Raw genomic sequence first — 57,671 nt, forward strand, 5'->3', positions numbered from 1 at the left:
CAGGATTCGCGCGTGCACGCGCAGGCCATCGGCGCGCTGCTGCAGGACAGCGATTGGCCGCAGTACGGTGCCGAAGAGCAGGTCGCCAGACTGCGCCACTACGTGGCACGAGAAGCGGCCTTCCTGCCTTGCGAGGACGCCACCGCGCAGCGCGTCACCGCCGTGTTCACGGCGCTGATCGAAGCGCGCGAAACCTATGGCGATGATGCCGTGGGCCTGTACATCATCAGCATGGCGCGCAGCGCCGCCGACGTGCTCGCGGTGCTGGCGCTGGCGCGTCATGGCGGCTGCGTCGATCCGCATGGCCGCGTGCCCCTGGACATCGCGCCGCTGTTCGAAACCGTCGACGACCTGCAGCACGGCGCCGACACGCTGCGGGCCCTGCTCGAAGATCCCTTGTACCGCGAACATCTGGCCGCGCGCGGCAACTGTCAGTACGTGATGCTGGGTTACTCCGACAGCAGCAAGGACGGCGGTCTGGTGGCTTCGCGCTGGGGCTTGCAGCGCGCGCAGGTGGAGCTGCTGGAAGTGGCGCAGGCGCGTGGCGTGCGCTGCGTGTTCTTCCATGGCCGTGGCGGTTCGGCGAGTCGTGGCGGCGGGCGCATCGTCAATGCCCTGCAGGCCAGTCCGCGCGGCTCGGTGGACGGGCATCTGCGCGTCACCGAACAAGGCGAGGTGATTCACCGCAAGTTCGGCATCCGTGCCCTGGCGGTGCGCGAGCTGGAACAGTCGGTGGGCGCCACCTTGCTCGCCAGTCTGCGCCCGCGTGCCCACGAGCCTCGCGAATCCGACTGGAAGGAAACCATGGCAGCGCTGTCGCGCTACGGCCGGGAGGCCTATCGCGCCTTCGTCGCCGCGCCGCAGTTCGTCGAATACTTCCGTCTGGCCACGCCCATCGACGTGATCGAGCGCATGACCCTGGGCTCACGTCCTTCGCGACGCGGCACCATGAAAGGCGTGGAGAGCCTGCGCGCGATTCCCTGGGTGTTCGCCTGGACGCAGTGCCGTGCGGTGCTCACCGGCTGGTACGGCCTGGGTTCGGCGCTGGAGCGTGGCGCGCAGATTTTCGGCGAGGCGCGGCTGGTGGAGATGGCGCGCGACTGGGCCTTCTTCAGCACCCTGCTCGACGACGTGGACATGCTGCTGGCCAAGTGCGACATCAGCGTCGCCGAACGCTACTCGCGCTTGGCGGGTCCGCTTCACGACAGCTTCTTCCCGATGGTGCGCGAGGAGTTCGGCCGCACCGCGCGCTGGGTGCTGCGCATCAAGAATGCGGATCGCCTGCTGGCTGCAGATCCGCGTCTGGCCGACTCCATCCGCCTGCGCAATCCTTACGTCGATCCGATCAACTTCCTGCAGATCGATCTGCTCGCCCGCTGGCGCGCCGGTGGGGCCGAGGACGACAGCCTGCTGCACGCGCTGGTGGCGACGGTCAACGGCATCGCGCAAGGCCTGCAGAACACTGGGTGAGCCCTACGCGAAGCGAAGCTTCGCGTAGGGCGAACGCCCGGCCAGGGATGGCCGGGCCGGGGCTGGATCGGGAGTGGCAGTCGCGCCATGGATGGCAGCTGACAAAGCCAGCGTGATGCAGCAGCTTCGCGTAGGGCGAACGCCCGGCCAGGGATGGCCGGGCCGGGGCTGGATCGGGAGTGGCAGTCGCGCCATGGATGGCAGCTGGCAAAGCCAGCGTGATGCAGCAGCTTCGCGTAGGGCGAACGCCCGGCCAGGACTGGATCGAGACCGCGCTGTCATAGCCGCCGCATTTGCGCGGCACAAACAAGAAGGCCGCCTTGCGGCGGCCTTTTCGACATCTCACTTCAGCTTCTTGGCGTCTTCCTTGAGGGCTTCGGCCTTGTCGGTCTTCTCCCAGGAGAAGGCGGTGAAGCGCTCGCCATTGGCGAGCTTGACCTCGTAGGGCTTGCGGCCGAAGTGGCCGTAGCTGGCGGTGGCCTGGTACATCGGGTGCACCAGATCCAGCATCTTGATGATGCCGTAGGGGCGCAGATCGAAGTGACGGCGCACCAGCTTCTCCAGCGAGGCGTCGCTGATCTTGCCGGTGCCGAAACTGGTGACGAAGATCGAGGTCGGCTCCGCCACGCCGATGGCGTAGCTCACCTGCACTTCGATGCGATCGGCGAGGCCGGCGGCCACCAGATTCTTCGCCACATAGCGCGCCGCATACGCCGCCGAGCGATCCACCTTCGAGGGATCCTTGCCCGAGAACGCGCCGCCACCGTGACGCGCCCAGCCGCCGTAACTGTCCACGATGATCTTGCGGCCGGTGAGGCCGCAGTCACCCACCGGGCCGCCGATGATGAACTGGCCGGTCGGGTTGATATGAATCTTCTTGTTCGGCACCGCATCCAGCCAGGCCTTGGGCAGCACGGGCTTTAGGATGTGTTCGATCACGCCTTCGCGCAGCTCTTTGTTCTTCACGCCCGGTGCATGCTGGGTGGAGAGCACCACCGCGTCGATGCCCACGGCCACGCCATCCTTGTACTTGAGCGTGACCTGGCTCTTGGCATCGGGACGCAGCCAGGGCAGGGGCGACTTCTTCTGCTTGCGCACCTTGGCCTGCTGCTCGACCAGACGGTGCGAGTAGAAGATCGGCGCCGGCATCAGCTCCTTGGTCTCGTTGCAGGCATAGCCGAACATCAGGCCCTGATCGCCGGCGCCCTGTTCCTCGGGGTTCTTGCGATCCACGCCCTGATTGATGTCGGGCGACTGCTTGCCAATGATGTTGATCACGCCGCAGGTCGCGCCGTCATAGCCGACATCCGAGCTGGTGTAGCCGATGTCGCTGATCACCTTGCGCACCAGCTGCTCCAGGTCGATCCAGGCCGAGGTGGTGATCTCGCCGGCGACGATCGCCACGCCGGTCTTCACCAGGGTTTCGCAGGCCACACGTGCACGCTTGTCCTGCAGCAGGATCGCGTCGAGCACCGCATCCGAAATCTGGTCGGCGATCTTGTCGGGATGGCCTTCGGAAACGGATTCGGAGGTGAACAGGTATTCGGACATCAAAGGATCCTCGGCGACGGGTGGATATCTGTCTATACGGATGAACGGATTATATTAAGGTAAAGTGCCGCGAACTGCTTGAAAAGCCCGGCGGCCAGCGCCGCGTACCACGGGCGACGGCCGTGCGCTGACATTGAATAGCCCAAAACCATGTCGCTTACGTGAAGGCTGTCGTGTAAGCCGCTGAGCGCAGGCATCTTTATTCCTTATGCCAGCAATTGCTATATTATTTGCTTGGAAAACGGGCTCGCGCGGGTTTGCCGCCTGTGCGGGTCACAACACAATGACGTCGACAACTTGGGGTTCGTAAACATGCAGCTAAAAACGATGAAGGCGGCCGCCTTGCTGACGCTGGCCGTGTCCGGGATCAGCACCGCAGCGGCAGCTGATGAGCCCTACGCGCTGCGGCCTTATTTCGATCTGGGTCCGAGCTTTACCTTCGCCGATGACAACGATCGCCATTCCGGCGACGCCACCGGCTACTTCGCAGGCGTGGGTGTGCCGCTCGCACGTTATTTCGGCCTTGAAGCCAACATCTCGCAGGCCTGGTTCGACCGCAACGATGCGCCGGACAACCTGAAGTGGCGCGAGCGCGGCGGCGAACTCAACGCCCTGTTCACCTACCCGATGAGCGATGGCTGGGTGCCTTATCTGTCGGTCGGCGGTTCCTTCGTGCAGTCGCGCCTCAACGGCGGCGGCAAGAGCTCCGATCCGGCCTATTCCTACGCGGGCGGCGTGTTCAAGTACTTCAAGGCCGGCAGCCAGGATCTGGGTCTGCGCCTGGAAGCGCGCTACCGCTATCTGAACGTGGATGAAGACAAGATCGGTGGCGCTTTCACCGACAACAACGTCTTCAACGAGCTGATTCTGCGCCTGGGTCTGGTGGTGCCGTTCGGCAGTGCCCTGGATTACGGCAACAAGCCGGCAGCGGCGGCTCCGGTCGATCCGGATTCCGACGGCGACGGCGTGCCGGATTCCAAGGACAAGTGCCCGGATACGCCCAAGGGCGTGAAGGTGGACGAGACCGGCTGCCCCTTGCCGGCCAAGGTCGGTGCGCCGGCGCCCAAGGTCAAGAGCTTCGGCCCGGTCTACTTCGACTTCGACAAGGCTGATCTGAAGGCTGCCGAGCGCGCCAAGCTCGACAATGCCCTGAAGATCGTGCAGGACATGAAGAACCCGAAGATCGTGCTGCGCCTCAACGGCCATACCGATGACGTCGGCACGCCGGAATACAACGTGGGCCTGGGCGAGCGTCGTGCACAGACGGTCAAGAAGTATCTGGCCGACAAGGGCTACAAGGGCGAGTTCCAGATCACGTCCTTCGGCGAAACCAAGCCGGCCGCCGACAACGGCACCGAGCAGGGTCGCGCGCTGAACCGTCGCGTGGAAGTCGAGGCCTTCGAGAACAACTGATCGGCGAAGCGATTTCGCAATCAGTCAAAGAATGCGGGACGGAAGGCGTGCCTTCCGTCCCGTTTTCTTTTGTGCCACGCGCAATTCGTAAGCTTGATCGCCTACCATACCGGCCCGGGTGAGGCAGCGGCGCGACCTTTTCGGACGCAGCCGGCACCCGCAGGCAGGCGGTCAGTCAGGGAGCGATGGACCGGCAGACGGTCCTGAGGACTACGGTGCACAGCAAGCGCAGTCGACATTGGTGGCTCTTCATCGGGCTGGCAGCGGCGCAGCCGCTGCTTGCAGCCTTGGCACAGACGCCGAGCGGGGAACCGCCGGCAACAGCTGCGACAGCGGGCGGGCTTGAAGCGGGTCAGGCGCTCGATCTGAGTCTGCCGCCTGCGGAGACCGTGGCGCCGCTCAGTGCGCCCGATTCCTTCGGTGACGCCGGCGCCATGAGTCTGGCGCAAGCACTCAATCGTGCCTGGCGCGACAACCCGCAGGTGCTGCAGGCCATGAAGGCGCTGGAAGCCACCGGCTACGACATCTCCGGCGCGCGCACCGGTTATCTGCCTTATGTGAGCTACTCGGCGGCGCAGTCGCGTGGCGGCAGCAGCGTCATCGATGGCCGTTCCACGGTGGTCAGTGTGGTGCAGCCGCTGTGGAGCGGCGGCTCGACCGGAGCGCTGGTGGCGCAGGCCAAGGCCAAGCGCCAGACCGCGCTGGCGGACTTCAACAACACGCGTCTGCAGCTGGGCCTCAAGACGGCGGAGGCCTATCTCAATGTCGCGGCCTCGCAGGAGCTCGATCAGCAGTGGCAGAAATACATCGCCGAGCTGCAGCGTCTGCTGGGCGTCATTCAGCGCCGCGCCAAGGAAGGTGCCGCGCCGCAGGCGGATGTGGAGACGGCGCTGGCGCGCCTGCGTCAGGCGCAGTCCGGGGCGGAAGCCAACCGCGCCGTCTACGAGGCCAATCGCGCGCAGCTGGAGAGTCTGATTCTGGCGCGCCCCGATACCGTGTACTGGCCGCCCGACAACACGCGCTTGAGTGACGAAGAGGTCAGTGGTGCCGGCACCGTCGGGATTCAGGGACATCCGGTGCGGCAGACCGCCCTGGCGCAGCTTGCGGCGCAGGATGCCAGCACCCGGCAGGCCAAGGCCGCGCTCTGGCCGCAGGTCTCGCTGCAGTTCAAGCACCAGATCAGCGGCGAGATTCTCGATCCCAGCAATGACGATGTGACCTCGCTGGCGCTCTCTTACCAGACCGACAACGGTCTCAAGGGCTTTCTCGCCTACAAGGCCGAGCAGCAGCGTGCGGAGTCCGCGCAGGCCCGTTATCAGGCGGCGATCCGCGAGGTGGACGCTTCGATCCGTGTGGCACGCGCCCAGCGTCAGGCGGCGCTGCTGCAGATCGCCTCGCAGGAAGAAGCCACGCGTTCCACTTCGGCCCTGGTGGACAGCTTCATCCGGCAGTTTGAAGTCGGTCGCAAGACCTGGCTGGAAGTGCTCAATGCGCAGCGCGAAGCCAATGAGCAAGTGCTGCAGCTGGTGAGCGTGCGCCGTGGTTTCTGGCTGGCCAATGCCCAGCTGGCGCTGCAGGCGCTGTACTGGCGGCGTCTGAGCGACGCCGCGCCGGTGATCGAATACGTGGGAGAGGGACCATGACGCAAAGCGAGATCCTGCCGGCGCCGCTGTCGGCAGAGGCGGCGGCACAGGCGATTGCCGATCTCGCCCGTCGGCGCGGCCTGCATGCCTCGCTGCGCGAAGCGCAGCAGGCCTGGCAGGACGTGACCGCGCAGTCCGATGCCGAGCGGCTTGCGGCGGCCTGGGCGCTGCTGTTTCAGGGACACACCCTGGAGACGGTGCCCTTGTCCTTGCTGACGCCGGCGCAGCTGCCGGCCTGGGTGCTGGCGCCGAACCAGGTGGGCGTGCTGCTGCGTCTGGCCGACGGGGCCCGGCACGCCGAGATCGTCTGGCCGGAAGCGGGCGAGGCGCCACCGGCGCCGAGTGCGTTCGCTCTGGTGCCGGTGCCGCCGGCGCTGGCGGCGGAGAAGATTGAAGTCGAGCGCAAGCAGCGTGGCCCGGCCACGCAGGCCATCCTGGCGGCGATACGCCAGCACCTGCCGCTGCTGCTGCGCATCGGCCTGGTCAGTGTGCTGGTCAATATGATCACCGTGGTCTCTTCGCTGTTCGCGATGCAGGTCTATGACCGCGTCGTGCCTAATTCCGCGTATGCGACGCTCTGGGTGCTGGCCAGCGGTGTGCTGATCGCCTACGTCTTCGAGCTGTTGTTCAAGCTGATCCGCCTGAAGCTCATGGAGGCTTCGGCCAAGCGCATCGATGAGGCGCTGTCTCTGTACTTCTTCGAGAAAGTGATGGCGCTCAAGCTCGACCGCCGCCCTTCGCGCGTCGGCTCGCTGGTGGCGCAGATCCGCGACTACGAGTTCATCAAGAGCTTCTTCACCTCCTCGACGCTGTTTGTGCTGGCGGACATTCCTTTCCAGCTGTTCTTCATCGCCATCATCGCCATGATCGGTGGCGATGTTGCCTGGGTGCTGATCGGCTTTGCGCCGCTGTGCCTGCTGATCGGCTTCTCGGTGTACCGGCCGCTGGCCGCCGTGCAACGCGAGCAGAGCGATGAGGTGACGCGGCGTCAGGGCATTCTGTTCGAGGCGGTGGCCGGCGCCGAGATCATCAAGGCGCAGGGCGGCGAATCCAATTTCGGCAACGTCTGGTTGCGCTCCACCCGCGAAACCGCCAAGCGCTCCGAAAAGCTGCACCTGCTCTCGGCCTATGCCCAGTACGCCACTTACATCACCCAGCAGATGGCATATGTCGCGGTGCTGACGGTGGGTGTCTACAGGATCGGTGACGGTGAGCTGACCATGGGCGGCCTGATCGCCTGCTCGATCCTGTCCAGCCGCGCCCTGGGCAATATCGCCACCGTGACCCAGTTGCTGCTGCAGTGGCATCACGCGCGCTACGCCCTGGACGTGCTCAATCAGGTGCTGTCCTGTCCCAGCGACGATGCCGCCGGCCGCGAAGGCAATACCAGCAGCGCCCCGCTGGATCTGGCCATCAACGAGCTGCGCTATGCCTACGAAGGCGTGCAGGTCAATCAGCTGGCAGTTCCCAAGCTGAGCATCAAGGCCGGAGAGCGCATCGCGGTGCTCGGCCGCAATGGCAGCGGCAAGACCACCTTGCTCAAGCTGCTGGCCGGCATCGCCACACCGTCCGGCGGCGACGTCACCATCGCCGGGCTCGATATCCAGAACTGCCGGCCCAGCTGGCTGCGCGAGGTGATCGGCTATCTGCCGCAGGAAGTGCGGCTGTTCTCCGGCACCCTGCGCGAAAACCTCACCCTGGGCCTGAGCCTGCCCAGCGAGGAGCGGATCTGGGAAGCGCTGCAGAAAACCGGTCTCGATGTCATGGTGCGCCGCCATCCCCTGGGTCTCAACATCCCGATCCGCGAAGGGGGTTCCGGTTTGTCCGGCGGTCAGCGGCAGCTGGTGGGGCTGACCCGGCTGGTACTGCAGGAGCCGCGCATCTGGGTGCTGGACGAGCCTTCTTCGAGTCTCGACAAGGAGGCCGAAGAGCGTCTGGTGCTGATGCTGCGCAATCTGCCGCGGCATCACACGCTGATCTTCTCCAGTCATCGCCCGGGCTGGCTGGAGCTGGCCGACCGCGTGCTGATTCTGGAGGATGGGGTGCTCAAGGTGGATGTGCCATCCGAGCGCGTGAAGGCGGTGCAAAACGGTGCAGTGCCTCGGCCGGCTGCTGCCGTGGCGGCGCAGGGGGCACGATGAACCAGATCGATCAGTTGTTCGCGCGCGCCGAACCCCTGCAGCTGGGCTATGCCAACCGCATTCTGCTGGTGCTCTCGGCGCTGCTGCTGGCCGCCTGCGCCTGGGCCAGCTGGGCGACGCTGGACGAACAGATTCGTGCGCCGGGCACGGTCATCGTCTCCAGCCGTGCGCAGATCGTGCAGGTGGTGGACGGTGGCGTACTGAAAAAGCTCAAGGTCCGCGAGGGTGACCAGGTCAAGGCCGGCGATCTGCTGGCGGAGCTGGACCGGGCCCGCTTCGAGGCCAGCACGGATGAAATCCGCGCCAAGGTCATCGCCCTGACCGCCAATATCGAACGCGCCCGCGCCGAACTCGATGGCACGCCGCTGAGGTTCTCCAAGGAAGTGCAGCAGTACGCCGACATCGTGGCCTCGCAGCGCAATCTTTATGACCGGCGCCTGCAGTTGCAGCGCGAGGAACTGGGGGCCATCCAGCGTTCACTGAAGCTGGCCAGCGACGAGCTGGCCGCCCTGGAGCGTCTGGCCAAGACCGGCGATGCGTCCGAAACCGAAGTGCTGCGTTCGCGCCGGCAGGTCAATGAACTGCGCGGCACGATGGACAACAAGCGCAACGGTTACCGCCAGGAAGCCCAAACCGATCTGGCCAAGAGCCAGGCCGATCTGGAGCAGGCCCAGGAGGTCTTGAGCCAGCGCCGCGAGGCCCTGCAGTCCACCCAGCTGCGGGCGCCGATGAGTGGCACGGTGAATAATGTCCGCATGACGACCATCGGCGCGGTGATGAAGGCCGGCGATGAACTGCTGTCGATCACGCCCTCAGACGATCCGCTGGTGGTGGAGGCCAAGGTCACGCCGGCTGACGTGGCCTTCATCCGCAAGGACCTTCACGCCAACGTCAAGCTCGACGCCTACGATTACACCATCTATGGCTCGCTCAAAGGCCACGTCACCTACATCAGCTCGGACACCCTCCAGGAAAACACCCCCAAGGGCGAGCAGACCTATTACCGGGTGCATATCCAGATCGATGAGATTCCAGCCGACCGCGCGCACAAGATCGAAGTCCTGCCGGGCATGACCACCAAGGTGGAGATCATCACCGGGGAGCGCACCGTCGCCCAGTACCTGCTCAAGCCCTTGCGCCGCGTCAGCAGCGAGGCCCTGGTCGAGCGCTGAAAATCGGTCTGGAGGCGCTTGACTGTGCCTTTGTGCGTGACGCGAGAACCATGTCACGCGCTGCAAGTTTTTGAGGCCTTATTGTTGCGCTGTTTTGATGCACTTCATCCAGCTACTGGTGCGGATTGAGCGCTTTTGCACACTTCACGACGGGCAATCTGCAAACGGTAGTGTGAGGCAGATAAGCGGACGCTAAGGGCGGCGTAGGTTTGTTGAAAGGCCCAGACCCATTTGTTAGATTCGTTTGAAGTCGCATATACGCAGAAGCAGCGCTCATCCCAGGCGAGCAGCCGACAAATGGGCGAGCGAGGAGAAACGCAGCAACCTTTTCTGATTGTTCCGCCGCCCAATTCCGGGCGGCGGTGCGAAGCATCACTCAGGGGATATCGAGATGGCGAAGGAATCTGGTGACCGCAGCACCCAACACGTTGCGCAGGCAAACAACCCCAAGTCTTCCAAGCAGGAAGACCTTCTCAAGAAGAAGCTCCAGCAAGATCTGAGCCAGGACGGCAGCGGAAAGCACAGCGCCGAGGATCAGGTCGCGGCCGCGCCTCAGAAGGCTGAGGGCAGCGAGCAGGCATCAGCCGGCGGCGTGTTCGCCGACTCCCAGGCATTGATGGTGGCCGATTCCGGCCTCGCCGCGTCGGACGCGGCGGGCGGCGGCGGTTCGGCCGGTCTGAGCACCGGCGCCTGGCTCGCCATCGGCGGCGGCGTGACGGCGGTCACGGCGTTTGCGGTGAGCGGCAACGGCGGTGGCGGCGGTGGCGGTGGTAACTCCGCGCCCGTTGCCAGCAACACGGCAATCACGACGGCCGAAGACACGGTCAAGACCGGCACCCTGCCGGTGGCTACCGATGCCAATAACGACACCCTGACCTATGCGCTCGGCACCCAGGCCGCGCACGGCACGGTGGTGATCGGCGCCGATGGCAGCTACACCTACACCCCGACCGCGAACTACCACGGCAGCGACAGCTTCACCTACACGGTGAGCGACGGACATAACACCCCGGTCACCGCCACGGTCACGGTCACGGTTTCCTCGGTCAACGACGCACCGACCGCAGCCAACAGCACCGTCAGCGCCACGGAAGATACGGTCAAGACCGGCACGCTGACCGCCGGCGTGGACGCAGACGGCGACACGCTGACCTATGCACTCGCTACGCAGGCCGCCCACGGCGTGGCCGTGGTCAACGCTGACGGCACCTACAGCTACACCCCGGCCGCCAACTTCAACGGCACCGACTCCTTCACCTACACGGTGAGCGACGGCAACGGCGGCACGGTCACCGCGACCGCCAACGTCACGGTGGCTGCGGTCAATGACAATCCGACGATTGCCGCCGCCACGGCCGGCACCACGGCCGAAGATACGGTGCTCTCCGGCAATCTGCCGACGCCCAGCGACGTGGATGGCGATACCGTCACCTTCGTGGCCGGCACCACCGCCACCGCCCACGGCAGCGTGACCATCGCCGCAGACGGCAGCTTCACCTACACCCCGGTCGCCAACTACCACGGCACCGACACCTTCACCTATTCGGTGAGCGACGGCCACGGCGGCACTGCCTCCGGCACCGCCACCATCACCGTCAGTTCGGTCAACGATGCACCGGTGGCCGCCGATGACGCCGCCAGCACGGTGCAGAACCTCGCCGTGACCGGTTCGGTTTCGGCAACGGACGTGGACGGCGACACGCTGACCTTCAGCATCGTCGGCAACGGCGGCGCCGCCCACGGCACCGTCGTGCTGAATGCCAACGGCAGCTACACCTATACCCCGGCTGCCAACTTCTTCGGCCAGGACAGCTTCACCTATACGGTCAGCGACGGTAACGGTGGCACCGATACCGGCGTGGTCACCGTCGACGTGGCGCAGATCAACTTCGTCTTCACCGCCGGCACCGACAACTTCGTCGGTACCGCCGGTCAGGCCAACGAGTTCTATCTCGCCACCAACAACAACCTCAATGCCAATGATTCGGTGGACGGCAACGGTGGCAATGACACCGTCATCCTGGCCATCGACGGCAGCGCGAGCTCGGTCAACTTCTCCGGCTTCGAGTTCGTCGACGTTGATACCTTCGAGATCACCTCGGACTCCGGCAACGGTGCCGGCAGCCTGAACCCGACGCAGATCGACCTGTCCAGCTCCGACGCCATCGGCACGCTGGTGGTCATGAACAGCACCGACGATGTCGCGCTGCTCAACGCCGGTGCCGGCGCGATCACCGCCAACACCACTTACCTCGAGATCCGCGACGAAACCGATCCGAACGTCAGCGTCCTGCTCGACATCCGTGATACCGATGTCACCGGCACCGCCGACAAGGTGGACGTCACCATCAGCGCCGCCGGCAATGCAGGCGATGCGCTCAACGACCTGATTCTGGACGACGCTCTCGAGCAGGCCGTGATTCATACCAGCGGCTCGCTGGCGGTGGTCATCGACACCCTGGACTTCAACGGTGGTGCGACCGCCAACGGCGGCACGGACCTGACCCTGGATGCCGACAGCGCAGCCCTGACCATCCGCGATGCGCTGGACAGCGCCATCCGCACGGTGGACGGCAGCGGCAGCACCAATGACCTGAGCTACTCGGCGGTCAACGCCGCTGGCAGCACCACGCTCAGCGGCGGCAGCGGCGACGACACCATCGTCGGTGGCCTGAACGTCAACAACGACATCAACGCCGGCAATGGCGACAACGTGGTGGTCGGCGGCAGCCAGGACGACGACATCACCACCGGCACGGGCGATGACACCATCATCGGCAATGCCGGCAACGACACCATCAGCAGCGGCGCTGGCGCTGACAGCATCATCGATGGCAGCGGTAGCAGCAGCATCGTCGCCGGCGACGGCAACGACACCGTCGTGCTCGGCAGCGGTGACGACACCGTGGTTCTGGGCAACGGCGACGACGTCGTCTATGCCACCGGCAACCTCACCGCCAACGACTACCTGCAGGGCGGCGCCGGCACCGACACGCTGTACATCAGCGCGCAGAACGCCGCGACCGATCTGGATCATGTCCAGGGTTTCGAGAACATCGTCCTGCTCGACAACGCTGCGGGCTACTCCTACGAAATCACCGACCAGACTGCGTTCGGCTTCACCAATCCCGCACAGTCCTTCGACGCCGACACCACGGTGGTGACCGTCGACGGTTCGGCGCTGACCGCCGGACATGATCTGGACTTCGACGCCACGGTGCTGAGCCGTGCCATCCACTTGATCGGTGGCTCGGGTGACGATTCCCTGATTGGCGGCGCAGCCGCCGACACCATTGAAGGCAATCTGGGCGACGATTTCCTCGTCGGCAATGGCGGCAACGATACCTTCGTCTTCGACGGCGGCGAACTGACCGCGAACGACACCATCTACGGCGACGGCGCTTTCGGCTCGCTGCCGGGCGGCCACTCCGCCGGCACCAACACCATCGTGCTGGTGGATGACAGCACCGAAGCGATCGACAACGCTGGCACCATCGAAGAAGACTTCACCCTGAACCTCGATGTCGATGGCGCGATCAGCTCGGTGGTGGTCCAGGACGACGCGGCCGGTGGCGATGTGCGCCTGACCCTGGCCGCTGGCTTCAGCCAGGCCAGCCTGACGGTCGACGCCACCGCGCTGGACGCCGGTGAGCATTTCACCTTCGACAACAACGGCAACAACGAGCAGTTCAACGTCTCCTCCGGCGCCGGCAACGACACCATTCTGGTGGGCGATGGCGACGACGTGGTCGTCAGCAACGACGGCAACGATGCCGTCATCACGGGCGCGGGTAGCGACAACGTCAGCCTGGGCCTGGGCGACGACTCCGTGCAGAGCGGTGCCAACCTCGACTCCACGGACGTGATCGCGGGCGGCGACGGCAGCGACGATCTGTACACTGACGCTGGCACCACTGACGTGGACTACACCAATGTCAGCAGCATCGAGACGCTGGTGCTCAACAACACGGGTGTCACGGTCATCGACGCTCAGGCGCAGGAAGCCGGCATCGTCAACGTGATTCTCACCAGCGGTGCCGACACGCTCGACGCGTCCGGCTACACCGTGGGCCTGAACGTCAACGACGGCGCGGGCAGCGACAGCGTTATCACCGGCAGCGGCAACGACACCATCACCGCTGTTTCTGGCAACGACACCATCAATGCAGGCGAAGGTGACAACGTTGTCAGCGGCGGCTCGGGCGACGACGAAATCAGTGCCGGCGCGGGCAACGACACCATTTCCACTGGCGGCGGCAATGACACGGTGCTGGCTGGCGATGGCAACAACCTGATCATTGACGGTAGCGGCAGCAGCACCATTGTCACTGGCGCCGGCCAGGATACCGTCGACCTCGGCCTTGGCGCCGACGACCTCTCCCTGGGTGGCGGCAATGATGTCGTGGTCGTGCGCAACGGCGAGCTGGGCATCAGCGACAGCATTGCGGGTGGCGCGGGCACCGATACGGTTCAGCTCGACAACTCGGTGGGTGAGGTCAACGCATCGGTTAATCTGAACATCGTCACGGACGTGGAGAATTACACCCTCGTCCACAACGGCGACTGGACGATCTTCGGCGATTTCGACAACAACTCCCTGACCTTCACCGGCGGCAACGTCGGCACGCTGACGCAGGTCAACATCGATGCTTCCGCCCTGACCGATCCGCTCGACACCTTCACGGTGACGCTCGACGTGGGCCAGACCGACGCCGACTACCAGTTCAACATCACGGGTTCCGCCACCGGCGACACCTTGATCAAGGAAAACCTGGGCGTCGACAACAACATCAACTTCCAGGGCAACGCCGGCAACGACGTGCTGGAAATCTCCGGCGGCGATCTGGGCTCGACGGTCACCATGGACGGCGGCTCGGGCACGGACTCCATCCGCGCCTCGGACAACGTCTTGATCACCGACGACGGCTTCACCAGCGTCAGCAGCGTTGAAATCCTCACCTCCAACAGCGGCGTCTCGCTCAATGCGGTGCTGGGCACCGAAGCCGATGGTGCCGGCATCAACCAGCTGGACCTGCAGTCCAACACCGACAGCATCACGCTGGACGCGGCCTTCAACAACGCCACCACGGTCAATCTGTACGCGGTCGGCGGCAATGCCGGCAACGACACCGTGAACGCGGGCGCCTCGGCCGCAGTGCTCACCATCAACGGCTACGACAGCAACTTCACCGCGGGCGACGTGCTGATCGGCGGCACCACCTCCAGCGATGTGCTGAACGTCTATGCGACGGGTGGTGTGGCCAACCTCAGCAATGTCGAGGGTGTGGAAACCATCGTCGCGCAGTTCGGCACCAGTGCGGTCACCAGCATCATCATTGACACCACGGCAGCGGACCTGGACGGCGTTAGCTTCCAGACCATCGACGCCTCGGGTCTGGCGGATGCCTTCGGTCCGGAATCGCTGAACCTCGACGGCGGCGCTGCAACCGCCGACCTCAAGGTCACTGGCAGCATCGGTGACGACACCCTGACCACCGGCTCGGGCAATGACACGGTCACCGCCGGTGACGGCGACGACCTGATCAGCACCGGCCTGGGCAATGACTCCGTGGCCGCCGGCGACGGCGACAACACGGTCACCACCGGCTCGGGTGCTGACACCGTCAGCAGCGGCACGGGCGACGATCTGATCGACACCGGCGTGGGTATCGACCAGATCAACAGCGGCGCCGGCAACGACACCATCCAGCTGGGTGGCGATGACGTGGTTTCCGACACCGTCTTTGCGGGTGCGGGTGCCGACGTCATCATCGCCGGCACGGGCGCGGATCACATCGACGTGGGTGCCGATGGCAATACGGATCTGGTGCAGATCAATGCCGCGCGCATCTCCGGCGGCAACATCGTGCTGGTGGACGGCGTCACCATCATCACCAACTTCAACGTCAGCAACGACGTGATCTCGCTCTCCCCGGTGCTGTTCGCCGATAGCGCGGCTACCCTGACCCAGGGTGACAACGCCATCGAGCAGGCGCAGGGCGACAGCTGGAAGAACGGTGCCAACGGCGTCAATAACGGTGGTCCGGGTTCGGGCGACGACTACGCTGAGCTGGTGGTCATCACCACCACGGCCAGCGGCGGCGCCGACACCGGCCTGAAGGTCGCGCAGTTCCTGGCCTTCAATGACCTGGCTTCCGCCGGCAACAACCAGCAGGCCGTGTTCGCCATCACCGATGGCACCGACACCTATCTCTGGCAGTACACGGACGACGGCGACAACACCCTCTCGGGCACGGACTTCACGCTGCTGGCCATCCTGGACGGCGTGAACAACCTCTCGGGCGCCAACCTGACGCTGAACTACACCTTCACGCCGGGCGACGACAATGTGCTCGTCACCTCCGGTGCGATTGTGGACGGCCAGGGCGGTAATGACAGCGTGACCATCGTGCCGGATACCGGTGCGGGCACCACCGTGCAGGTCACCAATGTCGAGACGGTGAACGGCACCTCGGGCAACGACACCGTCACCTTCGTCGACACCACCACGCTGAACGTCGAAGTGTTCAGCAACGGCGGCAGCGACGTTGTCAACCTCAGCAACGGTCAGACCCTGACGTTCCACAGCACCGGCACCATCGTGGTCGGCGCGGGTAATGCCATCGACGACAACGCTTCCGGCAGCAGCTTCGACAGCAGCATCGAAACCGTGATTCTGGCTGACGACGGCGCGCCGCATACCGTTACGGTGACGGGCGTGGAGAGCGTCAACGGCAGCAGCGGCAACGATGCCATCACCTTCGGCTCCAACACCAACGCCACGGTCAGCGGCGATGGCGGTGCGGACACCGTGGTCGGCGCCAATGGCGGCCAGAGCCTCGTGCTCAATGATGTGGACAGCGTCTTTGCCGGTACCGGCAATGATTCGGTCAGCATCAACGGCGGCCTGAACTATGCCGACCTCGGCGCCGGCAACGACCAGCTGACGTTCACCTCGGCGGCCAACGGCGCCACCGTCTTCGGCGGCATCGGTTCCGATACCGTGTACGGCTCCAACGCCGGTGACGCCTTCGCGACGCAGAGCGTGGAAACCGTCTACGCCGGCACTGGCGACGACACCATCACGGCCGACGGCACGCTCGACTACATCAGCCTGAACGATGGCAATGACGAGCTGAGCTTCAACGCGGCCAACACCATCGCCTTCGTCCAGGGCGGCCTGGGCAGCGATACCGTCAATGGCTCTGCCGGCAGCGATGCCATCAATGTTGCTGACGTCGAGCACATCAATGCTGGTAACGGCAATGATGCCATCGGCTTCTATACGAACATCGCCGCACCGGTTGCAACGGTGGACGGCGGCGTCGGTAACGACACGGTGTTCGGCTCCAGCGACGGGGATCAGCTGACCCTGATTTCTGTGGAGACGCTGCAGGCTGGTTCTGGTGCCGACACCATCTCCGCCGACGGCGATCTGAACTACGCCGACCTGGGCGCCGACAACGATGATCTGACCCTGACGGCTGCCACCAGCGCCACTGTCATCGGCGGCGGCGGCACCGACACCGTCAACGGTTCGAGCGGCAACGACTCGTTGGTCGTCGATACCCTGGAGATCATCAATCTCAATGGCGGCGATGACTATGTTCAGTTCCTGAATGCGGCTAGCAGCACCATCGACGGCGGCTCGGGTACCGATACGGTGCAGGGTTCCGCCGGTGCGGATTCGCTGCTGTTGACGGGCGTGGAAGTGCTGGCGGCGGGCGATGGTGCCGATGGCATCACGGTCAACGGCTCCGATCTGATCAACGCCGACCTGGGTGCAGATAATGACTACCTGCAGCTGAACGCAGCGACCAACGCGACCGTCAACGGCAGCTTCGGCAGCGATACCGTCTACGGTTCCAATGGTGGCGACACGCTGGATCTGCTCGGGGTCGAGCGCCTCTACGAAGGCAGCGGCAATGACGTGATCAGCGCTGATTCCGATCTGGACTACGCCTCGCTGTCGGGTGGCAACGACGAACTGAGCTTCACCGCTGCGGCCTCGTTCGCGACGGTGGATGGCGGCAACGGCACCGACACGGTGAATGGCTCCAGCAGCGCCGACAACATCAGCCTCTTTGCGGTCGAGGTGCTGGTGGCTGGCGCTGGCAATGACACGATCTTCAGCGATCAGTCTCTGAGCGACGTCCAGCTGGATGACGGCAACGATCACCTCAACTACGCCTTCGCCAGTGCTGGCGTCACGGCCACTGTCAGCGGCGGCTCTGGTGGCGATACCGTGGATGCCACCGGCGCGGCCGATAGCCTGACACTGATCGGTGTGGAGACGGTCAACACCTATTCCGGTGCCGACACGGTCACGGCGGACGGCGATCTGAAGAGTGCCAGCCTGGGCAATGACGACGACCATTTGACCCTGTCTGCGGCTGCGACCGCCACGGTTGATGGTGGCGCCGGCACCGACACGGTGACGGGCTCCTCCGGTGGCGATACGCTGACGATCACCGCTGTTGAGACGGTGACCGATGGCGGCGGCAACGATGTGGTGACGATCAGCGGCTCCAACACGGTGGCGGTGACGCTGACCGGTATCGAGACCCTGAACGGCAGCAGCAATGCCGACACGGTCACGGCGAGCGGCCTGAGCAGCGCGGTGCTGAACGGCGGTGCCGACAGCCTGACGCTGGGTGCGGCAACCACGGCGACCATCGACGGCGGCGCCGGCATCGACACGGTGACGGGTTCCTCCAGCGGCGACACGCTGACGATCACCGACGTTGAGACGGTGACCGATGGCGGCGGCAATGACGCCGTGACGCTGAGCAGCACGAACTCCGTGGCGGTGACGCTGACGGGCATCGAAACCGTGAACGGCAGCAGCAATGCCGACACCGTGACGGCGAGCGGCCTGAGCAGCGCGGTGCTGAACGGCGGCGCTGACAGCCTGACGCTGAGCGCGGCGACCACGGCGACCATCGACGGCGGCGCCGGCACCGATACGGTGACGGGCTCCTCCAGCGGCGACACACTGACGATCACCGACGTGGAAACGGTGACCGACGGCGGCGGCAATGACGCCGTGACGCTGAGCAGCACGAACTCCGTGGCGGTGACGCTGACGGGCATCGAAACCGTGAACGGCAGCAGCAATGCCGACACCGTGACGGCGAGCGGCCTGAGCAGCGCGGTGCTGAACGGCGGCGCTGACAGCCTGACGCTGAGCGCGGCGACCACGGCGACCATCGACGGCGGCGCCGGCACCGACACGGTGACGGGCTCTTCCGGTGCCGACACGCTGACGATCACCGACGTTGAGACGGTGACCGATGGCGGCGGCAATGACGCGGTGACGCTGAGCAGCACGAATTCCGTGGCGGTGACGCTCACGGGCGTCGAAACCGTGAACGGCAGCAGCAATGCCGACACCGTGACGGCGAGCGGTCTGAGCAGCGCGGTGCTGAACGGCGGTGCCGACAGCCTGACGCTGAGCGCGGCGACCACGGCCACCATCAACGGCGGTGCGGCGGTCGATACGGTGACGGGCTCTTCGGGTGGCGACACCCTGACGATCATCGATGTCGAGACGGTGACCGGTGGTTCGGGCAACGACAACGTCACGATCAGCGCTTCCAACACGGTGGCGGTGACGCTGACGGGCATCGAGACCCTGAATGGCAGCGCCAACGCGGATACCGTGACGGCGAGCGGCCTGAGCAGCGCGGTGCTGAACGGTGGCGCTGACAGCCTGACCCTGGGTGCGGCGACCACGGCCACCATCAACGGCGGTGCGGCAGTCGACACGGTGACGGGCTCTTCGGGCGGCGACACCCTGACGATCATCGACGTCGAGACGGTGACCGGTGGTTCGGGCAACGACCACGTCACGATCAGCGCTTCGAACACGGTGGCGGTGACGCTGACGGGCATCGAGACCCTGACCGGCAGCAGCAATGCCGATACGGTCACGGCGAGCGGTCTGTCCAGCGCGACGTTTGGTAACGGTGCCGACAGCCTGACGCTGAGCGCGGCGACTACGGCGACCATCGACGGCGGCGCCGGCACCGATACGGTGACGGGCTCCTCGGGTGGCGACACGCTGACCATCATCGACATCGAAACGGTGACCGGTGGCGTGGGCAGCGACCATGTCACGATCAGCGCCTCCAACACCGTGGCGGTGACGCTCACGGGCATCGAGACTGTGACCGGCAGCAGCAATGCCGACACCGTGACGGCGAGCGGTCTGAGCAGCGCCGATCTGGGCTCTAACGACGACCATCTGACCCTGGCCGTTGGTACGACGGCGACCATCGACGGCGGCACCGGCACCGACACGGTGACGGGTTCGGCGAGCGGCGACACCCTGTCGCTGAGCGGCGTGGAAAGCGTGGATGCAGGCGCGGGCAATGACAGCATCACCTTCGACGCTGCCATCACGGCCTCGGTCGACGGCGGTGCCAACACCGACACGGTGACGGGCTCCAGCGGTGATGATGTGCTGACGCTGACCAACGTCGAGGTGGTTGACCTGAGCGCGGGCGGTGCGGACGTGATCTTGCTGGCCACCAACGCGGCGGCGACGGTTCAGGGCTTCACGGCGGGCAATGACGCTCTGGACGTCGGCAATGGCCCGGGTGCGGAGTTCCAGTCGGTGTCGTATGACGTCGGTGATGTGGGCATCAACGCCGGCACGGACGTCATCGAGATTGAGCTCAGCAACCTCAGTGGTGTTTCGGCCATCCTGTCGGATCTCAGCGATGGTGGCGATGTTGAAAGTGTCATCGCCAATGCGGTTGGCAATATCGGTGCCGGCACCTACACCGTGATCGTGTACGACGACTACAACAACGGCCTCAACGCCGATGCGGGCGTCTACACCTTCACGACGGCGGGTTCTGCGAACCTCGCCACCAACGAGTTCTCGTTGACCCATGTGGCGACGCTGATTGATGTGGGCGTCAACAGCCTGGGTGGCACGGACGTGTTTGGTAGTGTCGACAACTAAGTGATACGGGCTCAGCCCGGCCGTCAACGACGGCCGGGCGGCTCTCGCAAGATTCCCAATCCCCGCCTCGCGCGGGGATTTCTTTATGTCGGGAGCGGTACATGCCTCGCTTTCTGCACGTTGGCTGCGGGCCGGCAACCAAGGTGAACACCACAGCGGCGTTTGCGGGCGCGGACTGGCAGGAGCTGCGTCTGGACATCGATGCCTCGGTCAAGCCGGACATCATCGGCTCCATGACGGATATGTCAGCGGTGCCGGATGCCAGCTTCGATGCCTTGTTTTCCTCGCACAACCTCGAACATCTGTATCCGCACGAAGTGCCGGTGGCACTCAAGGAATTCCGCCGCGTGCTGAAGCCCGAGGGCTTTGCGGTCATCACCTGTCCGGATCTGCAGTCCATCTGCGCCCTGGTGGCGGAGGGCAAGCTGCTGGATGCCGCTTATGAGTCGCCTTCAGGCCCGATCAGCGCGCTGGATGTCCTGTATGGCCATCGGCCGGCACTGGCCGCCGGCAATCTGTACATGGCGCATCGCTGTGGTTTTGTAGAGACAAGCCTGCGTGAGGCTCTCTGCGCGGCTGGATTCAAGGTGGTGGCGACCAAGTCGCGGCCGCATCCTTCTTATGATCTCTGGGCGCTGGCCTGCGTCTCCTCGCAGCCCAGACAGAAGACACGGGACATGGCGGCCACCTATCTGCCGTGACAAAACCGGCGATCACGATGCGGTTTGCTCCGCGCGGCTTGGCGCGGCTGATGGCGAAAGGCATCATCGCCCGGGCACTCGTACCACCGGGCGAAAAACTGTCATGGCAGCTGCTTTGAGTTCCGATTTTCTCAGTCGCGCGCAAGCGGCGATGGCCTTGCCCTGGTTTTTTGTCTGCGGCGCGCAGAAGTCCGGCACCACCTGGCTGCAGCGCATACTCGACGCGCACCCCGAAATCCAGTGTCGCGGCGAAGGGCATTTCTTCACCGTGCTGGCGACCAAGCTTTCCGAAGCCTGCAATGCCTACAACAGGACGCAGCGGCAGGTGGCCGCGCAGGTATATGAAGGCGAGCCTTACTATGTGCCGCTGACGCAGCCGGAGTTTCAGGATCTGCTGCTGTTGTTCAGTGCGGCGGTCATGGGCCGCAAGCTCAAGCCCGGCGCCAAGGTGCTGGGCGACAAGACGCCGGCTTATGCGATGCGTACCATGTTCATGCACAAGACCTTGCCGCAGGCGCGGCTGGTGCACATCATCCGCGACGGCCGCGACGTGGCGGTGTCGGCATTGCATCATGCGTATCGCGCTGGACTCGAAGATGCCATCGTTCCGCATTCGGAAGAGTTCTATAAGCAGATGCGCTGGCATGCGCGCAAGTGGGCCGTGAGCGTCAGCGCCGCACGGGACTTCGGGCGCCGGCATCCGGAGCTGTATTGCGAGGTTTCCTACGAGCGTCTGCTGCAGGCCCCGGGGCCGGAGATCGTCAGCGTCTGCCGCCTGTTGCAGGTGGACGACTCACCGGCGGCGGTGCAGGCGGCCTTAGACGGCGCGTCTTTTGAAAAGCTCACCGGCCGTGCGCGCGGCGAAGAAGACAAGCGTGCGTTCGTCCGCAAAGGCGAGGCCGGAGACTGGCAGAACTATTTTGATGAACGCAGTCTCAGGGTCTTTGATGAAGCCAGCGAAAATCTGCGCCACCAATTGGGTTATTGCTGAACGCGAGTGCAATGAAGATACTTTTTATTCACCAGAATTTCCCGGCGCAGTTCAAACATCTGGCGCCGGCACTGGCGGCGCGCGGAGATGAGGTGCGGGCACTGAGTGTCACCGGGCCGGCGGTGCCGGGCCTGCAGGTGACGCACTACAAGATCGCGCACAGCTCCAGCAAGGCCATCCATTCCTGGGCGAGTGACTTCGAAGCCAAGGTGATCCGCGCCGAGGCCTGCAGTCAGGCCATGCAGAAGATGCGTGACGAAGGCTTCGTGCCGGACCTGGTGGTGGTGCATCCGGGCTGGGGCGAAGGCCTGTGCATTGAAGAGGTTTTTCCCGGCGTGCCGCAGCTGCACTTCATCGAGTGGTACTACCACTTCAAGGGCGGCGACGTGGGCTTCGATCCGGAGTTCAATGACGAGCGCATCGCGCCGGGGCGGGTGCGCGCCAAGAACGCGATGAACCTGCTCAGCCTGGAGCAGATGACCGCCGGCTATTGCCCCACACACTGGCAGCTGAGCCGCCTGCCCGAGCGCTATCGCGAGCGGGTTTCGGTGATTCACGACGGCATCGACACCCAGGCGCTGCGGCCGGATGCGGGCGCGAGCGTCACCTTCCATCGCGACAAGCTGACGCTGACGCGCAAGGACGAGCTGGTCACCTTCATCAACCGCAATCTGGAGCCGATGCGCGGCTGGCATATCTTTGCGCGCAGCCTGCCGCAGTTGCTCAAGGCGCGGCCCAAGGCACACATCGCCATCATCGGCAACGATGAGCTGAGCTATGGCGCGCCACCGCCCGGCGGGCGGAGCTGGCGCCAGCTGATCTGGGACGAGATTCGCGAGCAGGTGGACGTGAGCCGGGTACATTTTGTCGGCCGCGTGCCGCACCAGACCATGATTCAGCTGCTGCAAGTGGCGCGCTGCCACGTCTATCTGACCATGCCCTTCGTGCTCAGCTGGTCGATGCTGGAGGCGATGTCCGTGGAGGCGCTGGTGGTGGGCAGTGACACGCCGCCGGTGCAGGAAGTGATCCGGCACGGCGAGAACGGACTGCTGACGCCCTTTCTCGATCCGCAGGCCCTGGCGGCGCTGGTCACCGAGGTCCTGGCCAATCCGGAGCGTTACGAGCACCTGCGCAGGGCGGCGCGCCAGACCGTGGTGCAGCGCTATGACCTGAATTCGATATGCCTTCCCGCGCAGCTGGCGCTGGTGGATAGCCTGGTGCGCAAAGGCGCCTAGCCTTAGCGGCGGGGCTTAATGATTTCTATTAACCGCAGTTTCAATGACAGGAGAAGTGCCCGTGGCAAAAGTGGAAAAGCAGGTAGCGGCAAAGCAGGCTCCGGTTGTGGCCATCGACGGTCAGAAGTACGAGTGGGCCAAGCTCAGCAAGGAAGCCCGCGCCGCGGTCATCAACATCAATACGGTGGACGCCGAACTCAAGCGTCTGCGCGTGCAGGTGGGCATCGCGCAGACCGCGCGCAAGCTGTTTGTCGCGCAGCTCCGCGGCAGCCTGGCCAAGGCCAAGAACGGCGGCTGAGGCTCACGGCTCTTGCAATGGTGCGGTGCACATAAAAAATGCCCATTAACGATGCAGGCGTGAACTGATTTCGTGCGCTGCCTCAGGCCGACGAATGGTCGGATGCAAAATGCGCGAGTTGAGCGAGATTGATGGAAATTGAAGATGGAAATCTCATAAATCTGTCACGACTGTAGGTTAATTTAGCCGCGTTGTAGGTGTTACCCTGATTTCCGGCGCCAGTTCAGTGCGTTATTTGGGTTGACATGGTGCGATGAGGCGCGTTAGATTCGCTCCCCTTCATGCCATCTGTACACCAAAGCGCTGTGAATTAAGTGGCACGATGGTTGCGGGAAAGAAGAACGCAAGTTCAATGCGGTTTACTTGGGGGTTTTAATGTCTATCTCAATCGGTGGTGGTATCTCCATCGTGACCAGTCCAGACGGGCATGGATATCTCCATGTCGGCCTGGATATTCACCTTGGAAGTTTGCTGGACATCAGTCTTAACATCGACACCTTCCCGGGCGGCAGCAGCATCGCTCCGTCGGTTGGTTCTCCGTTGATTCCCAGCCCCAGCGTCGCTGGTGGTCTGCTCGATCAGCTTCTGCCGCCGATTATTGCTCCGGTGGTGGACAGCCTGCTCGGCGCCATCCCGTCTGGCGGCGTGGGCGCTGCGCAGGAACCGCCGGCTGGCTCCAGCACTCTGCTGGATCTGGGCGGCACGCTGATCAACCTGCCGGGTGCTTTCAAGGAATCCTGAGTTTCATTAGCAGGAAGTTGATCAAGTCCCTCCCCAGCCTTGGCTGGGGGGGGATTTTTTTTGGTGCGAAGCTCCCCGGCCTGTCCGCAATACCGCTCTAGGCCTCTGCTCTCATTTCTGCATGGCTGCCGCAACGCCAAAGCCTTCTGTTTCCAAGCAGTTGATCGCGAAAGACGATCTGGAGGCGAGCCTGCGCCGCATCCGGCGCCTGGCGCAGCGGGGCGATCTTGCGGCGGCGCTGCGCCTGACTGATCGCGCCTGGCGCACGATGCCGGAGCAGCAGGCGGCGCTGGCCCCGATTCTGGGGCGCCTGCTGTTGCAGCAAGGCTCGGAGCCGGTCGCGGCGCTGCAACTGCTGATGCGCGCCGCCGAGCTGCGCCCTAGCCTCGAAGCCGAAACCGAGCTGATTGCCGCGCTGATCGCGACGGAGCACCTCGAAGCAGCCTTGCAGCGTCTCGGGCAGGCTCTGTTGAACCATGCCTGTGGGCCGGATGGGCGGCTGGCGCAGCTGGCGCGGCAGCTGATGCAGAAAATGCCGGCTGCCATTGCAGGCTGGGTGGCGCTCGATGCGGATTTCAGCCTTTATGCCGAGGTCGGGCCTGCTCTGCAGGCGCCGAAGTTCGAGCTGCTGGCGGCCGATGGCGCGGTGTTGCAAAGCCGACAGGCTTTGTCGAAAAAAACACATCAGGGCGCCCGTGCCCGCTTCCAGGTCGCAAAGCCTGCGCAGGCGCAGTTTCTGCGCGTCCTGGCGGCTGGCCGGCCTTTGCTGGGGGGTGAGCGGGTTCTGCCCCTGAACCCCCGCCTGGAGGCCAGCTGCAGCGCCCGGGGACGAGATCTGACGATCAGCGCCCGGCTGGGCTGGGCTGCCGATCAGGAAGTAGAGTTGGAGATCGGCGACGAACATGGCCGCATCCACCGTCAGCGCACGCGCAAGGCTCAGCTGCGACTGGACGCCGAGCGCCTGCGGCTGGGGTCCCGCCTGACGATCAAGGCGCTGCTGCCGGATGGACGCGCCGTCGAGCTGGCGGACAGTCCGCTGTTGTTCAAGCCGGCCTTGCTGGCCAGCCTGAAAGCCCTGCGGGCCTCGCTACCGCCCCCGGCCGCCCGCAAGCGGGCAGGACGCCCCTTGCCGGTGGACGTGGTCATCCCGGTGTATCAGGGCCGGGCCGAGACACTGGCCTGCATCGAGTCGGTCTTGCGGACCGCAGCGGACTTTGCGGCCAGCATTCTGGTGGTGGATGACGCCAGCCCTGATCCGGCGCTCTCGGCCGATCTGGACGCCCTGGCCGCTGCCGGGCGCATCCGCCTGCTGCGCAACGAGCGCAATCTGGGCTTCTCCGCCACCATCAACCGCGCCCTGGCCGAGCATCCCGAGCACGACGCAGTGCTGGTGAACGCCGATGCCCTGGTGTTCGGTGACTGGCTGCAGCGCCTGCAGGCGGCGGCCTATCGTGCACCCAATATCGCCAGCGTCACGCCGTTTGCCGATGACGATTCGGTTGCCCGATACGTGCAGGGTGGCGACGCGGCCCTGTCGGCGCAGCTGGACGCCTACGCGCGTGAGGCGCATCGCGGCTGCAGCGTCGAGCTGCCGGTGGGCGTGGGCTTTTGCCTGTATCTGCGCCGCGCCGCCTGGCGCGAAGTGGGCGAGCTGGACGCGGCCACTTTCGGCAAGGGCTATGGCGAGGAGAGCGACTGGTGCATGCGGGCGCGCCAGCTTGGCTGGCAGCATCGCCTGGCAGCGGATGTGTTCGTCCATCACGCGGGCGGCGCCTCGTTCGGTGCAAGGCGCCTGGCGCTGCTGCAACGCGCGCATCGCTTGATGGCACTGCGACATCCTGGTTATCACCGTCAGGTGCAGGCCTTTCTGAAGCAGGACAGCCTGCGCGAATTCCGCCGCAGTTTTGATCGCCATCGCCTGCTGGCGCAGCGCCAGCCCGTGGTGCTGATGGTGATGCTGGGCCTCACCGGCGGGGTGGACCGCTATGTCGGTGAGCGCTGCCGGCAGTTGCAGGCACAGGGCAAGTTTCCGCTGCTGCTGCGTCCCGTGAAGTTCGGCCCCGAGGCCTGCATGCTGTGGAGCTTCGCGCCCCGCCTCGGCCAGCTGTACTTCGGGATGCCAGGGGAACTCGCGGCGCTGCGGCAGCTGTTGCAGCAACTGCCGATTGAAAGCGTGGAGCTGCATCATTTCCTGGGACTGGATGCACGCCTGGTGCAGACCGCCCTGCAACTGGGCGTGCCGTACGACGCCTATCTGCATGACTACAGCTGGATCTGTCCCCGCGTCACGCTGATGAACGAAACAGGCCGTTACTGCGGCGAGCCGGATCTGGCGGGCTGCGAGCGCTGCGTGCAGCGCAATGGCTCCGATCTGATGGAAGAGATCGGCGTCGCGGCGCTGCGCCGTCGCAGCCTGCGCTGGCTGAGCGGCGCACGTCGCGTGATTGCGCCTTCGCATGACGTGGCCCAGCGCTTCGCGCGCTATGCACCGAAGCTGGCGATCACGGTGGAGCCGCTGGAGCGCCGGATTGCCATTCCGCCGCCGCCGGTTCGCCAGCGCCGTGGCACCACGCGCGTGGCAATCCTGGGCGCCATCGGTCAGCACAAGGGCTATCACGTGCTGCTGGCCTGCGCCCGTGATGCCGCGCGACGTCGGCTGGATCTGGAGTTCGTGCTGATCGGCTTCAGCGTCAAGGATGCGCCGCTGCTGCAGACCGGCAAGGTTTTTGTGACCGGCAAATACCATGACGGTGAAGTGCCGGGACTGCTCAGGCGGGAACAGCCTGATCTGATCTGGCTGCCTTCTGTCTGGCCCGAGACCTGGTGCTATACACTTAGTCACGCCATGGCCTCGGGCTTGCCTGTGGTGGCTTTCGATATCGGAGCAATGGCCGAACGCTTGCGTGAGCATGAGACCGGCGAGCTGTTGCCGCTGCAGGCCAGGCCCTTGGAGATCAATGATCGCTTGATCGAAATCGCCGCGCGCAGCGGCGCTGAGGCGCCGTTGTTTGTCTAGCGATATGCAGGAACTGTGGTGGCAGTGCCGGGATTGTCGTTTTCACAAAGAAGATTGCAGGAGCTGAAATGTCGCAACAGAACGCGGGCGCGCAAGCTGCCAGACCCAAGACGGTGCCGCTGCACGCAGCCACTCAGGCGGTACCGTTTCCTGCCGGCGTCTACCGCTTTTCCGTGCGCACCGCGTCACCGGTAGTTGAGGGCACGGCCGCCACGCCCTTTCCCGCGCTGCTGGTCGCTGCGGCGCCGCTGACTCCGCCGGGCGCCGTCGAATTCGTTGGCAATACCGCAGCGGTCGCGGCCTGGCTCTGCAACGTAGGCGATATCGTGGTGGCCAAGATCGGCGCCAAAGGCGCCACCCTGATCCTCAGCTCCCTGCGTACGGCGGCGGACACGCAGGCCTTCGATATCAAGGTCGAGCAGATCAACGATTCAACGTCTCCGGCCTTGCCCAGCACCGCCGCCGGCGCCACGCTGAAGCTGCGCGTGGCACTGCATCTGCGCGGCCAGGGTGAAGCGCGCTTCACCGAATCCGAATGGGCCGGCCGCGCCGGCAGCGGTGCCTGGATCGAGGCGATGAGCGTCGTGCCGCTGGAGGCCTTGAGCGCCGCCGACATTGAATGCAAGGGTCTCGCAGCCAATGGCTTTGAGACGCCCTGGCTCAGCGATGGTGCGGTCTGTGGCACCAAGGGCGGTGGCGTGCCCCTGATCGGTTTTGCGCTGCGTCTGAAGCCCGCAGCGTCCGCCGAATACGATTGCGAGTACAGCGCCTATTTCCGTTCCGGCATCACCGTGGGTCCGCTGCGCAACGGCGTGCCCTGCCGTTCCCGGACCAATGGCGATCCGCTGGAGGCGGTGCAGATCCGCATCGTGAAACGCACCGCGGCGGCGGAGAAGCCGGCGGCGGTCGCGGGCAAGACGGCCGCGCCGGCTGCCAAGAAGGGTCCCAGCTTCGGCAAGTTCCGCGATGAAGAGGCGGCGCCTGCGGTGCCGGCCAAGAAGGCGGCAAAGAAGATCGGCAAGAGCGTGGCGCCGGCCAAGGCCGGCAAGAGCGTCGCCAAGCCGGCGGCCGCCAAAGCGCCTGCCAAGAAGAACGGCAAGGCCGTCAAGCCGGCGGCTAAGCGCAAGTGACGAGGCGCTGGGCCGGAATCGGTCCGGCGCCTCACCGGCATGATCTATCTCTTCATCCATCAAAGCTGCCCCGGGCAGTATGTGCACCTCATCCGGCATCTGCTGGCCGAGGGTCATCGCGTTTACTTCATCTCGCAGCGCAGCGATCAGCCGCTGCCGGGGGTACATAATCTCTACTACAAACCGGATCGCACCGGCGCCGGTGCCTGTCATCCGCTCACCGTCGATATCGACAACGCCATCCGCAACGCGGCGGCCGTGTCGGAGCTGTGCCGGAAGCTGCGGGACGAGCAGGGCGTCCATCCGGACCTGATCGTCGGTCACGGAGGCTGGGGCGAGACCTTGTTCGTCAAGGATCTGTTCCCGGACGCGCCGGTGCTGACCTACTTCGAGTTCTACTACCACATCAATGGCGTGGATGTGGACTTCGATCCCGAGTTCGTTTCGGTGTTCGCGGATGCCGATCGCCTGCGGACCCGCAATGCGATCACGCTGATGGCGGCGGAAGCCACCGACTGGGGACACTCACCGACGGTCTGGCAACGCAGCCTGTTGCCGCCTGAGATTCGCAAGCGTGTGACGGTGGTGCACGAGGGCGTCGATACCGAACGCGTCTGTCCACGCGCGGACGTCGAGTTCAACATCCCGCAGGCAGAACTGACGCTGAGCCGTGCCGACGAGGTGATCACCTACTGTGCGCGGAATCTGGAGCCCTATCGCGGCTTTCACATCTTCATGCGCGCCCTGCCCGAGATACTGCGCAGGCGACCCAAGGCGCAGGTGCTGATCGTGGGCGGCGATGAAGTCAGTTACGGCGTGCCGCCGCCGCCGGGAACCACTTATCGCGAGATCATGCTCAAGGAAGTGGGCCCGCAGTTGGATGCGCGGCGCGTGCACTGGTTTCGCACCCTGCCTTACGAGGACTATCTGCGCGTGCTGCAACTGTCCTCGGCGCATGTCTACCTGACCTATCCCTTCGTGCTGTCCTGGTCCTGCATCGAGGCGCTGGCTGCCGGCTGTCTGGTGATCGGCTCGGCGACGCCGCCGGTGCTGGAGGTGATCGAGGATGGCGTGAACGGGCTGACCGTGGATTTCTTCTCGCCCGGGCAGATCGCCGAGCGTGTCGATGAGGTGTTCGCCTCTGCCGATCGCCGGCAGGACTTGCGCGACGCCGCCCGGCAGACCGCAGTCGAGTACTTCGATCTCAAGACGCAGGCACTGCCGCGCTGGCAGGCCCTGCTGGACGATCTGCTGCAAGGCCAGCGTCCCGAACTGGATCCTTAGAGCGCGACTGTCGCGCCCGGCGCCTGCGAAGAGTGAGGCCTGCTGTCGCTCAGGCGGTGGGCGGCGCCACTTCCAGCCGACGCGCCTCGACGCCGGCGTCGATATGGCCCAGGGAAGCCGCGCGGCGATACCACGCAATGGCAGCCTCGCGATCCGCAGCAACGCCGCGTCCCGCCTCATGCAGCCGACCCAGTTGCACCATGGCCTCGGGGTTGCCCGCTTCAGCGGCCTGTCGCAGCCAGCGCAGTGCCTCGCTCAGATCGCCGTCGGCGCCGGCATTGAGGGCCAGAATCTCTGCCAGCGCCAACTGTGCCGCTGTGTTGTTGCGCTGTGCCGCGCTGCGGTAATGACGCAGGGCGATGGCCAGATCGGGCTCGGTGCCCAGGCCACGGCTGTAGCAGACGCCCAGATTGTATTCCGCGTCGATATTGCCCTTGGCGGCGGCCTGCTTGAGATATTCGATGCCGGCGGCGGCGTCCACGGCGGCGCCCTGTCCCTGCACGGCCAGCCCGCCAATGGCCACCATGGCCGGCGCATCGCCCAGGTCCGCAGCGGACTTGAGCCAGTACAGGGCTTTCTCCTGTGACAGCTCGGTGCCCACACCCCTGAGATAGAAATCGCCCACGACGCGCTGCGCCGTGGCGTCACCATGTTCGGCCGCGCGCAGCCAGTATTTGAACAGTCGCGCCAGGGCTTCAGGATCGGGTTTGCCGGCCAGCAGCAGGCGGGTCAGCGCGCCGGTGGCGGGACCATTGCCCTGCTGCGCGGCGCGCTCGTACCAGTCCAGCGCCACGCCGATGTCCTGCTTGACGCCCCGGCCCTTGCTGTAGGCATCGCCCAGCGCCGCCTGCGCCTTGGCGTCGCCCTGCTCGGCAGCGCGCTCATGCCAATGCAGAGCCGCCCGTTCGTCCTGACTCACATGCTTGCCTTCCAGCAGCAGCTGCGCCAGCGACATCTGTGCGCCGATGTTGCCTGACCTGGCGAGTCCTTCCAGCATCGCGACCACTTCGGAGGCCGGCGGCATCATCGTGCGATCTTCGTTCAGCCACTGCACCAGCCTGGCGACCGCCGGCGCGCTGCCCATTTCGGCGGCGCGAATCAGCCACCGTGCCGCGAGCTCCGGATTCTTGGCTAGGTATTCGCCTTCCTCATGCAGGGTGTGCAGCGCCCATGCCGCCGGTACGCTGCCTTGTTCCGCCGTTTCGTTGAGCAGGCTCAGGCCGTACTCGACATCGTGACGCACGCCCAGGCCGCGCAGGTGCAGGAAAGCGAGATTGAAGCGGCCGTCGAGGTTGCCCAGGTCCGCAGCCTTCTTGTACCAGCGCGCCGCGATTTCATGATCGGCCGCCAGGCCATCGCCCGAGGCGTACAGCACGCCCAGCTGCAGGCAGGCCTGATCGTTGTCCAGTTCGGCGGCGCGCCGGAAATATTCCGCCGCCTTGCTGACGTCGCGCGTCACGCCCAGACCGCTGAACAACATGACGCCGATGCGGTAATAAGCGCCCTTGGCGCCGGCGGCTGCGGCCTGCTCCAGCAGATCCAGCGCTGCCTGCGGATCGCGCGCCACGCCCGTGCCGTTGGCGTGCAGTACGCCCAGCAGCTCGATGGCCTCGGCATAGTTCTGCTGGGCCGCTGCGCGTGCCCAGCGTACCGACTGCGCAGGGTCGCGTGGCAGCCCCTTGCCTTCCAGATACAGATGGGCCAGCAGGAACTGTCCTTCCGCCATGCCCAGATCGGCGGCCTGCCGGCACAGCGCGGCGGCGGCGTCGTAGGCCTCGTAGCCCTTGCTGGTCAGCAGGCGCACCAGGGAAATGAGGGCCTGCTGGTGACCACGCGATGCGGCGCGCCGCAGCCAGGTCTCGGCGGTGGCCGGATTGGCCGGCACGCCCTGGCCGAGACGATGGGCCTCGCCCAGGTAGAACATCGCCAGCGAATTTCCCGCCACACCCGCGTCTTCGAGCATCGCCAGCGCGCGGGCCTCGTCCTTCTCGACGCCGTCACCCCGCAGGTGCAGCAGCGCCAAGCCCACTTGTGCATTGCTGTTGCCGGACTCCCGGGCCTTGTCCAGCCATTGCGCGGCGGTCTGCGTGTCACCGCGCTTCTCACCAAAGCTGCCGGACAGCAGCATACCCAGTCCCAGCTGACCGAATTCATCGCCGCTCTCGGCTGCCGCTCTCAGCCACTTTTCGGCGGCATCGAGATTTTTCTCGACGCCGTTGCCGGTCGCGTACTGGTAGCCGATGCGCGCCTGTGCGCCTGAATGGCCCTTGTCGGCGGCTGCCTGATTCCAGCGTGCCGCCGCCTGCCAGTCCTGGCGGATGGCATTGCTCTGCCCCAGCAGTTGTCCCAGCAAGCTGTTCTGAGCTTCATCATCGCCGGACGGCTTGGTGCCTTGCGGCAGCCCGGACAGGTAGTACTCGCCGAGCTTGGCTTCGGCGTCGAGGGACCCCAGCGCGGCGGCTGACAGGTACAGGCTTTCCGCCTCGGCGAAATTCTGGATGACGCCCTGACCCTGCACATACAGCTCGGCAAGCGACACCATCGCCGAGCCATCGCCGCCATTGGCGAGCTTGCGCAGCAGTTGCGCGGCTTCGGTGAAGTCGCCGCGCGCCAGTTTCTCACTCGCCCTGGCGCGTTGCGCTTCAGGCGAGCGGCGGAACAATTTATCGAACACGATGTGCTCTGATCCGGGATGTCTTACTTGGCCTCACGCATGGCCTCGGAGCCGGTGCGCATTGCGCCTTCGACGAGATAACTCAGGATGGTGCGGTTGCCGACCAGGATGTCACCGGTCAGGGTCATGCCAGGAATGAGGCGGAAATCGGCCGGCACCTCGCGCAGCTTGACCTCGGTGATGGCGATGCGAACCTTGAAGTAAGGATTGACGGGCTGGTTGTTCTCATCGAGCGTGAAGGAGCCTTCGCTGATGTTCTTGACGGTGCCCTTGGCCAGGCCATGGCGCAGGAAGTCATAAGCCGCAAACTTGATGTTGACCTGATCGGCGGGGCGGATGAAGCCCACGTCGCTGGCCGGCACATTGATCGTCGCTTCCAGCGGCGAATCGAGCGGTACCAGGGTGAACAGCGCGCCGGCGCTTTCGGGATCGGTGTTCTGCATGGTCAGTGCCACCGAGCCGGTCGAGATCTTGCCGACCTTCAGTACGATGGCATCGGCCGGCGAGGTCAGCGTGGACAGATCCAGAAGCTTCTGTGCCTTCTGCAGGTTTTCCTTGGTGGCGTTGTAGTCATCGCGCACCGTGACCAGCTGGGTGCTGGTGTCGGAACTCCATTGCTGCACATAGGCGGCTTTCTGCGCGCGAAGCGCGGCCGCGCTCTGCTGCTGCGCCGAAATCTGATTTTGTGCCTGACCGAGCAGGCGGCTCATCTCCTCCTTGCTGTCCTGCGCCGTCGCCAGCTGCTGGCGGGAGACGTAACCTTTCTTCACCAGCGGCGCGTACATGCCCTGCACATCGGCGGCCAGTTCCATGCGCTTCTTGTACTGCTCGGCGTCCTGGCTGTACTGGGAGATGACCGCTTGTGCGTTGGCGATCTGGGCGTCGTAGTTGCTCAGCGTGGCGTGATACTGCGCCTGACGCTGCTTGTACAGGGCCATCTGGGTTTCAGAAAAGGAGTTGTTGGCCGAGGGCAGATAAGCCTTGCCGTTGTATTCGGCCTGCAGGCGTTCCATCGTCGCCAGGTCGCTGTCCAGCTTCTGCTGCAGCTGGGTCACGTCGGCCTGCGTCAGCGTGGGGTCCAGCGTCGCCAGCACCTGATCCTTCTTCACCACATCGCCAACCTTGACCTTGATCTCCCGCACGATGCCGGCATTCAGCGGCGAGACGTAGAGCTGTCCACCAGCCGACACCACTTCGCCATTGCCGGACACCACGCGGTCGAGTTTCACCACTGCGGACAGCAGGACCAGGAAGCTCAGCATGCCCACGATGACGTAGAGGGAAAGGCGCTCCGACTTCGGCGAGGTGCGCAGAAGGACATCCGCGGTTTCGGATTCGAAGGCGCTGACGATCTCGGCCAGACGCGTGCTGGATTCAGCGCGGTCCGGAAGCTGCTTTGGGGTACTGCGAACGGGAAGCTGACTCATGATGCTCAACCTTGACCGATGGACGCGATCGGCGCTTTCTTGTGGCTGCGCTCGATATGGCGGTTCTGCTGGTACCAGAGCTGCTGGTAGATGTCGCAGCGCTCAAGCAGATCGTCGTGCGGACCCATGTCGTAGAAACGACCTCTCTCCAGAACCAGGATGGTATCGGCGTCGACCAGGGTCGACAGACGATGGGAGATGCTGATCACCGTGCGGCCGGTGGCGATGCGCTTGAGATTGGCGTTGATGATCGCCTCGCTCTCGGCGTCCAGGGCGCTGGTGGCCTCGTCGAGCAGCAGGATCGGGGGATTGGTCAGCAGCGCGCGCGCGATGGCCAGACGCTGACGTTGTCCACCCGACAGATTGGCGGCACCTTCCTCCAGGCGCGTCTCATAGCCTCTGGGCATGCGCTCGATGAATTCCTCGGCGCCGGCCAGCTGCGCGGCGTGCACGATCTCGGCCAGCGAAGCGTCCGGTTTGGCGATCGAGATGTTGTCCCGCACCGAGCCCGCGAAGAGAAAATTCTCCTGCAGCACGATGCCAATATTGGAGCGCAGATGGCGCAGATTGATCTCGCGCAGGTCCATGCCATCAATCTTGATCAGCCCCTCGTAAGTGGCGTTGAGGCGCTGCAGCAGGCGGGTCACGGTGGTCTTGCCGGAGCCGCTGCGCCCAACCACGCCCAGCATGGTGCCGGCCGGCACCGAGAAGGACACATTGTCCAGGGCGTAGGGAGCGTCTGCGGAATAACGGAAACGGATGTTCTGGAAACTCACGGCGCCATGAATGGGCTGGCGCATGCCGGAGTCTTCACGCGTGTCTTCGGGCGGTGAGTTCATCACGGTTGCCAGTTCATGGACGGCGCCGCGGGCTTCGGCCAGTTCCAGCTGCAGCTGCGCGATGCGCATCAGCGGCTGTCCCACACGCATCGCCAGCATGGCGAAAGCACCCAGCGCACCGGCGCTGAGATCCTGCGGCGCGGTGAGTGCCAGATAGGCGCCAAGACAGAATGAACCCGAGTAGATCAGGCGCTCGAATGGCAGGGACAGCGTATGCGGGAAGCTGGCGATCTTGCCGAGCTTGAACTTGGCTTCGATGGTTTCCGCGATCAGGGCGTCCCACTCGCGGCGCCGGCGGCCTTCCAGGGTCAGCGCCTTGATGGTGCGCATGCCATGCAGGGTTTCGATCAGATGCGAGCCGCGCTTCTGTTCGGCCTTGACCACAAAGGCGAAGCGCCTGGAGATCGGCTTGATGAACAGACTGACGATGATGAAGACGATGATGCTCAGCGCGAACACCAGTGAGGCGAGGCGGTAGTCGAGAACGAACAACACCGGCACCAGGCCCAGCAAGGGAATGGTGTCGAGAATGGTGCCAAACAGCTGGCCGGTGACGAACGAGCGGATCTGCCACAGGCGGCTGATCTTGCTCATGGTCATGCCGGTGGGGTTGCGCTCGAAGTAGTCCATCGGCAGCTTCAGAAGCTTGTCGACGACATAAAGGTTCAGCCGGCCGTCGACGCGCGCGGTCACGACCTCCACCAGATGTCGGCGCAGATGCATCAGGATCGCTTCGAACAGCATGGCGATGATGACGGCGCCGGACAGCACTTCGAGTGTCGAGAAGGACTGATTGACCAGCACCCTGTCCATCACGATCTTGAAGATGAACGGCGGCATCAGCGCGAAGATGGTGGTGATGATCGCGCCCATGCCGATATCGATGAACAGGCGTCGTTCGCGCAGAACCTGACCCAGCAGCCAGGACATGCTGAACGGGCGCGATTCGTCCGTGGTCGCGTAGCGGCGCTTGAACAGGATGATTTCACCCTGCCAGATGCCGCTGAGCTTGGCTTCGTCGACAACGGTGCGAACATTGTCCAGGGAGGTCGGGTCGCGCAGCATGGCCACCACGCCGGCGCGCGGATCGACGCCGACCGATTCGACGAGCAGTGCGGCGTTGCCAGTCACGCGGATCAGCGCCGGCATCGACTTGCTGAGCGTCGCCAGGTCCTTGAAGCGGACACGCATGCTGCGGGCGGAAATCCCCAGGTCGCGGGCAATGGCCAGCAACATCGGGGTTTCGGGCTCGCCTGCCGGCAGTGCGTAGTTGCGGCGCAGCTCGTTGTAGCTGGCGTCGATGCCGAGATGCCGGGCAATGGCGACGAGGCCATGTAGGGCGCTGCTCTCGGTGGACCGCTCGGCAGGCCTGCTTGCTTCAAAAGGTTTCGTCATTGGCAAAAAGCAATCGCAGCTTGTTTTGGATAAAAGCCTGATTTAAAAAAGGAAAGAAAAAATTTAAGGCCGGGCCACCAAGGCGGGCGGGGCAGTATAAGCCAGTTGGCAGGAACTACTGGCAATAGTCACAGTGGTGTGGCCGGGCGACTTCGCCCTGGTGGGTCTGCGGCATGAAGTCCGGCTCCTGGCATGGCCGGGTTCCACCGGCAAAAAGTATGCTATTGAAACCAACGGGGCTGAAATTTTGCTGACAGTCAGCTGGGTGGTCACGAGTTTGCAGTGACGTTTTGTGTCCTGCGGCGCCTGCTCAGGGCGTTTTCAAATACAGGCCGCCGCTTGTCGGCAATCAAATAGAAGCCATGTCGCTTTTCCACAAATACCAGTTGATCGCAGAGTCGGGCTTGTTTGACGCGGCTTACTACCTCGCCGCGCATCCCGAGCTGGCCCAGGCCAATGTCGACCCCATTATCCACTACCTCAATGAAGGCGCCGCCAAAGGGTATCGGCCCAGCCTTCAATTCGATGTGGATGCCTATCTGCACCAATGTCGGGAAGAGGGGCAGCAGCCTGACAATCCCCTGCTTCATTTCATCCAGCGTTCCGCGGCGCAGGGCGCGGAGCAGCAGGCGCGGTCGCTGGATGCGCCTCCGGCAACGGCCGGCAGAAGCCGCGTGCGCCCGGTTTATTTTTACCGCCAGCATGGCCTGCGTGCCCTGTCTGTCGGCGCGGACGGGACCCTGCATCTCTCCGGCTGGGTCGAATGCGTCGGCTCGATCCGCAACATCACCGTGGCCGTGGATGAGGTGGAGCTTGGTTTTGCCGAATGCTCGCCCTTGCGGGGCGATGAGGCGGCGCCGGAGCCGACGGTGCATCGCGCGGATTTCACTTTCTACGGCAGGCTGCGCACGCCTGCGCGGGAAAACTCGCGACTGGTGCTGCGTCTGATCGGTGAACACTGCAAGGCCGAAACGATTTCGTTCCTGCTGAATCTGCCCGGCCCTGCGCGTGGTGGCGGCCATGCAGCGCCGGGACGGGCGAGCTTCGAGGCCGGCATCCTGATGTTTCTGGAGGCACCGACTTTCGCGAACGGGCCGGTGTTTCATGTCAGCGATGATCTGCTGGTGGCCGGCTGGGCTTTTGCCGAGGAGGGACTTGAGGAAATCAAGGTTCTGGTCGATGGCAAAAGTCTGGGCAGCACCCGGCCACGCATTGCACGCGCTGACGTGATGGCGGTTTTCCCGGAGGTTCGCAACTCCCTGCGCAGCGGTTTTGAATTGCGTATCCCCCGGCGCGACCTGGCCAAGGGTGAGCGGGTGGTGGAAGTCTTGGCGCATGCCAGCGATGGCAGCAGCAAGGCATTGAGCTTCGCCGTCTTCGTGGAAGCGGCGGAACCCAAGGGCGCCGAGGCCTATGTGCGGCTGCTCTACCAGGAGACGCACACGAAGACCGGGCAGCTGCTGGAGCGCATCGGCGCGCAGCTGTCGTCCCTGGAAAAACGGGCCAGGAACAAACGGGATTCCGGTATCAAGCGACTGCGCCAGGACGTGGACGTTCTGCGCGAGCTGTACGAGGCGCTGGATGCGGCGCCGGGTGAGTTGAATCTGGACGGATTGCAGGCGGGACTCGAAAACGTCTACCGGGTGCTGGGCCGTCGCGGCCTGGACGCTGCGCAGACCGCCCGACAGCCGCAGGCGCCGCAAAAAAGGCGGTCGGCTGCACTGGCTTCCCTGCGGAGCAGGTTCCCGCCACTGGTTTTTCCGGACAGCGACAAGCCCAAGGTCTCCATCGTCATTCCGGTATTCAATCAGTTCTTCTTCACCTACCAATGTCTGGCCTCGCTGCTGAGGCACTGGCCGGCGGCGTCGGCCGAGGTGATCGTCGTCGACGATGCCTCCGCGGACGAGACGCTCTGGATCAAGGATCTGGTTCAGGGTGTGCGCCTGATCAGAAATCGAAGCAATCAGGGCTACATCGAAAGCTGCAACCGGGGCGCAAGCAGGGCCCGGGGCGAATACCTGTTGCTGCTGAATAACGACACCTTGCTGACGCCCGGGGCCGTGGACGAATTGCTGCAGACCTTCGACGACGCCAAGGTGGGCCTGGCGGGTTCCAAGCTGCTCTATCCCAATGGCCAGCTGCAGGAAGCCGGCTGCATCGTCTGGCGCGACGCCACGGCCTGGAACTATGGCCGACTGGAAGATCCCGAGAGCCCGGATTTCAATTACCGGCGGCAGGTGGACTACTGCTCCGGTGCTTCCATCATGATCCCGCGAGCCATCTGGGATGAACTGGGCGGCTTCGACAGACACTATCGGCCTGCCTATTACGAAGATGCCGACCTGTGCTTGCGTATCCGGCAGGCGGGTTACGACGTGGTGTATCAGCCCTTGTCCGTGGTGATCCACTGCGAAGGAATCAGTTCCGGCAAGGATCCCGAAAAAGGCATCAAGGCCTACCAGCTGCGCAACCAGCAGCGCTTCCTCAAGCGCTGGCACAGCCAGCTGCAGGAGCATCGGCCGCGTGGCGTGCAAGCAGCCCTGGAGCGCGACCGTGGTTGTCGCAAGCGGGCTTTGTTCATCGACGCCACGACGCCCACGCCGGACCAGGATGCCGGCTCCACCGTGGCCATGGCCCACATGAAGATCCTGCAAGCGATGGGATTCAGGGTCACCTTCATTCCCATCGACAATTTTGCGCTCAGCAGCCCGTACACCCGGGATTTGCAGAGAAGCGGCATCGAGGCGATCTACCATCCTCACTACAGTGATCTCGAGGACTTCCTGCAGCGTCGTCCCGGCGAATTCGACCTCATCTACCTGCATCGCTACACCACGGCCGAGGAGGCACTGCCGATCCTGCGACGCCGCGCTCCGGGCGTGCCGATCCTGTTCAACAACGCCGATCTGCATTACCTGCGGAAAATGCGCGAGGTGGGACTGAACCCATTGCCGGCCCAGTACGAGGCGATCGAGCAGGAAAAGGCGCGGGAACTGGAGGTGGTCAGGGCAGTGGACTGCACCATCGTCTGCAACAGTGCCGAAATCGACATCCTGCGTCAGGAGGCGCCCGGAGCCAGGCTGCACTACCTGCCCTGGGTCATCGAGGCGGAGCGTCGCGCCCTGCCGTCATTTTCGCGGCGCGCGGGATTCATGTTCCTGGGCGGTTTTGGTCATCCGCCCAATCTTGATGCAATTCAATACTTTGTCAGTTTTGTCATGCCCCTGGTGAGGGCGCGGATGCCTGGCGTGGCCCTGCACATCTATGGAAGCAAGATGCCGGAAGAAGTCTTCAACTTAGCTGCTGAAGACATACTGATAGAAGGGTTTGTTCCGGATTTGTCTGCTGCATTCGACCGTCATCGTGTTAGTATTGCACCACTTCGGTTCGGCGCCGGGTTCAAGGGCAAGCTGGCCACCAGTTTGGCGCACGGCGTGCCGGTCGTCGGTTCTTCGGTCGCGGTGGAGGGCACCGGCACATCCCATGGCGCACAGGTACTGGTTGCCGACGATCCTGAGAGCTTTGCGGCGGAGCTGACACGGGTGTACTCGGACCGCAAGCTTTGGGCGCGGATGTCAGGGGCCGGACGCAGGTACGTTATAGACAATCTTTCGTTTGACCGGGGGCGGCAACATTTCGCCGATATCCTGACCGAATTGCAGCGGACCGATCTGATCAGCTAGTGCGTTCGCAAGACGCGGAACTGGCGATGTGTGCGTTTCGGATTGGAAATTGTTGTGTTGTGAATGAGATAGGGCTGCGGGCATGGGGCGAAGCCGGGAAGGATGGCAATGCGCATGGTTTTTGCGTCAACTCGCCAGAAGCTTCAATCGACGGAATCATGGCGGGAAGAAATCTGCCTGTGAGTTAGACGTCGGAACTCGCGGCCCATCGTATGGCGCCGCCCGTAAATGCTGGTCGCCTCAGGCGACCTTATGTTGATTGCCACAAGCGCTGCCTTTTTGCGGCGGCGTCACTGTTTATTGAACGTAAAGGGATAATTTGTGTTGAAAATCGGGGTGGTCGGATTTGGCAAGATGGGCAGGATCCGTGCTGATTCTGTCAAGGGTCATGCCGATGTGAAGGTGACGAAAGTCTTTGATTCCTATGACACGAGCCCGTGCGAGTATCAAAGGGCGGCCACCGCCCAGGAAATCATTGACGACCCCGACATCGACGCGGTCTTCGTCTGTCTTCCCAATCACCTCAACAAGGACACGACGATCAGCGCACTGCGCGCGGGCAAGCATGTCTTCTGCGAAAAGCCGCCGGCATTCAATGCCGCAGAGGTGCGGGAGATTCAGGCGGCCGAAATCGCCGCCGGCAAGGTGCTGATGTACGGCTTCAACCACCGGCATCATGACGCCGTGGTGAAAATGCACGAGCTGATCCGCTCGGGCAGGTACGGAAAAATTCTCTGGATGCGCGGCCGCTACGGCAAGAGCGTCGACAACAATTACCTGAACACCTGGCGCGCCAATCAGAAGCTGGCCGGCGGCGGTATCCTGATCGACCAGGGCATCCACATGCTGGATCTGTTCCTGTATCTCTCCAAGGGCAGCTTCGACGAAATCCACGCGCTGGTTTCGAGCCGCTACTGGAATATCGCGGATGTGGAAGACAATGTCTTCGCCATCATGCGCGACTCCAACACGGGCGTCGAAGCTTCACTGCACTCCACGATGACGCAGTGGCGACACCTGTTTTCGATCGAGGTGTTCCTTGAGCGCGGCTACATGGTGCTCAACGGTCTGAAGACGTCCTCCAACAGCTATGGCGACGAAGAATTGACGGTGGCGCTCAATCGCTCCACTGCGCCGGCCGCCACCTGGGAGGACGAAGAGCGCTTCAAGTACCACACCGACAACTCGTGGGACCGCGAGGCCGATGCCTTTTTGCATGCGATCACCGGCGGCCAGGGCGCCACCATTGGCACCTCTGAGCAGGCGCTGCAGGTCATGGATGTGATTGATCGCATCTACAGCAACAAACGACGTGAGTCATCTCAGTTGTACGACACCCTGAACGGAGGGCGGTAAAGATGAATAGTGAAGCCGGCACCAACTGGAACCTGTGGCTTGACGACTACTACCGTCGTTATGCGCCGGTCACGCAATCCAAGGAAGTGTACGAGAGCCTGATCAAGTTTCGTGATCTGGCCCTGGCGGTCAAGGCCAGCAAGAGCAAGCTGATGATGGGCGGCAATGGCGCCAGCGCGTCGATCGCTGCGCACGGCGCGGTCGATTTCACCAAGCAGGCCAAGGTGACCTCGCTGACCTTCAGCGACGCCAACCTGATCACCTGCTTCGCCAATGACTATGGCTACGACAACTGGCTGGCGCGTGCTTTCGAGCACTACGGCCGCCCGGGTGACGCTGCGGTGCTGATCTCCGTGTCCGGCAAGTCGCCGAGCGTGGTGCGTGCGGCGGAATACGCGCGAGAGCAGAAGATGCCGGTGGTGACCTTTACCGGCAAGTCGGCGGACAACCCGCTGCGCAAGCTCGGTGACATCAACTTCTTCATCGACTCGGCGGCGTACAACGTCGTGGAGTGCATTCACATGATCTGGTTGACCACGGTGGTGGATATGGTCGTGGGGCGCGCCGAGTATTCCGTCTGATCGACGTTCAACCACAGTCCGTTCACATGTCATCACCAGTGGAAGCACCCCTGCCGTTGGGTAAAACGGTTGCCGATCTGCGCGCTGCGGCCTTCATTGCCGGTCGGGCCGCGATCGCCAGCCGCACGATTCTGGTCGAAGGCTTCCGTCAGGCTATCGCGCCGCGCTCCCAGGAGGGACGCGATATCAAGCTGGAAGCGGATCACGCTTCTGAAAAGCTGATTGTCGCGGCTTTGCGCGAGCACTCGCCCTATCCGATTCTGTCTGAAGAATCCGGCTGGGTCGGCGAGCCGGATCCGGACGGATATCACTGGGTGGTCGATCCTCTGGATGGCAGCTTCAACTACCACCGCGGCGTGCCGCTGTGCGCAACGGCTGTTGCCTTCTGCTACGGGCGTCAGCCGCTGGTGGGCGCGATCTGCGATTTTCTGCGTGACGAGACCTTCTGTGGCGGGCCGCACATCGGCCTGGAAATCAACGGCCGCAAGGTGGAGCTGAAGAAGCCGCAGCCGCAGATCATCGCCACCGGATTTCCGGTTCGTGGTGATTTCTCCACCAAAGGCATGCAGTCTTTCGCCACGCTGATCGCGGACTGGAAAAAAGTGCGCATGATCGGTTCCGCTGCACTGTCTCTGGCCTGGGTGGCGGTCGATCGCTTCGACGGCTACAGCGAAAACGGGATCATGTGGTGGGATGTGGCGGCTGGCCTCGCGCTTGCCGGCGCTGCGGGACTGGCCGCACGGGCCGAAGGGCCCTCCATCATGGAGCCGCTCAATGTGTATGTGGCCAGAGGTTCTCAGTCGTGACGGTGCAGCAGCAAGTGGCTGCGCGCGAAGCGCAACTCGCCCAGGACATCCTGGCCACTTATTTTTCGCCGACGGCGCTGCAACCGTCGCCTGAACTGCTGCCGGATTCTCTGGAGAGCGCGGAGCGGGTTCAGGACCGGATCGTGGCGGGGATCGGCGAGCTGGGCGCCTGGAAGCTGGGCGCCAGCACCCCGGCGGTGCGCCAGAAAAATGGTTTTGACCGGATTTTCTTCGGCGCCCTGCCGCAAGCCGTGGTGCTGGATGCGCGTGAGCGCAGTGTGCTCGAGGGCGCGCGCTTTACCGGCGTGGAGTCGGAATTCGGTTTCCGTTTCGGGCGCGACCTGCCGCCCCGGTCTGAGCCTTACTCGGCGCAAGAGGTGCTGGCGGCGATTGCTGAAGTGCTCCCCACGCTGGAGGTGCCGGGCAGCCGCTTCACCGCCATCGGCGTGCATGGGCCCTTCGGCCTGGTGGCCGACAATGGCGCTTCCGGTTTTCTGATTCATGGCTCCGGCCAGGCGCAGTTTGATCCTGCGGAGCTTCTGGATACCGAAGTCGTGCTGGAGATCGATGGCCAGATCATTGCCCGCGGCACCGGCAGCGAAATCATCGATGGTCCTTTCGGCTCGCTGGTGCAGTTCGTCAATCTGGCCACAGGCAGGGGCTATACTCTGCGCCGAAATCAGCTCGTGGCAACCGGCAGCTGCACGGCCTATAACCTCGTCCCGCGAGGTTCGCAGGCAAAAGCGACTTTCGGTCGGTTCGGTTCGGTTGCCGTTTCTTTTGCAAACTAACTGCTCACATGATTAAGCCCAAGCGCGTTGCTGTGCTGTCCCGGTCCTTTTCGCGTCACCCCACCTTGCGGGCCGAGCTGATGCAGCTGTACCCGGATGTAACGTTCAACGACACCGGGCGCACGCTGGAGGGCGAGGAAATCATCGCCTTCCTCAAGGGACACGACGGTGCCGTCGTGGCATTGGAAAAAGTCACGGAAAGTCTGCTCAAGGCAGTGCCCGAGCTGCGCATCATCGGCAAGTACGGTGTGGGCCTGGACAATGTGGATCTGCACGCGGCCTCGCGGCTGGGCGTGAAGATTGGCTGGAAGGGCGGCGTCAACCGTCGCTCGGTTTCCGAGCTGGCGATCGGTTTGATGTTGTCGCTACTGCGACTGATTCCTCAGACCAGCAAGGAAGTCCGTGATGGAATCTGGCGACAGACCTTGGGGCGTCAGCTGTCGGATCGCGTGGTGGGCGTGGTCGGTTGTGGTCATGTCGGCAAGGACCTGATTCAACTGCTCAAGCCGTTTGGCTGTCGCGTGCTTGCACACGATATCCGCGACTTCTCGGAGTTCTACGCCGAGCATGGCGTGACGTCCTGCGATCTCGATACCCTGCTCAAGGAGGCCGATGTCGTGACGCTGCATCTGCCACTGACCAGCAACACCCGCAATCTCCTGGATGAGCGGCGCCTGGGCTTGATGCGCAGCGACGCCATTCTGGTGAATACCGCACGCGGCGGACTGGTGGATGAGGCGGTGCTCAAGAAGATGCTGATCGAGGGCAAGCTGGCCGGCGCGGGCTTCGACGTCTTTGCCAAGGAACCGCCCACGGACACCGAACTGATCAATCTGCCGAACTTCATTGCGATTCCGCACATCGGTGGCAGTGCCGCTGAAGCGGTTCTGGCGATGGGGCGGGCGGCGATCGAAGGGCTGGCCAACGCCACCGATCCGCTGGATCACATTCCGGACTGGGCCCGGTAATCTGGGGACGAATGAACGTCGCAGCTTGATGTAGGCGGCGGTTGAGGCATCAGTCAGAAGAAATTGAGGCGAAGAGTATGGCAAACGTAGCAATGATCCCGGCCCGCATGGGCAGTCAAAGGCTCAAGCAGAAGAATCTTCTGCCGCTGGCCGGCGAACCTCTGATCGTGCATGCGATCCGCAAATGCAAGGCAGCGGGCGTGTTCGATGAGGTCTGGGTGAATTCGGAGAGCGAGGTTTTCGGCGAAATTGCGCGCAGCGAAGGCGTGGGTTTTCACAAGCGCCCGGAGCACCTGGGCAATAACGTGGCGACCAGCGAACAGTTCGTTGCCGAGTTTCTGGAAAAGCATCCCTGTGATCGTCTGTTTCAAGTGCATTCCATTGCCCCGCTGCTGACTACGGAAGAAGTGAAGGCCTTCGTTCAGGCGATGGCGGCCGAGCCCGACGATGTGCGCCTCAGCGTGGTCGACGAGCAGCTGGAGTGTGTGTACGACGGCAAGCCGATCAATTTCAGCTTCGAGCGCAAGACCAACTCGCAGGATCAGCTGCCCGTGCGCCGCATCGTCTGGGCGATCACCGGCTGGCGCCGCGCCACCTATCTGGCTGCCGTGCAGGCAGGTGCCTGCGCCAGTTATGCGGGCAAGATCGGGTATCACCCGGTGAGCCGTCTCGCCGGACATGTCATCAAGACTGCGGAGGATCTGGCGATCGCCGCAGCCTTGTATCCGATCGTGCATTCCGCGAGCTAGTGCTATCGGCTTATAGGCGCATATTTTGCCTGCCAATGAACGGGACATCCGATGGATACACCAAAGCGATGAGTGCCGTACGTGCCTCCCGTGGCACATTTTTTTGTTTTCGGACCCGGGCTTTTTCAGGGTTCTCTTTCCCCCACAACTTGGCATTGGATGAGGTTCCGGGCGCGGGTCTGTCCAGCCAAGGGCTACGTAGAAAATCGATGAGGTAAACATGCACCCGACTACACGAAAGCTGTTTCCGCTGCTGACCGATCCGAAAAAATCCATCAAGGAAAAACTTGATGGGCTGCAGGGAGCCTACGAGGGTCAGACCGTCTTCATCCTGGCCTGTGGACCTTCGCTGTCCGAATACTCGCCTGAGAAGTTGAGCGAGCTGATGAAGGACCAGTGCGTCATGGTCATCAAGCAGGCCCTTGATTTTGTCAACGGCGTGTCCGATTTTCTGCTGCTGAACAGCTGGAACTTCCGGCGCTACGATTTCACGGGCGAGCGTCCCGTCGTGATCAAGGAACATGGCCCCAAGGATCCTCCGGTATTCCTGGGCTCCGACATCGAGCTGGAGGTGCCCACGCCTTCGGACCTGCAGGATCAGCTCGCGCTGTCCAAGCGTTTTGACGACTACACCTTTGAGAAGTCGCCGCTGCGGCCCTGGGGGCCCGGCGTTCTGTATGAAATCGGCTTCTATCTGGCCTATCACATGCGGGTGAAGAAGATCGTCACCCTGGGCTGGGATGTCGGCGTGAAGAACTCGCCGCAGATGCCGCATTTCTATGACACGACCTCCCCGGAGGTCGCAAGGATTCTGAAGCGGGCCAAGGCCATCGACGACGTGGCCGAAAGAAATAAGATGTTGCACGAAGCCGGCGTGACTTATAACCGGCCCAAAATCATTCCGGAGGAGGTTGATGTCTGTGCGGGAGTGTCGGGGGACTGGTACGACTGGTTGAAGCTGCAGGGAATCGAACTGAAGGCTTGCTCATCGCAATCCATGATTGCAGAACGTATTCCCCGTACGCGAATTGAAAACGAACTGCCGTAAGCCGCGGTACTGACTGCCGTCAGCACGTGGACCAAGGCTTCAAACCGACACACCGTTCAGCGTCTCGTTCATTCACCTCACCTTATTGAGAGGAGCTCCCCCATGGCATCCGTAGCCACTGCTTCCAACACTCAACCCTCCGCTGCCGAAACCTATTTCAAGAAGGGTTTCAATTCCGTTCCTGGATGGGCCGTCAACAATTCCCTGCGTCTGGTCCGCTGCCTGGACGCCGTGCAGCGCGCCGACGACGAGCGTGGCGGCGTGGGCAAGCTGGGCATCCAGCACGGCAAGCTGTTCATCTCGCTGGCGCATCTCTCGCGTCCCGGTGAGCCCAAGGTGGCAATCAATGTCTTCGGCAGTTCCGAGAAGTCGGCGCCGGGCAGCGCGGCGATCGAGAAGCAGGGCTTTCTCGATAACTTCCGCAATCACTACGGCGCCACCGACGATCTCCATCTGATCGAAGAGTCCGTGGCGGATGTGCAGCCCGCCAAGCTGATCAAGAAGGTTGGCGGCAAGCTGCGTCTGTTCAGCGTCGATTGCGGCTCCAGCTCGGCGCAAGTGACGGCTGGCCTTGAACTCGCGGAGAAGGTTCTCAGCGAACGCGGCTTCGTGATCTTGAGCGAGGTGTTCAACGACTGGTGGCCGGGCGTGTCCTCGGGCGTCATTGCTTACCTGCAGAACGGGACGTCGAAGCTGGTGCCCTGCGCCATTGCCGGAACGATGATGGCTTTCTGCTTCGAGAGCTATCTTCAGCGGGCGCAGCAGGAACTCAAGTCCATCCTGAGCTCTTCCGGCCGCCGTCAGAAGTGCGGCGTGGTCAACGTGTATTTCAAGGACGCCGACTGGCTGGAGAAGCCTGTTACCTGCATCCGCTTCCACGACAACAAGCCCGCGGTCAAGGCCAGTTGAGCGGCGGAACTGGCAAGACAGAGCACTGCGAAGGTAAAGATCGATGTCCAACAAGAAAAAGCAAAAGCAGCAGAGCGTTGCGCGTAGCAGCAGTCCTGTGACCGCGCCGGCGGCTGTCCCCGCCGCCGCCAGCACACCCGCCAAGAGCAGCACTGCCGATCTGGGCGAGCGATTCAACGCACTCAGCGCCAGCTTCGACGCGACGGCTGCGCAGCGCAAGCTGGAATTCATCCGCATCCTGCGCTCCCTGCGCTGGTACCTGAGCGCCGGCCGCCAGGATGCTTTCTTTGAAGCTGCGAACCAGTACATCCAGGCGCCGGACGTCGACCCCTGGGATTTCATCCTGCGCCAGCTGCTGACTGACGCCGACCTGCACCTGAGCGGGCGCATCTTCCGCATTGCGGGACTCAAGCCTCTGCCGGCGCTCATGGAGTCCTTGTTCGTACGTCTGGACTGCTTTTTCGAGTCCGCAGACGATGCGCCGCTCATCGTGGACGCCGGCGCCGGTATTGGCTTGTCCAGCTACTACTTCAAGCGTCTGAAGCCGCAGGCCCGGATTCGCGCTTTCGAGCCGAATCCGGCGTTGCGAGCGCTGCTGGAGCGGAACATCGCCCGCAACAAGCTGAGCGATATCCGTATCGAGCCGGAGGGTGAGGCTGCCGATATCCTGGACAGGGCGATCGATGAGCCGGTGGACATGCTGAGAATCGATCTGCACGGCGCGGAGAAGATTCTGAGCAGGCTGTCGGGCAAGCTGGGCCAGATCAAGCATGTGTTCTGCAAGTGCAACGATGTGACAGCCGAGTTTCCCAGCAACTCCACCAGGATCATCCGTATCCTCGAGGCGGCGGGCTTCGAAGTGCGTGTGGGCTTTTCGGCAGGTGTCGATGACCGGCAGACTTTGCGGCCCATCCAGCTGATCGGTTCGCCGCAGTCGGTGTCGATTTACGCGCGGCGCGGCGAGTAAAAGGGTTTGTGGCCGCGGCATCGAATGGCGGGGACTGTTCGTGCTGCGGCAGCCTTGCGGCTTGAATGTTCTGGACGCAAGGCGCTGTCGTCTTTATTTGGGCATGTGATACCTGAGCTGCCTTTGGGGCTGGGAAGTTGAACAAAGGCCAGTTGAGGTGTCGGCAGTGGTTCATATCGCCATCAGGTGTCTGGCCTAGTGCATGCGCGCAACATTTTTTTGTTCGGCGGTAAACAAAGAGTAATGACAATGACCACTCAACCCGACATCAGTCAGGCCGCTCCTACAACGGAGAAAATCGCGGATCGGAATATCCGGCTGTACGGACTGCAGGAGCCGAAGCACTTGCATGGCTACCAGCCCGCGGACTGGGAGGTCGTGGACTACCAGCAGTACCACTTTCCGGAGTCCAAGGTGTTCTTTCGCGGGCCGGACTATCGCGAGGCCCTGAAGTCCGGCAAGAAGAAAGTCGCCTTCATCGGCGCGGCGCAGTTTTTTGCACGCTTCTGTCCGACGCCGGTATCCGAGATGCTGGCCAAGGAGGCGGGAATCGCGCCTCTGAATTTCGGTTATTCCGGGGCATCGCCGGAATTTTTTCTTGCCATGCCGCAGTCTTTCTTTGATGCCCTCAATGACTGCGATCTGGTGATCCTGCAGGCGATGTCGGCAAGAGCCTCTGCCAATGCGTATCTGCAGGCTCCCAATCCGGTACGCCCGAATAACATCAAGATCAAGGAAACGGGCGAGGTTGTTTTCGTCAACAACGCCTGGAAATACCTGCTGGACAACGTTCCGGCCCGCAAGCTCTGGCAGGCGATCCTGCAAACCCGCAGTGCCTACGTCAAATCGATGCTGGCGCTTCGCGAAAAGATCAAAACTAAGACTGTTTTGTTCTGGTTCTCGGAGCGGGAGATGGATTACAACTTCAGCTCCTTCAACAGCTTCCATGACATCATGGGTTCGTTCCCGCATTTTGTGACGCGTTCGATGGTGGAGACATTGGCTCCCCATTTCGATACAGTCCTCGAGTGTGTGTCGACGCGGGGGCGGCCGCACCAGCTGGTGAACCGTTTCGATGGTTCTCCCGCGATCCTGTTTCCTGAAAAAGCTGATCCAACAGAAAACTACTATTACCCGACGCCCGAGATGCAGAGGGATGCAGCTGACGTTCTCTTGCCCTACCTGAAGGTGGCCCTTGTCTGATCAAGCCAGTCAAACAGAAAAAGCGATCGATGTTTCCTTCGGCGAGCATGATGTGCGGTTCGCCATCACGAAGTCGCCCCGCAGGACGGTCTTCGTAGTTGAAGCGTCGCTGCAGGCGCGTGTCGCGACGCAGATCGGCAAGTGGCAGCTTGAAAAGCAGGCCGCGGTACTTGCCTTCGAGCAGTTGCCGGCCGCTCCTGAAGACACGGTTGATTACATCGTTTTTTCTGATTCCAACGAAGAAAGCCTCTTGCAGTCGCTGCGGTCCGCATGGCCACAGGCTGCGGTCTTTGGCTTCTGGAACGATTTCTATCCCCGCGCGGCCTGCTTCAACTGGGGCAGGCAGCGCAAGTTCGATGGCCCCATCGAGGTCATGTACGCGGTGGTTTCCACGCCGCGTTCCGGCAGCACGTTCTTGGCGGAGTTGCTGACCGCCAACCAGCTCGGTGCGCCCAAAGAGCATGTGCGCAACCCGCTTTCCTTCCTGGCTGCCGGGGTAGGGGGGCGTGATCGTCTGGCTCGTTTCGTGGACACCATCGCGCAGCTGACGGCACGCAATGGCGTGGCGGGCACCAAGATCATCTGGCATCTGGCGGAACGTCTGCGGGGTTCACCCAGTCTGGCCGGCGCTGCCGAGGTGATCGGGCGGGCCACCAACAAGCGCATCGTGCTGCTGTATCGTCGCGACAAGGTTGCGCAGGCCATTTCCAATTACAAGGCCCAGCTGACCAACGCCTATCACATCCGCTCTTCCACTGAGCTGTCGAAGTACAAGGAAAAGCAGATTCCTTACAGCTTCGAAGAGCTGATGAAGCATCACGCGGCCATGCTCGATGGTGAGCGGCGTCTGCTGAAGGATCTGACGCAGATCAAGTCGGCCTGGCCGGGCAGCCGTGTCGAAATCATGACCGTGATCTACGAAGAGCTCGAGAACGATATCCGCGGTCAGCTGGCGGCGATCGTCAAGTTCATCACCGGCAAGAGCCCTGAGCTGTCCCTGGAAGCGCGTGTGCAGAAGCTCGCGGATGAATACACCGAAGAGTTCAGCCGCCGTTTCCGCGAGGACTATCGCGCCAAGTTCGGCCACTCCGCGGATGATGCCTCCACAGTGATTGAGCGCGCGGCCTTCGAGTTGAGCGCCAGCTGAAGAAGCTCCGGGCAGCTGCGTGTGGCAGCTGCCCGGACTTGCATCAGAACAGCCGCAGTTCCAGGGTGTTCTTCAGCTCATTGAAGGTGGCTTGCGGCGAAAGGTGGCGTCGCGCAAAGCCCAGCGCCGACTGCTCAAGCGCCTGGCGCAGTTCAGGGGCCTGAAGCAGATCGACAACCGCCTTGGCCATATCGGCACCCACATCGGCACGGATGGCGGCACCTTCCGCGGCCGGATCGACCGGCAGGCCTTTCATACCGAAGCCGGTGGACACCAGAGCCTTGCCGAATGCCAAGGCCTCCACCGTCTTGATGTTCAGTCCTGAGCCGATCTCCACCGGATTGATGACGACGGCCGCCAGCCGGTAGTACACCTCGAGTTCGGGCACGCGGCCCAGAGGCATGACGCCCTGCGGCCACTCGCTGATGGCTTCCACCACGGCACCCACCACTTCCAGACGCGCCTCCGGAACCTGCTCCAGAATCAGCGGCCAGGTGGTGGCCAGGAAGTTCTGCAGGCCCAGGATGTTCGGCTCGTAGCGATTGCCGATGAACAGCACAACCTTGGAGTCGGCTTCGCCCGCAGAGAGATCCTGGATGTCGACACCGTGACTGGTGAGCACCACGTTGTTGCGGCCCGTGAGATCGATGATCGCGTCCTTCTCCTCCGGCTGGATGGCGAGCACGATGTCGGCCTTGAGCAGGTGCTCGCGCTCTTCATCGATGTCGGCGCGATAAGCGTCGCCGCCGATGGCCGTGGAAATCATCTCCGCGCGCTTGAACTGAAGGTCGTGGGTGTCCAGAACGCGGAAGATGCTGTCCGGCAGCAGATCGAAAACCGGAGCCGTCCAGGCAAAGTTGGCAATCACGCATTCCGGGCTGTGCCGTGAGATGAAGTAGGCCGCCAGCGCGTTGAAACGGGGATTGGTGCGGCTGCCGATCAGTGAGTCGGAAGCGGCCTGCTCGTCGGCCTGCAGCGCCATCAGGATCTTCTGTGCCTCCGGGCCGGCGGCGGCCTCGCTTTCCAGTTCGTCCGTGGCCAGTGCTGCGAAGTCCGCGAGCATCTCGTCGGACAGCCGCCAGCGTCTGGTGAACAACTCATCCATGCGCTGCACGAGTTCCGGATTCGGCAGGCTATCCGGACGCACGCGCTCGATGGACAGAACCTGATAGCCCATGGATTTCAGATACTGCGCCATGGACACCACGCGGCTGGGGCCGCCACCCATCACGGAGGAAAGATCGCCGGGGAAAATGAAGGTGATGGTGGGTTCCAGCGGATCGTGCTTTTCCTCGAGCAATTCGAGGAAGGCTGGGCGGTAGGGCGAATCGAAGTAAAGGTTGTCATGGCCAACGGTGTCGACCATGTGCTCGGGGCGGATGACGGTGCTGACTTTCGCGATCTGCTTGCCGTCCAGTTCAAGCGTGGCCTGCAGCATGGCGCCTTCGAGGTCCGCTTCGGTGTCGCCGGCCCACTCCCATCCCGGGCGCTCATCGTCGAGACAGGCCAGCTCTGCCGCGCTCAGCCATGGCGCCGCGATGCGCTTGGCGGCGCGCGGCAGACGTTCGCCATTCATTTCCAGCAGGATGCGGCCTCTGCGGTCGCGCGCCAGAAAATGTCCACGCACATACAGGCGCTTTCCCGAACGCTCGGCCTCGACGGCGCAGATGGCGCCTATGGCGTGCGTGACCTGTTCGCCGCTCGGCACCTGGGCGACACGGTGGTGGCTGCCATCGGGCAGGCGGGCGGTAACCGCGAGTTCGGTGCCTTCGCTCAGGCTCACGTCGAACCAGGCCCCTTCCGCACAAGTCGCCAGCCGACCCGAAAACTTCCAGCCGCCGCTCTCATCGCAAATCACATGACCGGCCAGCGGGATGTGATCCAGCGTCACCATCAGTTCCTGATGGCGGAAAACGCGATCAAAGCGGCCTGCCACTTCAACGGTGCCATCGAAGCTGCAGATGCTGATTTGTTCGATGGCTCCCGATTCCAGCACATTCTTGGGGAGCCGGACGACCAGCAGTTGCTTGCGGCGTTCCCAGGTCAGGAGCCGCACCTGGATGGCGTCCACCTGCTGTCCGGGTTCGAAAAGCTTGCCGCTGACGACGAAACGGTCGCCGGCAACACGGCGAGCCTTGAGTTCGCCGAGGTCCACGGCGGCTACCGAGCGAATCGACAAGGCGCGTGCCGGGCGATTGCTGATCACCCCGATCGAAGCGTTGATTTCACCGGTATCGCGGTTGATCTTCACCGAGTCCAAACGCACCCGGCTGATGGCGGGTTGTACCAGCGAAAAATAGGCAAGCGACATATAAACGCGCTAGAAGATTGACGATTCATATCATAACGTGCACTGTAGCGAAAAATCGGTTTCTTCATATTCAAATGCTGAATTCTGTCCCGACATCGGCCGCCATCCAGCAGCCTGAGGGGCCGCGCGCGATGCTGGCCAAATTTGGCGCTTGGCGTGGTAGTGCCAGCGGAAGTTTTCACATCGACTTCGCGGGCATGAAAACGGACCCACGGTTTTGGCCTTCCTTCAAGCCAACCAGGCCAGGGCCGGTGCGGATTTCGCTGCCACGCTTCGGCGTCGGCTATCTTGAAGTTCTGGCGACTACCGCCAGCATCTTTGCCGCACAGGGCCGCTACGCAGTCATGGAGCTGGGCGCGGGCTGGGGCCCGGTCGGGGTGCGCGCCGTGCTGCTGGCCCGGCGCATGGGCCTGCAGACCCACGCGACCTTTGTCGAGCCGATGTCCGGCAACCAGCAGCGGCTCGCGCGTCACATGGCGGTCAATGGTCTGTCCGAGCCCGTGCATCGCCGGGTGGCCGCCGCAATCGGCTGCGTGGATGGTCTGGGCTGGATGAAAAGCAAGCCGGCGGACTGGCTCAGCGCGCGCGAAATCGAAGCGCGCGAAGTTGAGGTGGCGCTGGCCTTGCCTGCCGGCGCGGCGCCGGCCTGGCCGGGCAACGAGGTTTCCCTGCGTGGCGGCCAGAACGCCACCTGCGTGCCGGTGATGACGCTGCAGACGCTGCTGGGCACGGCACCCACCGTCAATTTCATGCACATGCGCTTTGCGGGCTCACCTGCGAAAATCGTCGCGGGCGCCAAGGCCTTGCAGGAGAAGGTGCATTTTTTGCTGATTCCCAACCTGCCGGATCCGGAACTGGACCAGACCAGCGAAGCGCTGCAGGAACTGGGTCTGCGCCCCATCATGGCAATCAAGCGCGGCTGCGAATTGGTTGAAGGCGTGTTTTCCCTCAAAATGGAGCACGCATTTGGCTTCTGGGCCAACCCTGCGCTTACCTCCGCCGCGACATTTGACCGCATCAAAGCGGATTTTGCGCAGCTTTTGAAATAGCTGGAAGCGATGGCGCCATTCGTTGCCACAACGGTGATGGCGGCCGTTGTCCATCAAGAGTGAATCTGAAGAGTTATGGCCAAGAAAGAGGCTGAATGGGAAGAGCTTGTTGCCCGCACGCGGCTGATGCTGCAGCGCGCGGCGACGGAGCAGGCCGAGAGCAAGGGCATCGATCTGGGCAGGCAGTGGGAGCAGACCCTGTCCGCGCTGCTGAGGTTTCGCAGCCACAAGGCCCTGACGCTGGGGGATCGGCCCACCTTCAAGGCCCTGATCTTCGAGGCGGCCGCCCGCGATCCCGAGCTGTTGCGCCGGCGCCTGTATGAGTTGATGCAGCCCTATGAGTCCTTCCTTTCCGCCGACAGCGCGCTTGAACTGCCGCTGACGGCGCCGGGCGTCACGCTGCTGACTCGTGAAGCGCCGCTGCCATTCGTGATCGCCAGCAGCACGATTGACGAGATGCCGGTGGAGCATCTGATCAGCTTCGGATATCTGGCCATTCTCGGGCGTGAAGTGGATCCCGAGGGGCGTAGTTATTTCGAGGACAGCATCCGCGGTGGCGAGATGGGGCGTTACCAGTTCCTGTATATCCTGCAAAGCGGCCAGGAGGCGCTCAACAGAGGGGCGGTGTTCCGGCCCTTCATCGTCGGCCTGGATGATCCTGCCGAACTGCCCGACGTCCTGAATGCAGTGTTGACGGCATTGCTGTGCGGCTTCGAGTCGGCGAGCGACTAAGACAATCTCCGTCGCCATTGGCATGTCGCGCATTTCCCATCAGTCGGTCGCACTATGACGTCAGACACCCGAAGCAGACCGTCCATCAATCCAGCCGAGCGCATGTCGCGTTTGCTGGATCATGCCGCGACTGCGCGCATTGGCCGTGGACGCGAGGATTGCCCCGAGAACGAGTCCCGCGTGCTGCTGCTGTCGGTTCGCGACATCGGCAAGGCCGGCTTTCCCGCGACGCCCTTGCTCAGGCAGCTGCGACTGAGAGGCATCAGCTGTGACTTTGCGGTGCAGACGCCAACGCCGACCGCACAAGTGCTCGACATGAAAGCCGCGGATGTGCGCGTGGCGCTGAGCTGGCCTTTGCTGGACAACATCCCCAATCCTCCGGAAGCGGCTGTTCGCGACAGGCTGCGCGCCATCGGCGCGGCAGCTGCGGATGCCGAAGCGCTGCCCGCGAGCCGGCATCCGTTTGCCGCCTGCGCCCCCTCGTTTGGGCGCATGGTGGCTTCGATGGTGGCGCGCCGGCACTACGGCGCGATTCTGGTAACGGAAGTCGCGGCGCTCTGGGCCCTGGCGGAATTGGGCGAGTTTCATCCGCCGGTGATTTTTCTGGTGCAGGACGTGGGCAAAATCCGCCCCATCGACGAGCCTTGCCTGGAGCTGGCCGAGGTCGTGGTGGCCAACTCCCGTTCCGCGGCGCGGACCTTGATCGACCGTGAAGTGCCGAGCCGGATCATTGTCTCGGCTGATGATGAGGACGGTTTCCGCGCCCTGATTGAGGAGCTGGACTTTACTTCCCGGCAGCCTCGCAGCCTGGGCAGGGAGTTCAAGCGAACCTTGGACGGGGTGGACATCTCCATCGAAGCGGTGCTGATGTTGGCAGGCGAGTTGGTGAAGCGGCGACAGCTCAAGAAGGCTGTCGAACTGCTCAATGACGCCGCCACGCTGTATCGTGAAAGCGTTGAAATCTGGCGCAAGCTCGCCGAAGTGGCGCTCAAGAGCAAGGGCTACGGCCTGGCTCAGGCGTCAGCGTTCAAGGCGCTGGCGCTGGATCCGCTGGATGGCGCATCGTGGCGAACTCTCGAAGCCGCGTTGCGGGAGGACCGCAAGACGCCCTTGGCGCGCGAGGCGGCGGAAAGAGCCCGGCTGGCGGGCGATGCCCAGGCGGTGGACGCAGAACCGGCTCCACCGCCGAAGAAGAAGCGTAGCGCGCGTCGAACAAAGGCATGATCCGTCTGGCATCTGCAGAACCGGCCAAGCCGATTTTGGCGATGATCTGCGCGGCTCGGAGCGGACGGCATCCTCTAAGCGTTCGATAAGGGACTACGCTTATGCTCTCCGGAATTTCCTATCATTTTTCCAAGACCTTGCGTCGAGGGCGTGCATGTCAGACCTTCGTGTTGAAAACGGCGTACTAATCGGCAGCCGCGACGAACTCTATCTGGCCGGCGGTGCGCATGGCATGTTGCAGTACGCTCTCGGCGAACTGCGTCCGAAGCCGTCTTCCGTCGCCGCCTTCAAGGAAAATCTCGCCAGTCGTAAGGCCATCTGTGAAAGCCTCGGGCTGCCTTACCTGCATCTGGTTGCCCCCGAGAAATACAAAGTTTACTGCGACGACTTTCCGGTCAAGAACGCTCTGTCGCCGGTCGACCATTATCGTGAATGCGGTGACTTCGTTTATCCCGACAAGCTTCTGCAAGCGGTGAGTGAAGGCCGTACCTATTTTCGCAACGATACCCACTGGGCTCCGCACGGGCAGATCGAGATCGCCTGCTTTCTGGCGAGCACCTTCGGCCTGCAGAAAATTCCAGAAGCGCGACAGGCGATGCTTGCTGCCCTGGCGCCGCGCCGGTTTGTCGGCGACCTGGGAAACAAGCTGGCGACACAGCCGAGCGAAGACGCGCTGCGGCTGCGCGCTTCACCACTTTACAGCGAGTATGAAAACGGCCTTGCGCAGGACAACTCCAAGCCCGTCAACGATGGCCGCCTGATTCTCGGGCTCAGCGAGCATCCCACCGCGCAAGGGCGGCTGCTGATATTTGGCAGTTCCTTTCTTTGGACGAGCATGCCCTACCTGGGGTATCTGTTTAAGGAAGTCGTGTTCTGCCGCACCCGGTTCTTTCATCCCGAGATGATCCACATGGTGCGGCCCGACTATGTAGTCTCGGAAATGGCGGAGCGCTATCTCAGTCAGGTGACACCCGATGCCGAGGCGCCGCCATTTCTGCTGATGCCTTATCTGCTGAACCGCGCGCCAACCTGGCCGGAGAGCAGCATTCGTCAGCTGACAAAAGCTTTGATGGGTGGCCGCGAACCGGCTTGGAATCTGTTTCCCCGGCCGCAAGCACCTTCGTCCTAATCAGGGTTCGGTCAGATTTTCTACTCCACGCCCAACGAGCCCGTAGAAAGACGCCTCTACCGAGGTTTCGTCGTTGTGCTGGGAAGAATCTGATCAGCGATGCGCACTGGCAGCATCTTCGATAGATGTGGATCAACGAGCTTGCATCGCGCCATGAAATCTCCTGCCAGGAGCGACCAAGCCGTTTCGTAAACGCAGCGGCGTATGTGCCAACTTTGCGTCGGTTCTGGGGTCCTTCTAGAGCGCTCAACGCGTGAGTTGATCCGCACCCGCTAGGCAGCGGCTCGAACGCCCATCTGGGGCTGATTGCCAAGATGCTTGGCGCCGGATCGCGGAGGCAGTAAGAGACCGCGACGCGCAGCGGCCTTTCTGGCTCAGCCCGGTCTAGCGACTGGCGCTATCCCAACGCTGGCAACCTGTGTATGCGCGGCGTCATTGGTTGAGCCAGCGTGGAGGTTGGGGCCGCGCCACTAAGGCTGCCCGTGAACCGGCTTCAGAAACCGGCAATATGAGACCTCTACGATACCGTCACCAGCAGGGTGCGGATCATGGGCGAGCACGCCATTGCTATATATCACGGAGTGCATGGCGCCCCTCGATGACGGCCCACTGGCGATGTAAAACGCCGGAAGGTCCTCGGGCTCGTGCCTGCCCTGCAATTCCAGGGTAAGCCCAAACATGCGCTGCAGCCATTCCTTGATTCGATCATCGACGGTGGCGGCACCGCGACCATGCATATCTTCAAACGGTGGGACCATCCACAGCGGAAGATCCAGCAGCGACGCCAGGCACGCTGCCATAGCGTTCCCGTTAACGAGCCCATCCGGGCTAAAGAGCTTGTCCTGCTTTATTGGAGTCATTTTCTGTCGCCTCCCCAAGCGACTTTCTTATTATTCCAAGTTTAGTTCACAGCCTTAGTGCATGA

36 protein-coding genes (1 of these 36 cut by a window edge) are annotated in these 57,671 nt (G+C 63.3%); 30 read left to right on the plus strand and 6 right to left on the minus strand.

Going from position 1 to position 57,671, the window contains the following annotated elements:
• Positions 1-1,470, plus strand: the 3' portion of a protein-coding gene (gene ppc, locus BMY12_RS03700; protein WP_093282202.1) for a phosphoenolpyruvate carboxylase. 1,251 nt of this gene lie to the left of the window's left edge; only the last 1,470 of its 2,721 coding nucleotides appear in the window; the start codon falls outside the window, past its left edge; it ends in the stop codon at positions 1,468-1,470.
• A 342-nt stretch (positions 1,471-1,812) separates the two neighbouring features.
• Here the strand turns inward: ppc and metK are convergent, their stop codons facing one another.
• A complete protein-coding gene (gene metK / locus BMY12_RS03705) occupies positions 1,813-3,021 on the minus strand; it encodes a methionine adenosyltransferase (RefSeq protein ID WP_093282205.1) in 1,209 nt (402 codons plus the stop codon).
• A gap of 327 nt (positions 3,022-3,348) precedes the next feature.
• On the opposite strand from metK, the gene BMY12_RS03710 reads away from it, so the two are divergent.
• The 10 genes from BMY12_RS03710 to BMY12_RS19890 all read left to right on the plus strand — a co-directional run bounded on the left by BMY12_RS03710 (position 3,349) and on the right by BMY12_RS19890 (position 24,328).
• Positions 3,349-4,434, plus strand: a complete 1,086-nt coding sequence (locus BMY12_RS03710) for an OmpA family protein (RefSeq protein WP_177188821.1) — start codon at positions 3,349-3,351, stop codon at positions 4,432-4,434.
• Positions 4,435-4,823: 389 nt separating this feature from the next.
• The gene (locus BMY12_RS03715) at positions 4,824-6,077 is read left to right on the plus strand and encodes a TolC family protein (RefSeq protein WP_177188822.1); all 1,254 of its coding nucleotides are present in this window, start codon (positions 4,824-4,826) and stop codon (positions 6,075-6,077) included.
• A complete protein-coding gene (locus BMY12_RS03720) occupies positions 6,074-8,218 on the plus strand; it encodes an ATP-binding cassette domain-containing protein (protein ID WP_093282213.1) in 2,145 nt (714 codons plus the stop codon). The genes BMY12_RS03715 and BMY12_RS03720 overlap by 4 nt, the downstream gene beginning before the upstream one ends.
• On the plus strand, positions 8,215-9,390 hold the full coding sequence (locus tag BMY12_RS03725) for a beta-barrel domain-containing protein (protein WP_093282215.1): 1,176 nt from the start codon (positions 8,215-8,217) through the stop codon (positions 9,388-9,390). The genes BMY12_RS03720 and BMY12_RS03725 overlap by 4 nt, the downstream gene beginning before the upstream one ends.
• A 391-nt stretch (positions 9,391-9,781) precedes the next feature.
• Positions 9,782-20,362: a calcium-binding protein gene (locus BMY12_RS03730; RefSeq protein WP_093282218.1), complete on the plus strand. Its 10,581-nt coding sequence runs from the start codon at positions 9,782-9,784 to the stop codon at positions 20,360-20,362.
• Positions 20,363-20,463: 101 nt separating this feature from the next.
• On the plus strand, positions 20,464-21,063 hold the full coding sequence (locus BMY12_RS03735) for a class I SAM-dependent methyltransferase (protein WP_093282220.1): 600 nt from the start codon (positions 20,464-20,466) through the stop codon (positions 21,061-21,063).
• Positions 20,984-22,054 carry a sulfotransferase family protein gene (locus tag BMY12_RS03740; RefSeq protein ID WP_093282222.1) on the plus strand — a complete coding sequence of 357 codons (1,071 nt, stop codon included), beginning with the start codon at positions 20,984-20,986 and terminating at the stop codon, positions 22,052-22,054. Before BMY12_RS03735 ends, BMY12_RS03740 begins: the two co-directional genes overlap by 80 nt.
• Positions 22,055-22,065: 11 nt before the next feature.
• A complete protein-coding gene (locus BMY12_RS03745; protein WP_093282225.1) occupies positions 22,066-23,289 on the plus strand; it encodes a glycosyltransferase in 1,224 nt (407 codons plus the stop codon).
• Positions 23,290-23,350: 61 nt separating this feature from the next.
• Positions 23,351-23,587, plus strand: coding sequence for a DUF6447 family protein (locus BMY12_RS03750; RefSeq protein WP_143068825.1), 237 nt, complete (start codon positions 23,351-23,353; stop codon positions 23,585-23,587).
• 375 nt (positions 23,588-23,962) lie between these two features.
• Positions 23,963-24,328, plus strand: a complete 366-nt coding sequence (locus BMY12_RS19890; protein ID WP_143068826.1) for a hypothetical protein — start codon at positions 23,963-23,965, stop codon at positions 24,326-24,328.
• 97 nt (positions 24,329-24,425) lie between these two features.
• On the opposite strand, the gene BMY12_RS20215 is transcribed toward BMY12_RS19890, so the two are convergent.
• The gene (locus BMY12_RS20215; RefSeq protein ID WP_177188823.1) at positions 24,426-25,232 is read right to left on the minus strand and encodes a hypothetical protein; all 807 of its coding nucleotides are present in this window, start codon (positions 25,230-25,232) and stop codon (positions 24,426-24,428) included.
• On the opposite strand from BMY12_RS20215, the gene BMY12_RS03760 reads away from it, so the two are divergent.
• From BMY12_RS03760 to BMY12_RS03770, 3 genes are all read left to right on the plus strand, one after another.
• Positions 25,212-27,344, plus strand: coding sequence for a glycosyltransferase (locus tag BMY12_RS03760; protein ID WP_177188824.1), 2,133 nt, complete (start codon positions 25,212-25,214; stop codon positions 27,342-27,344). The two genes, BMY12_RS20215 and BMY12_RS03760, sit on opposite strands and share 21 nt — an antisense overlap.
• Positions 27,345-27,412: 68 nt before the next feature.
• Positions 27,413-28,474: a hypothetical protein gene (locus BMY12_RS03765; protein ID WP_093282235.1), complete on the plus strand. Its 1,062-nt coding sequence runs from the start codon at positions 27,413-27,415 to the stop codon at positions 28,472-28,474.
• 39 nt (positions 28,475-28,513) lie between these two features.
• A complete protein-coding gene (locus BMY12_RS03770) occupies positions 28,514-29,758 on the plus strand; it encodes a glycosyltransferase (protein ID WP_093282238.1) in 1,245 nt (414 codons plus the stop codon).
• Positions 29,759-29,807: 49 nt separating this feature from the next.
• Here the strand turns inward: BMY12_RS03770 and BMY12_RS03775 are convergent, their stop codons facing one another.
• Genes BMY12_RS03775 through BMY12_RS03785 form a run of 3 tightly spaced genes read right to left on the minus strand, consistent with a single transcriptional unit; the run spans position 29,808 to position 36,093 of the window.
• Positions 29,808-32,432, minus strand: a complete 2,625-nt coding sequence (locus tag BMY12_RS03775; protein ID WP_143068827.1) for an SEL1-like repeat protein — start codon at positions 32,430-32,432, stop codon at positions 29,808-29,810.
• Positions 32,433-32,455: 23 nt separating this feature from the next.
• Positions 32,456-33,859 (minus strand): HlyD family type I secretion periplasmic adaptor subunit, encoded by a 1,404-nt coding sequence (locus tag BMY12_RS03780; RefSeq protein WP_093282243.1) that lies wholly within the window; start codon positions 33,857-33,859, stop codon positions 32,456-32,458.
• Between the two features lie 5 nt (positions 33,860-33,864).
• On the minus strand, positions 33,865-36,093 hold the full coding sequence (locus BMY12_RS03785; protein WP_093282245.1) for a peptidase domain-containing ABC transporter: 2,229 nt from the start codon (positions 36,091-36,093) through the stop codon (positions 33,865-33,867).
• Positions 36,094-36,455: 362 nt separating this feature from the next.
• Between BMY12_RS03785 and BMY12_RS03790 the strand changes: the two genes are divergently transcribed.
• From BMY12_RS03790 to BMY12_RS03845, 12 genes are all read left to right on the plus strand, one after another.
• On the plus strand, positions 36,456-39,776 hold the full coding sequence (locus BMY12_RS03790; protein ID WP_093282248.1) for a glycosyltransferase: 3,321 nt from the start codon (positions 36,456-36,458) through the stop codon (positions 39,774-39,776).
• A gap of 336 nt (positions 39,777-40,112) precedes the next feature.
• Entirely contained in the window at positions 40,113-41,132 is a 1,020-nt protein-coding gene (locus tag BMY12_RS03795) for a Gfo/Idh/MocA family protein (protein ID WP_281242398.1), read from the plus strand.
• 2 nt (positions 41,133-41,134) lie between these two features.
• On the plus strand, positions 41,135-41,713 hold the full coding sequence (locus BMY12_RS03800; RefSeq protein ID WP_093282252.1) for a D-sedoheptulose-7-phosphate isomerase: 579 nt from the start codon (positions 41,135-41,137) through the stop codon (positions 41,711-41,713).
• Positions 41,714-41,739: 26 nt separating this feature from the next.
• Positions 41,740-42,519: an inositol monophosphatase family protein gene (locus tag BMY12_RS03805; RefSeq protein WP_093282255.1), complete on the plus strand. Its 780-nt coding sequence runs from the start codon at positions 41,740-41,742 to the stop codon at positions 42,517-42,519.
• The gene (locus BMY12_RS03810; protein WP_093282256.1) at positions 42,516-43,310 is read left to right on the plus strand and encodes a 2-keto-4-pentenoate hydratase; all 795 of its coding nucleotides are present in this window, start codon (positions 42,516-42,518) and stop codon (positions 43,308-43,310) included. The genes BMY12_RS03805 and BMY12_RS03810 overlap by 4 nt, the downstream gene beginning before the upstream one ends.
• Before the next feature lie 80 nt (positions 43,311-43,390).
• Positions 43,391-44,278, plus strand: a complete 888-nt coding sequence (locus tag BMY12_RS03815) for a phosphoglycerate dehydrogenase (RefSeq protein ID WP_218140073.1) — start codon at positions 43,391-43,393, stop codon at positions 44,276-44,278.
• A gap of 77 nt (positions 44,279-44,355) precedes the next feature.
• Positions 44,356-45,027 (plus strand): acylneuraminate cytidylyltransferase family protein, encoded by a 672-nt coding sequence (locus tag BMY12_RS03820; RefSeq protein WP_093282261.1) that lies wholly within the window; start codon positions 44,356-44,358, stop codon positions 45,025-45,027.
• A 220-nt stretch (positions 45,028-45,247) separates the two neighbouring features.
• Entirely contained in the window at positions 45,248-46,075 is an 828-nt protein-coding gene (locus BMY12_RS03825; protein WP_093282263.1) for a hypothetical protein, read from the plus strand.
• Positions 46,076-46,177: 102 nt separating this feature from the next.
• A complete protein-coding gene (locus tag BMY12_RS03830) occupies positions 46,178-46,984 on the plus strand; it encodes a hypothetical protein (protein WP_093282265.1) in 807 nt (268 codons plus the stop codon).
• Between the two features lie 43 nt (positions 46,985-47,027).
• A complete protein-coding gene (locus tag BMY12_RS03835; RefSeq protein WP_093282268.1) occupies positions 47,028-47,951 on the plus strand; it encodes an FkbM family methyltransferase in 924 nt (307 codons plus the stop codon).
• A gap of 249 nt (positions 47,952-48,200) precedes the next feature.
• Positions 48,201-49,154: a DUF6473 family protein gene (locus tag BMY12_RS03840; RefSeq protein ID WP_143068828.1), complete on the plus strand. Its 954-nt coding sequence runs from the start codon at positions 48,201-48,203 to the stop codon at positions 49,152-49,154.
• Positions 49,147-50,301, plus strand: coding sequence for a Stf0 family sulfotransferase (locus BMY12_RS03845; protein WP_143068829.1), 1,155 nt, complete (start codon positions 49,147-49,149; stop codon positions 50,299-50,301). The genes BMY12_RS03840 and BMY12_RS03845 overlap by 8 nt, the downstream gene beginning before the upstream one ends.
• A 43-nt stretch (positions 50,302-50,344) precedes the next feature.
• Here BMY12_RS03845 and BMY12_RS03850 read toward each other — a convergent pair whose 3' ends face one another.
• A complete protein-coding gene (locus BMY12_RS03850; protein ID WP_093282276.1) occupies positions 50,345-52,612 on the minus strand; it encodes a glycosyltransferase in 2,268 nt (755 codons plus the stop codon).
• A gap of 74 nt (positions 52,613-52,686) precedes the next feature.
• Between BMY12_RS03850 and BMY12_RS03855 the strand changes: the two genes are divergently transcribed.
• From BMY12_RS03855 to BMY12_RS03870, 4 genes are all read left to right on the plus strand, one after another.
• Positions 52,687-53,661: a hypothetical protein gene (locus BMY12_RS03855; RefSeq protein WP_143068830.1), complete on the plus strand. Its 975-nt coding sequence runs from the start codon at positions 52,687-52,689 to the stop codon at positions 53,659-53,661.
• A gap of 75 nt (positions 53,662-53,736) precedes the next feature.
• Positions 53,737-54,393 carry a DUF4214 domain-containing protein gene (locus tag BMY12_RS03860; RefSeq protein ID WP_093282281.1) on the plus strand — a complete coding sequence of 219 codons (657 nt, stop codon included), beginning with the start codon at positions 53,737-53,739 and terminating at the stop codon, positions 54,391-54,393.
• A gap of 102 nt (positions 54,394-54,495) precedes the next feature.
• Positions 54,496-55,617, plus strand: coding sequence for a tetratricopeptide repeat protein (locus BMY12_RS03865; RefSeq protein WP_093282284.1), 1,122 nt, complete (start codon positions 54,496-54,498; stop codon positions 55,615-55,617).
• Positions 55,618-55,771: 154 nt separating this feature from the next.
• Positions 55,772-56,746, plus strand: coding sequence for an alginate O-acetyltransferase AlgX-related protein (locus tag BMY12_RS03870; protein ID WP_093282287.1), 975 nt, complete (start codon positions 55,772-55,774; stop codon positions 56,744-56,746).
• Positions 56,747-57,671: the final 925 nt, after the last annotated feature.

It is taken from the genome of Solimonas aquatica (genome assembly GCF_900111015.1).
In the GTDB taxonomy this organism is placed as follows: Bacteria; Pseudomonadota; Gammaproteobacteria; order Nevskiales; family Nevskiaceae; genus Solimonas; species Solimonas aquatica.

Excerpts from the sequence above, each read along its gene's own strand:
- BMY12_RS19890 (WP_143068826.1), top strand. The coding sequence starts at position 23,963 with ATGTCTATCTCAATCGGTGGTGGTATCTCCATCGTGACCAGTCCAGAC.
- BMY12_RS03840 (WP_143068828.1), top strand. The coding sequence starts at position 48,201 with ATGACCACTCAACCCGACATCAGTCAGGCCGCTCCTACAACGGAGAAA.
- BMY12_RS03730 (WP_093282218.1), top strand. The coding sequence starts at position 9,782 with ATGGCGAAGGAATCTGGTGACCGCAGCACCCAACACGTTGCGCAGGCA.
- BMY12_RS03805 (WP_093282255.1), top strand. The coding sequence starts at position 41,740 with ATGTCATCACCAGTGGAAGCACCCCTGCCGTTGGGTAAAACGGTTGCC.
- BMY12_RS03780 (WP_093282243.1), bottom strand. The coding sequence starts at position 33,859 with ATGAGTCAGCTTCCCGTTCGCAGTACCCCAAAGCAGCTTCCGGACCGC.
- BMY12_RS03830 (WP_093282265.1), top strand. The coding sequence starts at position 46,178 with ATGGCATCCGTAGCCACTGCTTCCAACACTCAACCCTCCGCTGCCGAA.
- BMY12_RS03740 (WP_093282222.1), top strand. The coding sequence starts at position 20,984 with ATGATCTCTGGGCGCTGGCCTGCGTCTCCTCGCAGCCCAGACAGAAGA.
- BMY12_RS03825 (WP_093282263.1), top strand. The coding sequence starts at position 45,248 with ATGCACCCGACTACACGAAAGCTGTTTCCGCTGCTGACCGATCCGAAA.
- BMY12_RS03785 (WP_093282245.1), bottom strand. The coding sequence starts at position 36,093 with ATGACGAAACCTTTTGAAGCAAGCAGGCCTGCCGAGCGGTCCACCGAG.
- BMY12_RS20215 (WP_177188823.1), bottom strand. The coding sequence starts at position 25,232 with ATGTTCGTCGCCGATCTCCAACTCTACTTCCTGATCGGCAGCCCAGCC.
- BMY12_RS03725 (WP_093282215.1), top strand. The coding sequence starts at position 8,215 with ATGAACCAGATCGATCAGTTGTTCGCGCGCGCCGAACCCCTGCAGCTG.
- BMY12_RS03770 (WP_093282238.1), top strand. The coding sequence starts at position 28,514 with ATGATCTATCTCTTCATCCATCAAAGCTGCCCCGGGCAGTATGTGCAC.
- BMY12_RS03865 (WP_093282284.1), top strand. The coding sequence starts at position 54,496 with ATGTCGCGTTTGCTGGATCATGCCGCGACTGCGCGCATTGGCCGTGGA.
- BMY12_RS03835 (WP_093282268.1), top strand. The coding sequence starts at position 47,028 with ATGTCCAACAAGAAAAAGCAAAAGCAGCAGAGCGTTGCGCGTAGCAGC.
- BMY12_RS03855 (WP_143068830.1), top strand. The coding sequence starts at position 52,687 with ATGCTGAATTCTGTCCCGACATCGGCCGCCATCCAGCAGCCTGAGGGG.
- BMY12_RS03820 (WP_093282261.1), top strand. The coding sequence starts at position 44,356 with ATGGCAAACGTAGCAATGATCCCGGCCCGCATGGGCAGTCAAAGGCTC.
- BMY12_RS03790 (WP_093282248.1), top strand. The coding sequence starts at position 36,456 with ATGTCGCTTTTCCACAAATACCAGTTGATCGCAGAGTCGGGCTTGTTT.
- BMY12_RS03735 (WP_093282220.1), top strand. The coding sequence starts at position 20,464 with ATGCCTCGCTTTCTGCACGTTGGCTGCGGGCCGGCAACCAAGGTGAAC.
- BMY12_RS03860 (WP_093282281.1), top strand. The coding sequence starts at position 53,737 with ATGGCCAAGAAAGAGGCTGAATGGGAAGAGCTTGTTGCCCGCACGCGG.
- BMY12_RS03745 (WP_093282225.1), top strand. The coding sequence starts at position 22,066 with ATGAAGATACTTTTTATTCACCAGAATTTCCCGGCGCAGTTCAAACAT.
- BMY12_RS03870 (WP_093282287.1), top strand. The coding sequence starts at position 55,772 with ATGTCAGACCTTCGTGTTGAAAACGGCGTACTAATCGGCAGCCGCGAC.
- BMY12_RS03720 (WP_093282213.1), top strand. The coding sequence starts at position 6,074 with ATGACGCAAAGCGAGATCCTGCCGGCGCCGCTGTCGGCAGAGGCGGCG.
- BMY12_RS03850 (WP_093282276.1), bottom strand. The coding sequence starts at position 52,612 with ATGTCGCTTGCCTATTTTTCGCTGGTACAACCCGCCATCAGCCGGGTG.
- BMY12_RS03800 (WP_093282252.1), top strand. The coding sequence starts at position 41,135 with ATGAATAGTGAAGCCGGCACCAACTGGAACCTGTGGCTTGACGACTAC.
- metK (WP_093282205.1), bottom strand. The coding sequence starts at position 3,021 with ATGTCCGAATACCTGTTCACCTCCGAATCCGTTTCCGAAGGCCATCCC.
- BMY12_RS03710 (WP_177188821.1), top strand. The coding sequence starts at position 3,349 with ATGAAGGCGGCCGCCTTGCTGACGCTGGCCGTGTCCGGGATCAGCACC.
- BMY12_RS03765 (WP_093282235.1), top strand. The coding sequence starts at position 27,413 with ATGTCGCAACAGAACGCGGGCGCGCAAGCTGCCAGACCCAAGACGGTG.
- BMY12_RS03815 (WP_218140073.1), top strand. The coding sequence starts at position 43,391 with ATGCAGCTGTACCCGGATGTAACGTTCAACGACACCGGGCGCACGCTG.